The 55,558-nt window shown below is 71.6% G+C and carries 53 protein-coding genes, 5 tRNA genes and 1 pseudogene (1 of these 59 cut by a window edge); 11 read left to right on the top strand and 48 right to left on the bottom strand.

Going from position 1 to position 55,558, the window contains the following annotated elements; translation table 11 throughout:
• The 8 genes from lepB to proS form a co-directional block, all read right to left on the bottom strand.
• Nucleotides 1–16, bottom strand: the 5' portion of a protein-coding gene (gene lepB, locus IO30_RS0117750; RefSeq protein ID WP_037894399.1) for a signal peptidase I. It extends 716 nt beyond the left edge of the window; 16 of the gene's 732 nt are visible here — the first part of the coding sequence; it begins with the start codon at nt 14–16; its stop codon lies beyond the left edge, outside the window.
• 44 nt (nt 17–60) lie between these two features.
• On the bottom strand, nt 61–411 hold the full coding sequence (gene rplS, locus IO30_RS0117755) for a 50S ribosomal protein L19 (protein ID WP_031144161.1): 351 nt from the start codon (nt 409–411) through the stop codon (nt 61–63).
• Nucleotides 412–544: 133 nt separating this feature from the next.
• Nucleotides 545–1,366, bottom strand: a complete 822-nt coding sequence (trmD, locus tag IO30_RS0117760; RefSeq protein ID WP_031144163.1) for a tRNA (guanosine(37)-N1)-methyltransferase TrmD — start codon at nt 1,364–1,366, stop codon at nt 545–547.
• Nucleotides 1,366–1,926, bottom strand: a complete 561-nt coding sequence (gene rimM / locus IO30_RS0117765) for a ribosome maturation factor RimM (protein WP_031144165.1) — start codon at nt 1,924–1,926, stop codon at nt 1,366–1,368. Before rimM ends, trmD begins: the two co-directional genes overlap by 1 nt.
• Nucleotides 1,927–2,051: 125 nt before the next feature.
• Nucleotides 2,052–2,291: an RNA-binding protein gene (locus tag IO30_RS0117770; protein WP_007266827.1), complete on the bottom strand. Its 240-nt coding sequence runs from the start codon at nt 2,289–2,291 to the stop codon at nt 2,052–2,054.
• A gap of 2 nt (nt 2,292–2,293) precedes the next feature.
• Nucleotides 2,294–2,731, bottom strand: a complete 438-nt coding sequence (rpsP, locus tag IO30_RS0117775; protein ID WP_031144168.1) for a 30S ribosomal protein S16 — start codon at nt 2,729–2,731, stop codon at nt 2,294–2,296.
• Between the two features lie 248 nt (nt 2,732–2,979).
• Nucleotides 2,980–3,576 carry a hypothetical protein gene (locus IO30_RS0117780; RefSeq protein WP_031144170.1) on the bottom strand — a complete coding sequence of 199 codons (597 nt, stop codon included), beginning with the start codon at nt 3,574–3,576 and terminating at the stop codon, nt 2,980–2,982.
• A gap of 210 nt (nt 3,577–3,786) precedes the next feature.
• On the bottom strand, nt 3,787–5,199 hold the full coding sequence (gene proS / locus IO30_RS0117785; protein ID WP_031144172.1) for a proline--tRNA ligase: 1,413 nt from the start codon (nt 5,197–5,199) through the stop codon (nt 3,787–3,789).
• 131 nt (nt 5,200–5,330) lie between these two features.
• Here proS and IO30_RS0117790 point away from each other — a divergent pair, with 131 nt between their 5' ends.
• The gene (locus IO30_RS0117790) at nt 5,331–6,065 is read left to right on the top strand and encodes a hypothetical protein (RefSeq protein WP_031144174.1); all 735 of its coding nucleotides are present in this window, start codon (nt 5,331–5,333) and stop codon (nt 6,063–6,065) included.
• 19 nt (nt 6,066–6,084) lie between these two features.
• On the opposite strand, the gene ftsH is transcribed toward IO30_RS0117790, so the two are convergent.
• The 6 genes from ftsH to nsdA all read right to left on the bottom strand — a co-directional run bounded on the left by ftsH (nt 6,085) and on the right by nsdA (nt 15,910).
• Nucleotides 6,085–8,061, bottom strand: coding sequence for an ATP-dependent zinc metalloprotease FtsH (gene ftsH / locus IO30_RS0117795; RefSeq protein WP_051859523.1), 1,977 nt, complete (start codon nt 8,059–8,061; stop codon nt 6,085–6,087).
• 127 nt (nt 8,062–8,188) lie between these two features.
• Entirely contained in the window at nt 8,189–9,763 is a 1,575-nt protein-coding gene (ffh, locus tag IO30_RS0117800; protein WP_031144178.1) for a signal recognition particle protein, read from the bottom strand.
• Nucleotides 9,764–9,925: 162 nt separating this feature from the next.
• Nucleotides 9,926–12,355 carry a [protein-PII] uridylyltransferase gene (locus IO30_RS0117805; protein WP_031144180.1) on the bottom strand — a complete coding sequence of 810 codons (2,430 nt, stop codon included), beginning with the start codon at nt 12,353–12,355 and terminating at the stop codon, nt 9,926–9,928.
• A gap of 17 nt (nt 12,356–12,372) precedes the next feature.
• On the bottom strand, nt 12,373–12,711 hold the full coding sequence (locus tag IO30_RS0117810) for a P-II family nitrogen regulator (protein WP_031144182.1): 339 nt from the start codon (nt 12,709–12,711) through the stop codon (nt 12,373–12,375).
• Nucleotides 12,708–14,054, bottom strand: a complete 1,347-nt coding sequence (locus IO30_RS0117815) for an ammonium transporter (RefSeq protein ID WP_031144184.1) — start codon at nt 14,052–14,054, stop codon at nt 12,708–12,710. The genes IO30_RS0117810 and IO30_RS0117815 overlap by 4 nt, the downstream gene beginning before the upstream one ends.
• A 365-nt stretch (nt 14,055–14,419) precedes the next feature.
• Nucleotides 14,420–15,910 (bottom strand): transcriptional repressor NsdA, encoded by a 1,491-nt coding sequence (gene nsdA / locus IO30_RS0117820; protein ID WP_031144186.1) that lies wholly within the window; start codon nt 15,908–15,910, stop codon nt 14,420–14,422.
• A gap of 406 nt (nt 15,911–16,316) precedes the next feature.
• Here nsdA and IO30_RS0117825 point away from each other — a divergent pair, with 406 nt between their 5' ends.
• Nucleotides 16,317–16,985 carry a bifunctional DNA primase/polymerase gene (locus tag IO30_RS0117825; RefSeq protein WP_031144188.1) on the top strand — a complete coding sequence of 223 codons (669 nt, stop codon included), beginning with the start codon at nt 16,317–16,319 and terminating at the stop codon, nt 16,983–16,985.
• Between the two features lie 95 nt (nt 16,986–17,080).
• Here the strand turns inward: IO30_RS0117825 and ftsY are convergent, their stop codons facing one another.
• Entirely contained in the window at nt 17,081–18,301 is a 1,221-nt protein-coding gene (gene ftsY / locus IO30_RS0117830) for a signal recognition particle-docking protein FtsY (protein WP_031144190.1), read from the bottom strand.
• Between the two features lie 140 nt (nt 18,302–18,441).
• Between ftsY and IO30_RS0117835 the strand changes: the two genes are divergently transcribed.
• Together IO30_RS0117835 and IO30_RS0117840 are read left to right on the top strand one after the other, a co-directional pair.
• A complete protein-coding gene (locus IO30_RS0117835; protein WP_031144192.1) occupies nt 18,442–19,908 on the top strand; it encodes a cytosine permease in 1,467 nt (488 codons plus the stop codon).
• 62 nt (nt 19,909–19,970) lie between these two features.
• Nucleotides 19,971–20,957, top strand: coding sequence for an LLM class flavin-dependent oxidoreductase (locus tag IO30_RS0117840; RefSeq protein WP_031144194.1), 987 nt, complete (start codon nt 19,971–19,973; stop codon nt 20,955–20,957).
• A gap of 41 nt (nt 20,958–20,998) precedes the next feature.
• Here IO30_RS0117840 and IO30_RS0117845 read toward each other — a convergent pair whose 3' ends face one another.
• The 4 genes from IO30_RS0117845 to IO30_RS0117860 form a co-directional block, all read right to left on the bottom strand.
• Nucleotides 20,999–22,429, bottom strand: a complete 1,431-nt coding sequence (locus IO30_RS0117845; protein WP_031144195.1) for a sugar porter family MFS transporter — start codon at nt 22,427–22,429, stop codon at nt 20,999–21,001.
• A gap of 229 nt (nt 22,430–22,658) precedes the next feature.
• Nucleotides 22,659–26,447 (bottom strand): AAA family ATPase, encoded by a 3,789-nt coding sequence (locus IO30_RS0117850; protein WP_031144197.1) that lies wholly within the window; start codon nt 26,445–26,447, stop codon nt 22,659–22,661.
• A gap of 205 nt (nt 26,448–26,652) precedes the next feature.
• Complete coding sequence (locus IO30_RS0117855) at nt 26,653–26,868, bottom strand: hypothetical protein (RefSeq protein ID WP_031144198.1); 216 nt, start codon at nt 26,866–26,868, stop codon at nt 26,653–26,655.
• 349 nt (nt 26,869–27,217) lie between these two features.
• On the bottom strand, nt 27,218–27,499 hold the full coding sequence (locus tag IO30_RS0117860; RefSeq protein WP_031144199.1) for an acylphosphatase: 282 nt from the start codon (nt 27,497–27,499) through the stop codon (nt 27,218–27,220).
• A 130-nt stretch (nt 27,500–27,629) separates the two neighbouring features.
• Between IO30_RS0117860 and IO30_RS0117865 the strand changes: the two genes are divergently transcribed.
• Nucleotides 27,630–28,577, top strand: a complete 948-nt coding sequence (locus tag IO30_RS0117865) for a CAP domain-containing protein (protein ID WP_031144200.1) — start codon at nt 27,630–27,632, stop codon at nt 28,575–28,577.
• A 26-nt stretch (nt 28,578–28,603) separates the two neighbouring features.
• On the opposite strand, the gene IO30_RS0117870 is transcribed toward IO30_RS0117865, so the two are convergent.
• Nucleotides 28,604–29,215, bottom strand: coding sequence for a flavodoxin family protein (locus IO30_RS0117870; protein WP_031144201.1), 612 nt, complete (start codon nt 29,213–29,215; stop codon nt 28,604–28,606).
• Between the two features lie 117 nt (nt 29,216–29,332).
• On the opposite strand from IO30_RS0117870, the gene IO30_RS0117875 reads away from it, so the two are divergent.
• Nucleotides 29,333–29,737 carry a winged helix-turn-helix transcriptional regulator gene (locus tag IO30_RS0117875; RefSeq protein WP_031144202.1) on the top strand — a complete coding sequence of 135 codons (405 nt, stop codon included), beginning with the start codon at nt 29,333–29,335 and terminating at the stop codon, nt 29,735–29,737.
• Here the strand turns inward: IO30_RS0117875 and mutM are convergent.
• The 9 genes from mutM to IO30_RS0117920 all read right to left on the bottom strand — a co-directional run bounded on the left by mutM (nt 29,710) and on the right by IO30_RS0117920 (nt 38,786).
• Nucleotides 29,710–30,579, bottom strand: coding sequence for a bifunctional DNA-formamidopyrimidine glycosylase/DNA-(apurinic or apyrimidinic site) lyase (mutM, locus tag IO30_RS0117880; RefSeq protein ID WP_031144204.1), 870 nt, complete (start codon nt 30,577–30,579; stop codon nt 29,710–29,712). The genes IO30_RS0117875 and mutM overlap by 28 nt on opposite strands.
• Nucleotides 30,580–30,695: 116 nt before the next feature.
• On the bottom strand, nt 30,696–31,559 hold the full coding sequence (gene rnc / locus IO30_RS0117885) for a ribonuclease III (protein WP_031144206.1): 864 nt from the start codon (nt 31,557–31,559) through the stop codon (nt 30,696–30,698).
• Nucleotides 31,560–31,578: 19 nt separating this feature from the next.
• Nucleotides 31,579–31,752, bottom strand: a complete 174-nt coding sequence (gene rpmF, locus IO30_RS0117890; protein ID WP_003965982.1) for a 50S ribosomal protein L32 — start codon at nt 31,750–31,752, stop codon at nt 31,579–31,581.
• Nucleotides 31,753–31,754: 2 nt separating this feature from the next.
• Nucleotides 31,755–32,462: a YceD family protein gene (locus IO30_RS0117895; protein ID WP_051859524.1), complete on the bottom strand. Its 708-nt coding sequence runs from the start codon at nt 32,460–32,462 to the stop codon at nt 31,755–31,757.
• Nucleotides 32,463–32,531: 69 nt separating this feature from the next.
• Complete coding sequence (locus IO30_RS0117900; RefSeq protein WP_031144209.1) at nt 32,532–33,644, bottom strand: DivIVA domain-containing protein; 1,113 nt, start codon at nt 33,642–33,644, stop codon at nt 32,532–32,534.
• Between the two features lie 103 nt (nt 33,645–33,747).
• Nucleotides 33,748–34,227, bottom strand: coding sequence for a pantetheine-phosphate adenylyltransferase (gene coaD, locus IO30_RS0117905; RefSeq protein WP_199921082.1), 480 nt, complete (start codon nt 34,225–34,227; stop codon nt 33,748–33,750).
• 29 nt (nt 34,228–34,256) lie between these two features.
• Nucleotides 34,257–34,835, bottom strand: a complete 579-nt coding sequence (gene rsmD, locus IO30_RS0117910; protein ID WP_031144213.1) for a 16S rRNA (guanine(966)-N(2))-methyltransferase RsmD — start codon at nt 34,833–34,835, stop codon at nt 34,257–34,259.
• 41 nt (nt 34,836–34,876) lie between these two features.
• On the bottom strand, nt 34,877–37,087 hold the full coding sequence (gene recG / locus IO30_RS0117915) for an ATP-dependent DNA helicase RecG (RefSeq protein ID WP_031144215.1): 2,211 nt from the start codon (nt 37,085–37,087) through the stop codon (nt 34,877–34,879).
• A 37-nt stretch (nt 37,088–37,124) separates the two neighbouring features.
• Nucleotides 37,125–38,786: a DAK2 domain-containing protein gene (locus IO30_RS0117920; RefSeq protein WP_051859525.1), complete on the bottom strand. Its 1,662-nt coding sequence runs from the start codon at nt 38,784–38,786 to the stop codon at nt 37,125–37,127.
• 242 nt (nt 38,787–39,028) lie between these two features.
• Here IO30_RS0117920 and rpmB point away from each other — a divergent pair, with 242 nt between their 5' ends.
• Entirely contained in the window at nt 39,029–39,214 is a 186-nt protein-coding gene (rpmB, locus tag IO30_RS0117925; protein ID WP_007266795.1) for a 50S ribosomal protein L28, read from the top strand.
• A 79-nt stretch (nt 39,215–39,293) separates the two neighbouring features.
• Here the strand turns inward: rpmB and thiD are convergent, their stop codons facing one another.
• Nucleotides 39,294–40,094: a bifunctional hydroxymethylpyrimidine kinase/phosphomethylpyrimidine kinase gene (gene thiD / locus IO30_RS0117930; RefSeq protein WP_031144219.1), complete on the bottom strand. Its 801-nt coding sequence runs from the start codon at nt 40,092–40,094 to the stop codon at nt 39,294–39,296.
• On the bottom strand, nt 40,091–41,074 hold the full coding sequence (locus IO30_RS0117935) for a thiamine-phosphate kinase (protein WP_031144221.1): 984 nt from the start codon (nt 41,072–41,074) through the stop codon (nt 40,091–40,093). Before IO30_RS0117935 ends, thiD begins: the two co-directional genes overlap by 4 nt.
• Before the next feature lie 272 nt (nt 41,075–41,346).
• Here IO30_RS0117935 and IO30_RS0117940 point away from each other — a divergent pair, with 272 nt between their 5' ends.
• Together IO30_RS0117940 and IO30_RS0117945 are read left to right on the top strand one after the other, a co-directional pair.
• The gene (locus tag IO30_RS0117940; protein ID WP_030028650.1) at nt 41,347–41,580 is read left to right on the top strand and encodes an Lrp/AsnC family transcriptional regulator; all 234 of its coding nucleotides are present in this window, start codon (nt 41,347–41,349) and stop codon (nt 41,578–41,580) included.
• A 23-nt stretch (nt 41,581–41,603) separates the two neighbouring features.
• A complete protein-coding gene (locus IO30_RS0117945) occupies nt 41,604–42,095 on the top strand; it encodes a DUF3515 domain-containing protein (RefSeq protein ID WP_031144225.1) in 492 nt (163 codons plus the stop codon).
• A gap of 69 nt (nt 42,096–42,164) precedes the next feature.
• On the opposite strand, the gene IO30_RS0117950 is transcribed toward IO30_RS0117945, so the two are convergent.
• The 3 genes from IO30_RS0117950 to IO30_RS0117960 are packed head-to-tail and all read right to left on the bottom strand — an operon-like array spanning nt 42,165 to nt 45,118.
• The gene (locus tag IO30_RS0117950; RefSeq protein WP_031144227.1) at nt 42,165–43,319 is read right to left on the bottom strand and encodes a D-alanine--D-alanine ligase family protein; all 1,155 of its coding nucleotides are present in this window, start codon (nt 43,317–43,319) and stop codon (nt 42,165–42,167) included.
• Nucleotides 43,320–43,358: 39 nt separating this feature from the next.
• The gene (locus IO30_RS0117955; protein ID WP_031144229.1) at nt 43,359–44,369 is read right to left on the bottom strand and encodes an NAD(P)H-dependent glycerol-3-phosphate dehydrogenase; all 1,011 of its coding nucleotides are present in this window, start codon (nt 44,367–44,369) and stop codon (nt 43,359–43,361) included.
• Nucleotides 44,366–45,118, bottom strand: a complete 753-nt coding sequence (locus tag IO30_RS0117960) for a lysophospholipid acyltransferase family protein (protein WP_031144231.1) — start codon at nt 45,116–45,118, stop codon at nt 44,366–44,368. The genes IO30_RS0117955 and IO30_RS0117960 overlap by 4 nt, the downstream gene beginning before the upstream one ends.
• A 243-nt stretch (nt 45,119–45,361) precedes the next feature.
• Between IO30_RS0117960 and cofC the strand changes: the two are divergent.
• Nucleotides 45,362–45,961, top strand: a pseudogene (gene cofC, locus IO30_RS0117965) (2-phospho-L-lactate guanylyltransferase); the annotation flags it as partial.
• A 307-nt stretch (nt 45,962–46,268) separates the two neighbouring features.
• Here the strand turns inward: cofC and IO30_RS0117970 are convergent.
• The 4 genes from IO30_RS0117970 to leuC all read right to left on the bottom strand — a co-directional run bounded on the left by IO30_RS0117970 (nt 46,269) and on the right by leuC (nt 49,483).
• Nucleotides 46,269–46,949, bottom strand: a complete 681-nt coding sequence (locus IO30_RS0117970; protein ID WP_031144235.1) for an HU family DNA-binding protein — start codon at nt 46,947–46,949, stop codon at nt 46,269–46,271.
• A gap of 145 nt (nt 46,950–47,094) precedes the next feature.
• A complete protein-coding gene (locus IO30_RS0117975; protein WP_030009267.1) occupies nt 47,095–47,322 on the bottom strand; it encodes an SCO5555 family protein in 228 nt (75 codons plus the stop codon).
• Nucleotides 47,323–47,459: 137 nt separating this feature from the next.
• Nucleotides 47,460–48,053 (bottom strand): 3-isopropylmalate dehydratase small subunit, encoded by a 594-nt coding sequence (gene leuD, locus IO30_RS0117980; protein ID WP_031144239.1) that lies wholly within the window; start codon nt 48,051–48,053, stop codon nt 47,460–47,462.
• Nucleotides 48,054–48,058: 5 nt separating this feature from the next.
• The gene (leuC, locus tag IO30_RS0117985; RefSeq protein WP_031144241.1) at nt 48,059–49,483 is read right to left on the bottom strand and encodes a 3-isopropylmalate dehydratase large subunit; all 1,425 of its coding nucleotides are present in this window, start codon (nt 49,481–49,483) and stop codon (nt 48,059–48,061) included.
• A gap of 184 nt (nt 49,484–49,667) precedes the next feature.
• Between leuC and ndgR the strand changes: the two genes are divergently transcribed.
• Nucleotides 49,668–50,384: an IclR family transcriptional regulator NdgR gene (gene ndgR / locus IO30_RS0117990; protein WP_007266782.1), complete on the top strand. Its 717-nt coding sequence runs from the start codon at nt 49,668–49,670 to the stop codon at nt 50,382–50,384.
• A 199-nt stretch (nt 50,385–50,583) separates the two neighbouring features.
• On the opposite strand, the gene IO30_RS0117995 is transcribed toward ndgR, so the two are convergent.
• The 10 genes from IO30_RS0117995 to IO30_RS0118040 form a co-directional block, all read right to left on the bottom strand.
• A tRNA-Glu gene (locus IO30_RS0117995) sits at nt 50,584–50,656 on the bottom strand.
• A 23-nt stretch (nt 50,657–50,679) separates the two neighbouring features.
• Nucleotides 50,680–50,751, bottom strand: a tRNA-Gln gene (locus tag IO30_RS0118000).
• Nucleotides 50,752–50,775: 24 nt separating this feature from the next.
• Nucleotides 50,776–50,848: transfer RNA gene (locus IO30_RS0118005), tRNA-Glu, on the bottom strand.
• A gap of 61 nt (nt 50,849–50,909) precedes the next feature.
• Nucleotides 50,910–50,982, bottom strand: a tRNA-Glu gene (locus IO30_RS0118010).
• A gap of 26 nt (nt 50,983–51,008) precedes the next feature.
• Nucleotides 51,009–51,080, bottom strand: a tRNA-Gln gene (locus IO30_RS0118015).
• A gap of 89 nt (nt 51,081–51,169) precedes the next feature.
• The gene (locus tag IO30_RS0118020) at nt 51,170–51,901 is read right to left on the bottom strand and encodes an HAD family hydrolase (protein ID WP_031144243.1); all 732 of its coding nucleotides are present in this window, start codon (nt 51,899–51,901) and stop codon (nt 51,170–51,172) included.
• A 10-nt stretch (nt 51,902–51,911) separates the two neighbouring features.
• A complete protein-coding gene (locus IO30_RS0118025) occupies nt 51,912–52,583 on the bottom strand; it encodes a DUF4241 domain-containing protein (RefSeq protein ID WP_031144245.1) in 672 nt (223 codons plus the stop codon).
• Nucleotides 52,584–52,711: 128 nt separating this feature from the next.
• Nucleotides 52,712–54,226, bottom strand: coding sequence for a glutamate--tRNA ligase (gene gltX, locus IO30_RS0118030; RefSeq protein WP_051859526.1), 1,515 nt, complete (start codon nt 54,224–54,226; stop codon nt 52,712–52,714).
• Nucleotides 54,219–54,995 carry a fumarylacetoacetate hydrolase family protein gene (locus IO30_RS0118035; protein ID WP_031144249.1) on the bottom strand — a complete coding sequence of 259 codons (777 nt, stop codon included), beginning with the start codon at nt 54,993–54,995 and terminating at the stop codon, nt 54,219–54,221. Before IO30_RS0118035 ends, gltX begins: the two co-directional genes overlap by 8 nt.
• A gap of 97 nt (nt 54,996–55,092) precedes the next feature.
• Entirely contained in the window at nt 55,093–55,281 is a 189-nt protein-coding gene (locus IO30_RS0118040; RefSeq protein ID WP_031144250.1) for a hypothetical protein, read from the bottom strand.
• Nucleotides 55,282–55,558: the final 277 nt, after the last annotated feature.

Here is a 55,558-nt window from a genome sequence, read left to right on the forward strand (position 1 = left end):
GTGCTTCGGTGTCCATCGGGGGCGAGCCTATCCGGCCACCCCCGGACCCCGAAGGGGACCTCAGTTGTCGCGCTTCTCCTTGATCTTCGCGGCCTTGCCGCGGAGCTCACGGAGGTAGTACAGCTTGGCGCGGCGCACGTCACCACGGGTGACGAGCTCGATCTTCTCGAAGATCGGGGAGTGGACCGGGAAGGTACGCTCCACGCCGACGCTGAAGGAGACCTTGCGGACCGTGAAGGTCTCGGAGACACCGGCGCCCTGGCGACGGATGACGACGCCCTTGAACTGCTGGATACGGGAGCGGTTGCCCTCGATCACGCGGACGTGGACGTTGACGGTGTCACCCGGGCGGAAGGCCGGGACGTCCGAGCGGAGCGCGGCGGCGTTGACGCCATCGAGCAGGTGAGACATGTTCTTCGTCTGCTTTCTTCGCACGACGCCACAGGTCGCCGGTGCGGGTTTCCGTAGAGAATTCGGGAGCTGTGGGACCCGGCGGACGACGGTCCCCCTGTGGCAGGGGCGCCCGCGAGCACACAGCAGCCGCCTATTCTTCCACGGCCTGCGGCCTGCGCCAAAATCGGCCGTCCTCGGACGGCTTCCAGCCCAGGATGGAGAGGATCTCGCGGTCCTTCTTGTCGAAGGCCGCGGCCTCGCAGCGCTCGATCAGGTCCGGGCGGTTGCGCGCGGTCCGCCGGAAGGCCTCGTCGCGGCGCCAGCGGGCGATCTTCCCGTGGTGCCCGCTGAGCAGCACCTCCGGGATGTCCCGGCCGCGCCAGAGCGGGGGCTTCGTGTAGACCGGGCCCTCCAGCAGGTTCGCCATCTCGCCGGGGGCGAAGGAGTCGTCGCGGTGCGACTCGGCGTTCCCCAGCACCCCGGGCAGCAGCCGGGCCACGGCCTCGGTCACGACCAGGACGGCCGCCTCGCCGCCCGCCAGGACGTAGTCGCCGATGGAGACCTCGTAGACCGGCATCCGTGTGGCGTACTCGTCCATGACGCGGCGGTCGATGCCCTCGTACCGGGCCGGGGTGAAGATCAGCCACGGGCGCTCGGAGAGCTCGACGGCCAGCTCCTGCGTGAACGGGCGGCCGCTGGGCGTGGGCACGACCATGACGGGACCGCGCGCGCCCGCTTCGTATCCGTCGGCGAGCGCGGAGTCCAGGGCCTCGCCCCACGGCTCGGTCTTCATGACCATGCCGGGACCGCCGCCGTAGGGGGTGTCGTCGACCGTGTTGTGCCGGTCGTACGTCCATTCCCGCAGGTCGTGGACGTGCACGTCGAGCTGGCCGCGGGCGCGGGCCTTGCCGACGAGGGAGACGTTCAGCGGTTCCAGGTACTCGGGGAAGATCGTGACGACGTCGAGACGCATCAGGCGTCGTCCCCGGCTGCCTCGTCACGGGTCGAGTCGATGACCGCGTCGCGCTCGTCGATCAGCCCGGGCGGCGGGGTGATGACGCAGCGCTGCTCCTCGAGGTCGATCTCGGCGACGATCTCCTCCACGAAGGGGATCATCACCTCGGAGCCGTCGGGCCGCTCGACGATGAAGAGGTCCTGCGAGGGCAGGTGGGAGATCTCGGTGATCCGGCCGATCTCGGTGCCGTCGGCGAGGACCACGTCGAGGTCCATCAGCTGGTGGTCGTAGTACTCGTCCTCCTCCTCCGGCAGCTCGGAGGGGTCCACCTCGGCGATCAGGAGGGTGTTGCGCAGCGCCTCGGCGCCGGTGCGGTCCTTGACGCCGGCGAAGCGGAGCATGAGCTTCCCGCTGTGCACGCGGCCGGTCTCGATCGTCAGCGGCCCCACCGTCGCGGGCTCCGTCTTGAGCACGGCGCCGGGACTGAGCCGCAGCTCGGGCTCGTCCGTGCGCACCTCGACGGTGACCTCACCCTTGATGCCGTGGGCGCGGCCGATCCGCGCGACTACCAACTCCACTGTGCTCTTCCCTTACTGCGGCGTGGTTGCTCAGATCAATGGTCGCTCCCGCCCGGGGGCGGAAACGACTCGGGCCGGGGCGGGCGACGAACGCCCTCCCCGGCCCGTGCCGGTGTTTCAACTTCTCAGCGGACCTGGTCCACGTCGACGAGGTCGACGCGGATCCCGCGGCCGCCGATGGCGCCCACGACGGTACGCAGAGCACGTGCGGTGCGGCCGTTGCGGCCGATCACCTTGCCGAGGTCGTCGGGGTGGACCCGGACCTCGAGCACCTGCCCGCGGCGCAGGTTGCGCGAGGCGACCTGCACATCGTCGGGGTTGTCCACAATGCCCTTCACGAGGTGCTCAAGAGCCTCCTCGAGCATGCTCAGGCCTCGGTCGACTCGGCGGCGGCCTCAGCCTCGTCCGCCTTCTTGTCGGCCTTCTTCGCCTTCTGCGTGATGGCCTCGCCCTTGGCGTCGCCACCCTCGAGGGCCTTGGCGAACTCGTCGAAGGAGCGACGCTTGCTCTCCTTCGTCTCCGGCTGCAGGAGCGGCGCGGGGGCGGGGAGGCCCTTGTGGGCCTGCCAGTCACCGGTCAGCTTCAGGATGGCGAGCACAGCCTCGGTGGGCTGGGCGCCGACGGACAGCCAGTACTGCGCACGCTCGGCGTTGACCTCGATGCGCGACGGGTTGTACGTCGGGTGGTAGATACCGATCTCTTCGATCGCGCGACCGTCCCGGCGGGTGCGGGCGTCGGCGACGACGATGCGGTAGTGCGGCTGGCGAATCTTGCCGAGGCGCTTGAGCTTGATCTTGACTGCCACTGGAGTGGTGTCTCCTGAACTTGACGTGGTTGGGCACATGAGATGCCACGTGGGGTTGCGGTACTCGGGTGCCCGATGGACGCGTCAGCCGGAGGAGAGAGGGGTCCTATGCGACTGTCGAGTACAGCTGTCCATTGTGCCATACGCCCGCGCCGGACCCAGCCGGGCGGGTCGGCCCGCGGTGCACCGCCCCGGCGCCCCGCCCCTCGGCCGCAGCGGCCGTCCGGGAGGGGGGTCCGGGGCCGGGGTCAGGAGGCCGCCGCGATGGCCACCTCGGGGATGCGGAAGGGCTTCATGCAGCCCCCGCACACGATCGGCGCCTGGGCGAGTACGGACGGGACCACCCGCACGTTGCGCCCGCAGTCGCAGACCGCCTTGACGCGGACGCCGCCACCGGAGGAGCCGTGCCGTGCGGCCGGTCCTCGGAAGCTGCGCTTGGTGTCGGCCGCGGTGGCGGCGGTGTGCGCCTTCAGGGCGCGCTGGAGCCGCTCCATCGTCGGGCGGTAGCGCTTCTTCGCCTCGGGATTGAGCGTGACCAGGGAGAAGCCGCTGCTCGCGTGCGGTTCCTCCGAGTGGTCCAGCCCCATCTCCTCGGCGATCGCGAGGAATCTGCGGTTGTGGTAGCGGCCGGCGCGCGAGGTGTCTCGGACCCCGCGTGCGGCGGCGATGCCGTGGACTGCCTCGTGCAGCAGTCGCTCGAAGGAGAGCTCGGCGCCGCAGGCGGACGAGGACTCTCCGATCAGGGACTCGGGCGCGGCAAGGTCAGGCAGCTCGGGGTGGTACCGCTGAATATCGGCCCACGCCTGCGCCAGCTCTGCGGCGAGAACAGGTGGTGTCGTGCTCACGTCGTGACAACGAGCCGAGGTGCCCCGGTGTTCCGATTCCGGGCCATTCCAAATTTTTTGCACGTACCAGTCAGTTCAGTCTCATGCGTCCGGACGAGGACGGGTGCGCCGAACTCAGGAGGAGTCGGTACGTAACGTCGACCGGGACGCATCAGCCCCGGCGTGCGGAACGGGCCGCGCGCCGGGGCGTGGGTACTGCTCGGGTACCGCTCAGTAGGAGCGCGCGACGATCGCGAGCGTACCGGGGGCGTCGTCCGCCTCCGGAACCGACCCGTCCTCGGCGATCAGGCAGCGTACGGAGACGGCCTGTTCGGCCAGCTTCGCCTCGCCCGCCGGACCGAGGTCCGCCCACGGGATCCGGGCCCAGCCACCGGCGACGGCGGCCTCGGCCGCCTCCTCGATGGTCGACACGTCGGAGGTGCGGGCCTCGCGGCGCTCGCGGGACTCGCGCAGCAGCTGCGCCTGGTCCTCGTCGAGCACCTTGGGCAGCAGGTCGGCGAGGGCGTCGATCTGCACCGGCGTCTTCCCGCCCGGGATCCGGCGGGCCAGCATCGCGGTGCCGGCCTCCAGGTCGCGGGGGCCGATCTCGATGCGGACCGGTACGCCCTTGAGCTCCCAGTCCACGGCGCGGCGGCCGAACGGGGTGTCGACGCGGTCGTCGACCTGGACGCGCAGGCCGGCGGCCTTGAGCTGGGCGCCCAGCTCGCGGACCTTGGCGACGGCCTCGTCGCCCTTGATCGCCATGACGACGACCTGGACGTGCGCGAGGCGCGGCGGGACGCGCAGGCCGTTGTCGTCGCCGTGCGACATGATCAGGCCGCCGACCATGCGGGTCGAGACGCCCCACGAGGTCTGCCAGACGAGCTCCTGCTTGCCTTCCTTCGACAGGTACTGCGTGTTGAAGGCCTTGGCGAAGTTGGTGCCGAGCTCGTGGCTCGTGCCCAGCTGGAGGGCCTTGCCGTCGCCCATCATGCCCTCGAGGGTGAGGGTGTTGATGGCGCCCGCGAAGCGCTCCTTGGCGGTCTTGCGGCCGAGCACGACGTCGATGCCGAGCACGTTCGTCATGAAGTCGCCGTAGACGTCGCGGTGGATGCGCGCGGCGTACTCGCGGGCCTCCTCGTACGTGGCGTGGGCCGTGTGGCCCTCCTGCCACAGGAACTCGCTCGTACGGAGGAACACGCGCGGACGCATCTCCCAGCGGACCACGTTGGCCCACTGGTTGATGAGCAGGGGCAGGTCGCGGTAGCTCTGGACCCACTTGGAGAAGTAGTCGTTGATGATCGTCTCGGAGGTGGGCCGGACGACGACCGGCTCCTCCAGCTCCTTGCCGCCGCCGTGCGTGACGACCGCGAGCTCGGGGGCGAAGCCCTCGACGTGCTCAGCTTCCTTCGTCAGGTACGACTGCGGGATGAACAGCGGGAAGTACGCGTTCTGGGCGCCCGCGTCCTTGATGCGTGCGTCCATCTCCTGCTGCATCCGCTCCCACAGGCCGTATCCGTACGGCCGGATGACCATGGTGCCGCGCACGGGGCCGTTGTCGGCCAGCTCGGCCTTGTTGATCAGATCCTGGTACCAGCGGGGGAAATCCTCCGCCTGGGGGGTGAGAACGGGAGCCTTTGCCATGGCGCGAATGGTACGGCGCCGGGCGCATCGAGCGTGAATCGGGTGGCGCGCTCCTCTGGACGCGGGGGCGAATGGGGAGTTCTCTGGCAACGGGGGCAAGGGGGCGACACGGAATCAGGAGCGCTCTTTCGATGACACCGACGCCGACGGCGACGCTCGTCGCCCGGGACTGGGCTGAGATCCAGGAACGGATGCTGGTACCGCTCTACGAAGCGGTCTACGACCGGCTGGAGGTCGGGCCGGGTGACCGGCTTCTCGGCCTCGGCTGCGGGGCCGGCCTGGCCCTGCTGCTGGCGGCCGGGCGGGGAGCCGTGGCCACGGGCGTGGAGGCGGATCCGGCCAGGCGGGCGCTGGCCCGCGAGCGGCTGCTGGAGGTACGGGCGGCCCCGCCGTCCGCGCCCGGCGGCCACGACGCCCTGTTCGCCTTCGCCCCGCCCGCCGCGGCCCTGGACGCGGCCCTGCCCGCGGTCCGGCGCGGCGGGGCCGTGGTGCTGGCGGGCTGGGGCCCCGCGGAGCGCTGCACCGTCCCGGCGGTCCTGGGCGGCGGGCCGGTGCCCGAGGACCTGGACGCGGCCGTGGAGCGGGCGGGTCTGCGGCCGGACGGCTCGGGCCGGGTCTTCTGCCCGTTCGGGTACGCGGACGTGGACAGCGCGGTGCGCGGGCTGCTGTCGACGGGGCTCTACCCGGGGGCGGGTACGGGTGCGGGCGCCGGCTCCGCCGCGGCCTCCGGGGCGGCGCCCTTCGGGATGTCCGATCCGGCGCTGGCGGAGAAGGAACTCGCGGAGGCACTTCACCCGTACGAGCGGTCCGACGGCGCCGTGTGGCTGCCGAACATCTTCCGGTACGTGATCGCCCGGGTGCCGTGAGCGCCGGGCGGCGGCCCGGTCAGTCCGCTCCGTGGCCCTTCGTCAGGCGCGGGATCCCGGCGGCGGCGTAGGCGGCCGCCTCGTCGAGGGTCTCGGCGGCGAGGAGGGCCTCGGCCAGGGCGTCGAGCTGCGGCCGGTGCTCGCGCAGGAGGCGGCAGGCGTCCTCGTAGCACTCGTCCACCACCCGGCGCATCTCGTGGTCCACGGCGTCGAGGGTGGCGGGGGCGGCGGACAGGCCGTACGGGCTCTGTCCGTCGGACGGGATGGCCGTGAGGCGGCCGACGCGGGCGCTCATGCCCCAGCGGCCGACCATGCCGCGGGCGAGGCCGGTGACCTGTTCGAGGTCGCTCTCCGAGCCGGTGGTGATGACGTCGTAGACCACGTGCTCGGCGGCCATGCCGCCGAGGGCTCCGATGATGCGCCCGCGCAGGTACTCCTCGGTGTAGGCGTACCGGTCCGCGTCGGGGGTCGAGAGGGTGACGCCGAGGGCCCGGCCGCGGGGCACGATCGTGATCTTGCGGACCGGGTCGGCGCCCGGCTGGAGCATGCCCAGCAGGGCGTGTCCGCTCTCGTGGTAGGCCGTGCGGCGGCGCTCCTCCTCCGGCATGACCAGTGACCTCTCCGCGCCGAGCTGGACCTTCTCCAGAGCGTCGGACAGGTCGGCCCGGGTGACCGCCTGCTGCCCGCGCTTGACGGCGAGCAGCGCGCCCTCGTTGGCCAGGTTGGCCAGTTCGGCGCCGGTCATGCCGGGGGTGCTGCGGGCCACCTGGGCCAGGTCCACGTCCTCGGCCAGGGGGATCTCGCGGGTGTGGATGCGCAGGATCGCCTCGCGGCCCCTGCGGTCGGGCGGGGAGACGACCACGGTCCGGTCGAAACGGCCGGGGCGGGTCAGGGCCGGGTCGAGGACGTCGGCCCGGTTGGTGGCGGCGAGGACGACCACGCCCTCCGAGCCGGTGAAGCCGTCCATCTCGGTGAGGATCTGGTTGAGGGTCTGTTCGCGCTCGTCGTGGCCGCCCATGCCGGCGCCTGCGCCGCGGGCCCTGCCGATGGTGTCGATCTCGTCGATGAAGATGATCGCGGGGGCCACCTTGCGTGCCTCGGTGAAGAGTTCGCGCACCCGGGAGGCGCCGACGCCGACGATCATCTCGATGAACTCGGAGGCGGAGGCGGAGAAGAAGGGCACCCCGGCCTCGCCCGCGACCGCCCGGGCGAGCAGGGTCTTGCCGGTGCCGGGCGGTCCGGACAGCAGGACGCCCCGGGGCATGCGGGCGCCCATGCGCCGGTACTGCTGGGGGTTCCTGAGGAAGTCGACGACGTCGTTGAGCTCGCCCTCGACCTCGTCGATGCCCGCCACGTCCTCGAAGGTGGTGCGCGAGGTGCCTTCCTGGAGTTCCACCGGCTTGGGCGGGGCCTTGCGGCCCAGTCCGCCCATGCCGCCGCCCATCCCGCCGGCCATCCGGCGGGCGATGAACACCCACAGGAGGATCAGCAGCAGCATCGGGGCGAGGGAGAGCAGGAGGTTGGCCAGGAAGCTGCGCTGCTCGACGACCGGGGAGGCGGTCACGGTCACGTTCTGCTTGGTGAGGTCGGCCCACAGCGCGTCGTCGGCGAAGGCCGGGCGCTGGGTGACGAATTTGGTGTAGTCGCCCTTGTCCCCGTCGGGCAGCGGCTGCTTCGCCTTCAGCTGGCCCTGGATGGCGTCGCCCTTGGAGTAGATCTTCGAGACGTTGCCGCTCGCGACCTGCTTGCTGAACTCGGTGTACGAGATGGTCGGCTCGTCGCCCTCGTTGAAGAAGGACAGCACGACGTTGGCCACCAGGTAGACGATCAGCGCGGTGAGGATCAGTCCCCGCCAGCCGCCCGGCATCCGCTTCTTCGGGGCGGGGGCGGGCGGCGCCCCCTCCGAGCGCCAGGGTGTGTCGGCCCGGTCGCGGGGCGGTACGGGGGTGGGACTGGGCACGGGGCGCCTCCTTCTGCCGTCCTCCCGGCCGACCATAAGCGACAAACCCACCCATTGCTCCCGCAGGGGCCGTACGCACGACAAGGCCCCGGCCGGGTGACGTCGCTGGTCACCGCCCCGGCCGGGGCCCCGTACGCGCGGGTGCGCGCACCTGTCGCTCGCCTTACTTCATGAACTTCTTGAACTCGTCGGGAAGGTCGAAGTCCTGCCCCTGGGCCCCGCCGCCGGCCGGGAGGCCGAAGGGGTTGCTGCCCGGCGCGGGCTCGATCGCCTGGGGGCCCTGCTCCCGGCGCGCGGCGGCTGCCGCCTCTTCTTCCTTGCGCTTCATCGGGTTGCCGCTCTTGCGCTTGCCCTTGGCCTGCTTGACCTGCTTCTTCTGCCGGCCGGGGCCGCCGCCCATCCCGGGGATGCCGGGCATCCCGGGCATGCCGCCGCCCTGGGCCATGCGGGACATCATCTTGCGGGCGTCGAAGAACCGCTCGACCAGCGACTTGACGGCGCTGACCTCGGTGCCGGAGCCCTTGGCGATACGGGCACGGCGCGAGCCGTTGATGATCGTGGGGTCCTGGCGCTCGGCCGGGGTCATCGACTTGATGATCGCGGCGGTGCGGTCCACGTCGCGCTCGTCGATGTTGTTGATCTGGTCCTTGATCTGACCCATGCCCGGGAGCATGCCGAGGAGCTTGGAGATGGAGCCCATCTTGCGGACCTGCTCCATCTGGGCCAGGAAGTCGTCGAGCGTGAACTCCTTCGGGCCCTTCTGCAGCTTGGCCGCCATCTTCTCGGCTTCGGCCTGGCTGAAGGTCTTCTCGGCCTGCTCGATGAGGGTGAGCATGTCACCCATGTCGAGGATCCGGCCCGCCATGCGGTCCGGGTGGAAGGCGTCGAACTCGTCGAGCTTCTCGCCGTTCGAGGCGAACATGATCTGCTTGCCGGTGACGTGCGCGATCGAGAGCGCGGCACCACCGCGGGCGTCGCCGTCGAGCTTGGAGAGCACGACGCCGTCGAAGCCGACGCCGTCGCGGAAGGCCTCGGCGGTGTTGACCGCGTCCTGGCCGATCATGGCGTCGACGACGAAGAGGATCTCGTCGGGGCTGACGGCGTCGCGGATGTCCGCGGCCTGCTGCATCAGCTCCTGGTCGATACCGAGGCGGCCGGCGGTGTCGACGATCACGATGTCGTACTGCTTGGTGCGCGCGTACTCGATCGAGTCCTTGGCGACCTGGACCGGGTCACCGACGCCGTTGCCGGGCTGGGGCGCGTAGACCGCGACGCCCGCGCGCTCGGCGACGACGGAGAGCTGGTTGACCGCGTTGGGGCGCTGGAGGTCGCACGCGACGAGGAGCGGGGCGTGGCCCTGCCCCTTCAGCCAGAGGCCGAGCTTTCCGGCGAGGGTGGTCTTACCGGCACCCTGGAGGCCGGCCAGCATGATCACGGTGGGCGCGGTCTTGGCGAAGCGCAGCCGGCGGGTCTCGCCGCCGAGGATCGTGACGAGCTCGTCATTGACGATCTTGAGGACCTGCTGGCCCGGGTTCAGGGCCTTGCTGACCTCTTCGCCGCGCGCGCGTTCCTTGACGTTCGCGATGAAGGAGCGGACTACCGGCAGGGCGACGTCGGCCTCGAGGAGGGCGATACGGATTTCCCGGGCCGCTGCGTCGATGTCAGCCTCGGACAGCCGGCCTTTGCCGCGCAGGCCCTTGAAGGTATTCGCCAAGCGGTCGGAGAGCGTATCGAACACGGTGGTCGCGATTCCTCGGGTCGGGGGCGTGATGGTCGTCCCCCAGGGTATCGGGCCGCGCCGCCGGCCTGGCCCTGCGGGCGGCATTGCGTCCCGCACCCGCCCCGTCGCCGGTGCGGAACCCGGCGACGGGGCGGAGGGGCCGGGGAGGTGAGGGGCCCGTCACACCAGGGCCGCCTCCACCGCGGCGGCCAGGGCGGCCGCGCCAGGTCCGGTCAGCGGCTTGCCGTCCGCGTCGACCACGTACAGCGAGTCCACGGCATTGGCCCCGAGCGTCGAGACGTGCGCGCTGCGGACCCGGACTCCCCCGGCCTCCAGGGCCCGCCCGATGCGGTGCAGCAGCCCGACCGCGTCCGGGGCGCGCACCTCCAGGACCGTGGCGAGGGAGGACACCGCCGGGACCACCGTGACCCGGGGCGGCGGCGGGACCACCCCGCGACGGCGCGGATAGGCGGCCTCGCGGTCCGCCAGCTTGGCCGGGACGTCCAGCGAGCCGTCCAGGGCGCGCACCAGATCGGTGCGCAGCCGCGCCGCCTCGGGCAGCGAGCCGTATTCCGCGGCCACCCGCCAGCGGAGCACCAGGACCTCTCCGAGCCGGTCCGGGAGCTCCAGGGAGCGCAGTTCCGCCGCCCGGACGGTGAGCCGGTGCAGGGCCAGCACCCCCGACACCGCCGGGAGGACCCCCGGCTGGTCCGGGACGGCCACGACGAGTTCCACCCCGACCGCGTCCTCGTCCTCCTGGCGGGCGTGCAGGGCGAGCACCGGCTCGCCCGTGCGCAGGGCCTCCACCGCCAGGCGTTCCTCCTCGGTCGAGGGGATCTCCGGTTCGGTGGGCTCGGGGGCCGCGCCCCGCAGGACGGCGGCGACGCGTGCGACGAGGTCCTTGACCAGGGAGGCCCGCCAGGCGCTCCACGCCGCGGGGCCGGTGGCCAGGGCGTCCGCCTCCGTCAGCGCGTGCAGTATCTCCAGCGTGCCGACGGACCCCACGGCCCCGGCGACCGCGCGGACCGTCGCGGGGTCGTCCAGGTCGCGGCGGGTCGCGGTGTCGATCAGCAGCAGGTGGTGGCGTACGAGGGTCCCCAGGACGGCGACGTCCTGTGCGTCGAAGCCGACCCGGGCGGCCATGTCGCGCGCGATGGTCTCGCCGGCCACCGAGTGGTCCCCCGGCCAGCCCTTGCCGATGTCGTGCAGGAGCGCGGACATCAGCAGCAGGTCGGGGCGGCCGACCCGGCGGGTGAGGGCCGAGGCCCGCACCGCCGTCTCGATGAGGTGGCGGTCCACGGTCCAGGTGTGGACGGGGTTGCGCTGGGGGCGGCACCGTACGCGTTCCCAGTCGGGCAGCAGCCGTGTGATCAGGCCCTCGGCCTCCAGGGCCTCCCACACGGCGACCGTCGGCTCCCCCGCGCCCAGCAGCGTCAGCAGCTGTTCGCGGGCCTCGGCCGGCCAGGGCACGGGCAGCGGCCTGGCCTGGGCCGCGAGCCTGCGCAGGGCGTGCAGCGACACGGGCAGGCCCGCCTGCGCGGCGGCGGCGCCGAGCCGCAGCGCCAGGACGGGGTCGCGTTCCGGCCGGGCGGCGAGCGCCAGGACGGCCTCGCCGTCGGACTCCACCACGCCTTCGGCCAGCGGCGCCCGCTCCACCGCCGGAGCGCCCCGGGTGCCGAGCAGTCCGCGCAGCCTCGGCCGGGCCGCGCGCGCCCGCACCACCCGGCCGACCTCCCGCCAGGTCACGTCCCCGGCGTACGCGACCACCCGCGCGGCCTCGTACACCTCGCGCAGCAGGGCGTCCGCGTCGAGCAGCCCGAGCTGCTCCGCGACCTGGGCCTGTTCCTGGAGGGCGAGCCGGTCGGTGGCCCGGCCGGTCACCAGGTGCAGGGCGTCCCGCGCGTCCAGCAGCCGCCGCCGGGCCTCGGCCAGCCCCTCGCGCGGGGCGTCGGCGAGCCAGGACGCGGCGACGGCCCGCAGCGCGGTGGCGTCCCGGAGCCCGCCGCGGGCCTCCTTGAGGTCGGGTTCCAGCAGGAAGCGCAGCTCCCCGGACCGCTCGGCCCGCTCCCGGCACAGGGCGTGCAGCTGCGGGAGCCGTTTGACGGCCTGGTTGCGCCAGTCGGCCAGGACGGAGGTGCGCAGTCCGGCGAGCAGGCCGGCGTCCCCGGCGACGGCCCGCGCGTCCAGCAGGCCGAGGTGCACCTTGAGGTCCTCGGCGGCGGTCCTGCGGGCCTCGGCGGGGGTGCGCACCGAGTGGTCCAGGGCCAGGCCGAGGTCCCAGACGGGGTACCAGAGCCGGTCGGCCAGGGCACTCAGGGCCCCGGGTTCGGCCTTGCCGTCGTGCAGCAGGACCAGGTCGAGGTCGCTGCGCGGGGAGAGTTCGCCCCGGCCGTAGCCGCCGACGGCCACCAGGGCGGCGCCCCGTACGCCGGTCTCGCGTGCGGCGGTCCGGAACAGGGCGTTCAGCCAGTCGTCGGTCAGCCCGGACAGGGCGGAACGGCGCGAAGGCCCGGACCGCGACTCCTCCTGGAGGAGTCGCAGCCGGGCCGCGGCGTATCCGCTGGGTCCCGAGTCGGCCGTGTGGTCCGTGGTCTCTTCGACGCTCGTCACCCAGGAGCTCCCGTCACCTAGAGCGCGTCAGCGCCGCGCTCGCCGGTGCGGACCCGGACGACCGAGTCCACGGGGACGCTCCACACCTTGCCGTCACCGATCTTGCCGGTGCTGGCGACGCGCACGATGAGCTCGATCAGCTCTTCGGCGTCGCTGTCGTCGACGAGCACCTCGACGCGGATCTTCGGCACGAGGTCCACCTGGTACTCGGCACCGCGGTAGACCTCCGTGTGGCCGCGCTGGCGGCCGTAGCCGCTGGCCTCGGAGACCGTCAGGCCCTGGACCCCGAAGGCCTGGAGGGCTTCCTTGATCTCGTCCAGCTTGTGCGGCTTGACGATCGCGGTGATCAGCTTCATGCGTCTACCTTCTTGCTCGCAGCGGCGGAGGGGGCGGGTGCGGCGGTGTTCCGCGAGGCGGCTCCGCCGCCGGCTCCGCTGAAGTCGTATGCGGTCTCGGCGTGTTCGGCCTGGTCGATGCCGGCGACCTCGACGTCCTCGGTGACCCGCATCCCGATCGTCTTGTCGAGGAGGAGGGCGAGGACCGCGGACACCACGAGAGAGTAGGCGAGGACGGCGAAGACGCCGATGGCCTGCTTGCCGAGCTGCTCCAGGCCGCCGCCGTAGAAGAGGCCGGCCACGTCGGACTGGACGCCGCCGGTCGCGAAGAGGCCCACGAGCAGGGATCCGGCGACACCGCCGACGAGGTGGACGCCGACCACGTCGAGGGAGTCGTCGAAGCCGAACTTGTACTTGAGGCCGACGGCCATGGCGCACAGCACACCGGCGATGGCGCCGACCGCGATCGCGCCGAGCGGGGAGACGGCGCCTCCGGCCGGGGTGATGGCGACGAGGCCCGCGACCGCGCCCGAGGCGGCGCCGAGGGTGGTGAAGGAGCCGTGGCGCAGCTTCTCGTAGGCGAGCCAGGCGAGCATGGCGGCTGCGGTGGCGACCTGGGTGTTGACGAACATGACCGCGCCGACGCCGTCGTCGTTGCCGAGCCAGGAGCCCGCGTTGAAGCCGAACCAGCCGAACCAGAGCAGACCGGCGCCGAGCATCACCAGGGGGAGGCTGTGCGGGCGCATCGGGTCCTTCTTGAAGCCGACGCGCTTGCCGATGACCAGGATCACGCCGAGGGCGGCGGCGCCGGCGTTGATGTGGACGGCCGTGCCGCCCGCGAAGTCGATGACGCCGAGCTCGAAGAGCCAGCCGCCCGCGCCCCAGACCCAGTGGGCGACGGGGAAGTAGACGACGGTGACCCACAGGGCGGTGAACAGGGCCCACGCGCCGAACTTCACGCGGTCGGCCAGCGCACCGCTGATCAGGGCGGGGGTGATGACGGCGAACATCAGCTGGAAGACGGCGAAGACGTACACCGGGATGGTGTAGCCGTCCCACAGTTCGGTGATGCCGATGCCGCTGAGGCCGACGTAGTCGGAGTTCCAGCCGATGAGGGAGCCGGAGTCGGTGCCGAAGGCGAGGCTGAAGCCGTAGAGGACCCACAGGATCGTGACGATCCCGAGGCTGATGAAGCTCATCATCAGCATGTTGAGGCTGCTCTTGACGCGGACCATGCCTCCGTAGAAGAAGGCGAGTCCCGGGGTCATCAGCATGACCAGGGCGGAGCAGATGAGCATGAACCCGGTGTTCGCAGCAGACAGCGTCGGGGCGTCTGCAGCGAGGGTCGTGATGGCTGATGCCATCGGCGTCTCCTCGTCGTCGGTACGTTCGCGTGCGGGCGATCGTGAAAACCTGAGCGGCGTTAAGGGGTGTCCGGCCGGGCCTGGGGAGCTGGCCGGTTATTGACCCCGAGATTCGCGCAGGCCGGTTTCCGGCGGCGCCGCTGGGTGTTTCGTGCCGATGACGAAGGCGTCCGGGCTGTTACGGGGTGATGAACACCGCGGCCGTCGGCCGGACGGTCTCGACGGCGGGCGGCCCCCTGTGCGGGAGGGGTCGCCGGAGGGGGTGCCGGCCGCGGCAGTACCCGGATGTCCTGGCTGGGGGAGCCTGATCGGGCTTCACGGGGTGACTGCCGCGGCCGGGGCCTTGGGGGCGGCCGCGAGGGCCGTCAGACGGCCTCCGCGGCTTCCGGGAGCCGGGAGGCGAGGTGGTCGGTGAGCCGGACGACCTCGGCGACGTCGCCGTACTCACGGGCGGCGGAGTCCACGGTCTTGCGCAGCCGCGTGTTCACCCGTTCGGACCGCACCTTTCCCGCCACGTCCAGGGCCCGGTCGACGAGGACGGCGGCCTGCTCGGGCTCGCGCTGGAGCAGGTGCACGGTGGCCATGCCGATGAGGTTGAGGGCGTAGGAGCGCTGGTGCTCCTCGTCCTTCTCGAAGAGCTGGACGGCCCGCTCCATCACGGGTTCGGCCAGCGAGGCGTACGTGGGGCTGCGTCCGGCGACGTAGGCCAGGTCGCGGTAGGAGTGGGAGTTCTCGCCGTTCAGTTCGGCCTCGGAGAAGAACCGGATCCAGTCGGGTTCGGGCTCGCCGCCGAAGCCGACGTCGCCGTAGGTGTCCTCGGCCATCCGCACGGCCCGCTTGCAGCGGCTGGGCTGGCCCATGTTGGCGTAGGCCCGGGCCTCCATCGCATACAGCATGGCCTGGGTGCGCGGGCCGGCGCAGTCGCGGCTGCCGTACTGCGCGAGGTGGATGAGTTCCAGGGCGTCCTCGGGGCGGCCCAGGTGGATCATCTGGCGGCTCATGCCCGAGAGGATGTACGAGCCCAGCGGCTTGTCCCCGGCCTCCTTCGCGGCGTGCAGCGCGAGGACGAAGTACTTCTGCGCGGTGGGGTGCAGTCCGATGTCGTAGCTCATCCAGCCGGCCAGTTCGGCGAGCTCCGCGGCGACCTTGAAGAGCCGCTTCATGACGGGCGCCGGGTGGTTCTCCTGGAGCAGGTCGGTGACCTCGTGGAGCTGGCCCACGACGGCCTTGCGGCGCAGTCCCCCGCCGCACTGGGCGTCCCACTGGCGGAACATGACGGTGGTGGCGTCGAGGAGGTCGAGTTCCGGTTCGGAGAGCCTGGGCGGCCGGTAGCCGCCGGGTGCGGCCGCCGGCCCCGCCTCGCGCGGTCCCGGGTCGGCGACCGGGACCGGGACGAGCCAGCGCTGCATGGGCTCGATGAGGGCGGGGCCGGCGGAGAGGGCGAGCGAGGTCCCGAGGAAGCCGCGGCGGGCCAGCATCAGGTCGCTGCGGGAGAACTCGCCGAGCAGTTCGACGGTCTGCGGACCGGCCCAGGGCAGGTCGACGCCCGAGACGGACGGGGTCTGGTGGGCGGTGCGCAGGCCGAGCTGCTCGATGGCGACGACGGAGCCGAAGCGCTCGGAGAACAGCTCGGAGAGGATGCGCGGGACGGGTTCGCGGGGCTGCTCGCCGTCGAGCCAGCGCCGTACCCGGGAGGTGTCCGTGCTGATGTGGTGGGCGCCCATCTGGCGGGCCCGGCGGTTGACCTGGCGGGCGAGCTCGCCCTTGGACCAACCGCTGCGGACGAACCACGAAGTCAGCTGATCGTTCCGGTCAACCGATTCCTCGCTCGTTCCGCTTGCGCCGCTGCCGCTCACTGGAACGCCCCCATCCGCTCAGCCTCTACACACGGAACCCTGGCTGGGACGGCAAGCGCCGCCACGGACCTTCACAAGTCCTTCACTCATTGCCTCCGGCATACCCACGGACGGGCCCGCCTTCGGGGTTCGTGTACCGAAAGTAATCCTACGATCACCCCCACGGCGAGGTCGATTCCACAAACGCCACCATTCGCCACCCCTTCGAATGAACTCGCCACCGGCCAGGCGCGATTCACTTGACACGAGGCGAAAACGGATCGGTTGGACTGGAGTGCGCCCGGGGCGTGCGCGGCGAGGAGTGCGCCGTGCGGCTCCGGAAGCCGTCCCTCGGGGGAGCTTCGGCAGCCGGTCCCGCCGACGTCGTAACCACCGGCGCGTCCGACCCGTTGGAGGGGGCATGGGCATGGGCTTCACGATCGGCGGCAGCCGCGGCACCAGGGAGTTCCGTTCCGGCGTCCGGCGCCGCGGACGGACCTCGGAATGCACGGCGGTGGCGGAGTACACCGGACTGTGGGGCTGGGACGCGGTACCCGGTGCCCGCGCCGCGGCGCCCGCCCGCGACTGCTCCTGCGGGGACGCCGGGTGCACCGCGCCCGGGGCGCACCCCCTGGCCTTCGCCCCGACGGTCAAGGCCGGAGCCACCCTGGACGAGGTCACCGAGGCCTGGGGCGGGTACCCGGGCGCGGCGGTCCTGCTGCCGGCGGGCCGTTCCTTCGACGTCATCGAGGTCTCCGAGGAGGCCGGCCGGCGCGCCCTGGTCCGGCTGGAGCGGATGGGCCTGCCCCTGGGTCCCGTCATCGGGACCCCGGACGGCCGGGCGCAGTTCTTCGTGGCCCCGGGCGCCGCGGCCGAGCTGCCCCAGCTGCTGTACCGGATGGGCTGGGACGACGCCGACCTCGACCTGCGGGCCCTGGGCCACGGGGCGTACGTCACCGCCCCGCCCTCCGACCGGGCGGGGCTCGGCCCGGTCTGCTGGCTGCGGCCGCCCGCGCTGGACTGCGCCGGGAGCCCGCCCCAGGCCCGGCTGCTGCTGGGCACCCTCGCCTACCTGTGCCACCGCTTCCGCCGCTGATGCTGTGACATCGGCGGCCCCGGACGTGCCGGTGCCCCCGTGATCCGTCCGTACGGATCGCGGGGGCACCGGCACGTCCGGGGCAGGGGCCTCGCTCAGTCGCCGATCAGGGCGTCCACGAACGCCTCCGGCTCGAAGGGGGCCAGGTCGTCGGGGCCCTCGCCGAGCCCGACGAGCTTGACCGGGACGCCCAGCTCGCGCTGGACGGCGACGACGATGCCGCCCTTGGCGGTGCCGTCGAGCTTGGTGAGCACGATGCCGGTGATGTCCACGACCTCGGCGAAGACGCGGGCCTGGGTCAGACCGTTCTGCCCGGTGGTGGCGTCCAGGACCAGCAGGATCTCGTCCAGCGGGCCGTGCTTCTCCACGACGCGCTTGACCTTGCCGAGCTCGTCCATCAGACCGGTCTTGGTGTGCAGGCGGCCCGCGGTGTCGATGAGCACCACGTCGGCACCCTCGGCGATGCCCTCCTTGACCGCGTCGTAGGCGATCGAGGCCGGGTCACCGCCCTCGGGACCGCGCACGGTGCGGGCGCCGACGCGCTCGCCCCAGGTCTGGAGCTGGTCCGCGGCGGCGGCGCGGAAGGTGTCGGCCGCGCCGAGGACCACGCTGCGGCCGTCGGCGACGAGCACCCGGGCCAGCTTGCCGGTGGTGGTGGTCTTGCCGGTGCCGTTCACGCCGACGACCATCACCACGGCGGGGGTGTCCAGACCGCTCTCGGTCTTCACGGCGCGGTCGAAGTCGGTGCCGACCAGGGTCAGCAGCTCCTCCTTCAGCAGGGTGCGCAGTTCCTCCGGGGAGCGGGTGCCGAGGACCTTGACCCGCTCGCGGAGCCGGTCGACCAGTTCCTGGGTCGGCGCGACACCGACGTCGGCGATGAGGAGGGTCTCCTCGATCTCCTCCCAGGTGTCCTCGTCGAGGTGCTCCCGGGAGAGCAGCGTGAGCAGCCCCTTGCCGAGGGAGTTCTGCGACCGGGCGAGACGGGCCCGCAGCCGGACCAGGCGGCCGGCGGTGGGCTCGGGCACCTCGATCTCGGGTACCGGCGGAGCCTCCACGACCGGGTCCTCGACGGCGGCAGGCGTCGCGAGGGCGGCCTCCGCGTCGGGGAGGGCCACCTCCTCGATGGTGCGGCGCGGCTCTTCGGCCGTCGGTGCGGCGTCCTCCCCCACCTGGGGTTCGGCGGGCGGGGCAGTGATGGTCGGCGTGCTCGGCGGTGCCGGGGGCAGCTGCTTCTTCTTGCGGCTGCTGACCACGAGCCCGCTGATCGCGCCGACCGCGACCAGGGCGATGACTACAGCAAGGATGAGGATGTCCATAACCAACCCAGTATCGGCCACGAAGGCTCCGAAGCCGGGACCTCGCAGGTTCCCACCAGGACTGAAGCCTCTATTTGTGGTTTTAACGGCACATCTACGATGATGAGCGACTCCCCTCCCCCACCCCCACGGAGTAGCGCATGCCTGCCGAGCCTGCCGACGGCGCGATAGCCCCCGCCGAGAGCACGGTCGAGACCCGCGGCCTCGAGCCGGTCCCCGACAGCGAGCGCAGCGGCCGGGTCCGCGAGCTCGTGCCCACCTGGGTGGCCGCCAACATCAGCGTGCTGCTGCTGACCATGGGCGCCGGTCTGGTGATCTTCAACAAGCTCAACATCTGGCAGGTGCTCGTCGTGGCGGTCGCCGCGCCGGTCGTCTCGTACGGGATCGTCGGCCTGATCTCGATCGCGGGCAAGCGCGGCGGAGCGCCCGGCATGGCCCTCTCGCGGGCGGTGTTCGGCCAGCGCGGCAACCTCTTCCCGGGCGCCCTGATCTGGGTGGCCCGCTGGGGCTGGGAGACCATCAACGCGGTCAGCGGGGCCTATGCCGTCCTGACCGTCCTCGACCTGCTCTTCGGCATCAAGAGCAACACCACCCTCATCGTCGTCACCCTGCTGTTCTTCGTGGGCTGCACCTTCGTGGTCTCGGGTCTGGGCATCAACGCCCTGCGCGTCTGCTCGAAGTGGTCCACCTACCTCTTCGGCGCCTTCAGCGTGCTCGTCCTCGGCTACCTGGTCTTCACCACGGACTGGTCCGCGGTCTTCGCCAAGCCGGCCGGCTCCACCGCGATGATGGTCGCGGGCATCGGCACGATCGCGGCCGGCGGCATCAGCTGGGTGCCCTCGGGCCCCGACTTCACCCGCTACCTGCCGCGCACCGCCTCCTCCAAGGGCATGGTCGGGGCGACGATCGGCGGCGCCGGCGTCGTCGTCCTGCCGATGGTGCTGATGGGCGCCGTCATGGCCGTCGGCACGCCGGACCTGGCGACCGCGCAGGACCCGGTCTCCTTCATCGGCGAGCTGCTCCCGACCTGGATCGCGGTCCCGTACCTGCTCATCGCGCTCGTCGGCATGCTGCTGATCAACTCGATGTCCATGTACTCGGCCGGCTTCACCGCGCAGACCCTCGGCATCAAGGTCCCGCGGGCCTGGGCGGTCAGCGTCAACGCCGTCATCAGCCTGGTCTTCGGCTTCCTGCTGATGGTGGTCGCCACCAGCTTCTTCGGCTCCTTCATCTCCTTCCTGACCCTGCTGGCCGTGGCCTTCTCCGCCTGGATCGGGGTCTTCGGCGTGGACATGCTGCGCCGCCCGGCGTACGACGGCGCCGCACTGCTGGACACCACGCGCACCAGCGCCTACTGGTACCGGGGCGGCTACGCCTGGCAGGCGATGACCGCGTGGGCGCTCGCCCTGGTGGTGGGCCTGCTCTTCACCTCGGTGGACTGGTTCAGCGGGCCGCTCTCCTCCACCTGGATCGGGCAGAACGGCCTCGGCTGGGTGGCCGGCATCGTGACCTCGGGCCTGCTGTACGCCGTACTGCCGCGCACGCAGGCTCCGGCCGCGCACGCTCCGGCCGGGGAGCGCGAGCTCGCGGAGACCCTGTCCAACTGACGCCACGTCAGCTAACGTCCCCCCTCGCCCGCCCACCACATCCGGCGAAGGGGGACTTCTCCATGCCCATCACCGTGGCCCGGTTCAATCTCGTCGACCCGAACGGCACCCCCGAGTCCCTCTCCGCCCGCTACAAGGCGGCGCTGGAGATGGCCCGCTACGCGGACGACCGCGGGATCGACACCGTCCAGACCGAGGAGCACCACGGCACCGCCAACAACTGGCTGCCCTCCCCCTTCGCCTTCGCGGGCGCGGTCTTCGGCGCCACCCGCCGGATCGCGGTCACCGTCTCGGCGATCATCGGCCCGCTGTACGACCCGCTGAAGGTGGCCGAGGACATCGCCGTCCTGGACCTGCTCAGCGGCGGCCGCCTCGTCACGGTCGCGGGCATCGGCTACCGGCCCGAGGAGTACGAGCAGCACGGTGTGGAGTGGGGCCGGCGCGGCAGGCTCCAGGACGAGCTGCTGGAGACCCTGCTGAAGGCGTGGACCGGTGAGCCGTTCGAGTTCCGTGGCCGAACCGTACGGGTCACCCCGCGGCCCTTCACCCAGCCGCACCCGCTGCTCCTGGTCGGCGGCAGCTCCGAGGCGGCGGCCCGGCGCGCGGCCCGGCTGGGGCTGCCGTTCTTCCCCAGCGCGCACCTGCCGGAGCTGGAGGCGTACTACCAGGCGAAGCTGGCGGAGTACGGCACGGAGGGCTTCTGCATGATGCCCGCGGCCGAGACCCCGCTGCTGCACATCGCGCAGGACCCGGACCAGGTGTGGGCGCAGTACGGCGAGCACTTCCTGCACGAGGCGGGCATGTACGCGTCCTGGCAGTCCAAGGACATCCGCAGCGCCGTACGGTCGGCCGCGCGCTCGGTGGCGGAACTGCGCGAGGAGGGCGTCTACCGGGTGCTGACCCCGGACGAGGCGGTCGCGTACGCCCGGGGCGCGGGCGAGGCCGGGAACCTGGTGCTGCACCCGCTGTGCGGCGGAATGCCCGTGGACGAGGGCTGGCGCAGCCTGCACCTGCTGTGCGAACAGGTACTGCCCCGGCTCAAGGACTGAGCCGGGGCAGTATCGAGGAGATGGGGTGTTGGCGGGGAGGATTACCCCATCTCCTCCAGCGCCTTGCCCTTGGTCTCCGGCACCCATTTGAGGACGAAGGGGATCGAGAGCACGGCGAAGATCGCGTAGATGACGTAGGCGCCGGACAGGTTCCAGTCCGACAGCGACGGGAAGCTGACCGTGATGACCCAGTTGGCGATCCACTGGGCGGCGGCCGCCACGCCGAGGGCCGCGGCCCGGATGCGGCCCGGGAACATCTCGCCGAGCAGCACCCAGACCACCACGCCCCAGGACAGGGCGAAGAAGAGCACGAAGCAGTTGGCCGCGATGAGGGCCACGAGCCCCTGGGTGTGCGGCAGGGCGATGTCGCCGCCGCTGGTGTCCTTGTAGGAGAAGGCCCACGCGGCCAGTCCGAGGGAGATCGCCATGCCGGTGGAGCCGATGAGCGCGAGCGGCTTGCGGCCGATCCGGTCGACGAACACCATCGCGATGACCGTACCGACGATGTTCACGACGGAGGTCTCGAAGGAGTACAGGAACGAGGAGCTCGGGTCGACACCGACCGACTGCCACAGCGAGGAGCTGTAGTAGAAGATCACGTTGATGCCGACGAGCTGCTGGAAGAGCGAGAGGCCGATGCCGACCCAGACGATCGGCAGGAAGCCGAAGCGGCCGCCGAGCAGGTCCTTGAAGGTCGACTTCTGCTCCGAATGGATGGCGTTGTCGATCTCACGGACCCGGGCGTCGGCGTCGATGCCCTCGCCCTCGACCTCGCGCAGGACCGTCTTGGCCTTGTCCATCTTGCCGACGGAGACGAGGAAGCGCGGGGACTCGGGGATGGCGAAGGACAGCAGACCGTAGAGCACGGCCGGGACGACCATGACGCCGAGCATCCACTGCCAGGCTTCGAGGCCGCCGATCTCTCCGCGCTGGTCCCCGTCGGCGAGGTTGAGGATGCCCCAGTTGACCAGCTGCGAGATGGCGATGCCGATGACGATGGCGGCCTGCTGGAAGGAGGCGAGCCGGCCCCGGTAGGCGGCCGGGGAGACCTCGGCGATGTAGGCGGGGCCGATCACCGAGGCCATGCCGATGCCGAAGCCGCCGACGATGCGCCACATGGCGAGGTCCCAGAGGGCGAACGGCAGGGCCGAACCGATGGCGCTCGCGGTGAAGAGGACGGCCGCGATCTGCATGCAGCGGATTCGGCCGATCCGGTCGGCGATACGGCCGGCCGTGGCCGCACCGAAGGCGCAGCCGATGAGTGCGGCGGCGATCACCTGGGCGAGGGCGGCGGAGCCGACGTCGAAACGGTCGCGGATGGCCTCGACGGCCCCGTTGATGACCGAGCTGTCGTAGCCGAAGAGGAAACCGCCCATGGCAGCGGCCGCCGTGATGAAGATGACGTGCCCGAGGTGGTCGGGTGCTGCGCCCCGGCCACCGCCTGAGGCGGGTGCGTTCGCTGTGCTGGTCAAGGTGCGCTCCTGGGCCCGGCGCCGATGTCGGGAGTGGGGGTTGCCGTCTGTACTCGTGTTCCTTGCGCGTGTTCCTCCAGTGGCGCACAGCAAACTGCGCACCACCACCTGAAGGTCGACACGGCACAGCAGAGCCTATGGCTTCACTTTCTGAAGTCAATAGGGGATGAAGAACGCGTTAAACGCGAAGACCCAGGGCTCTTGTGTTCACTTCATGAACTGAAGGGCCTCAGCGGAGCCGCTGGCTGATGACCTTGGAGACCCCGTCGCCCTGCATGGAGACGCCATAGAGCGCGTCGGCGACCTCCATCGTCCGCTTCTGGTGCGTGATGACGATCAGCTGTGAGCTCTCCTGGAGCTCCTCCATGATCCGGATCAGCCGCTGGAGGTTGGTGTCGTCGAGCGCCGCCTCCACCTCGTCCATCACGTAGAACGGGCTGGGCCGCGCCTTGAAGATCGACACCAGCAGGGCCACGGCGGTCAGCGAGCGCTCACCGCCGGACAGCAGCGACAGCCGCTTGACCTTCTTGCCGGGAGGGCGCGCCTCGACGTCGACGCCGGTGGCGAGCATGTTGTCGGGATCGGTCAGGATCAGCCGGCCCTCCCCACCGGGGAACAGCCGCGAGAACACCCCCTCGAACTCCCGCGCCGTGTCGCGGTACGCCTCGGTGAACACCTGCTCGACCCGGGCGTCGACCTCCTTCACCACTTGAAGCAGATCGGCCCGTGTCTTGCGCAGGTCCTCCAACTGTTCGCTGAGGAACTGGTGTCGCTCCTCCAGCGCCGCGAACTCCTCCAGCGCGAGCGGATTCACCTTGCCGAGCTGCTGGTACGCCCGCTCGGCGGCCTTCAGCCGCTTCTCCTGCTGCGCCCGTACGAAGGGCCCGGGACGGTTGCGCGGATGCTCCGGGTCCGCCGGCAGCGTCTCGCCCTCGGCCGGCGGGGACGGCGGCACCGGCTGATCGGGCCCGTACTCGGCGACGAGCCCGGCCGCCGCCATGCCGAACTCCTCCAGCGCCTTGGTCTCCACCTGCTCGATGCGCAGCCGCTTCTCGGCGCCCAGCACCTCGCCGCGGTGCACGGAGTCGGTGAGCTTGTCGAGTTCGCCCAAAAGGTCCCGCCCGCGGTTCCTGGCCTCGCCGAGCTCCCGCTCGCGCAGGCCCTTGGCGTACTCGGCCGCGGTGCGCTCCTCGTCGGCCCGGCCCAGCGAGACCTCCACGTGCGCGAGCAGCTGCCGAGCGCCGTCGGCCACCGCGCCCGCCACCTGCGCCTCGTGGCGCAGCCGGGCCCGGCGGCGCTCGGCCCTGGTGCGGGCCTCGCGCTCCGCCCTGGCTCCGCGGTCGAGCGAATCCGCCCTCCCAGCCAGCGCCTTGACCCGCTCCTCGTGGGTCCTGAGCTGGAGGCGGGCCTCCATCTCGGTCTGGCGGGCGTTGGCCCCGTCCGCGGCGAGCCGGTCCCGCCGGGAGCTGTCGGGCTCCTGCCCGCCCGCGTCCCCGGCCGGGTCGCTCTCCTCTGCCGTCGCCAGCTGCTCCGCGGCCTCCTCCACGTCGGCCAGCGCCTGCTCCAGCGCGTCCTGGGCCTTCGCCGCCGCGGCCACGCTGCGCTCGGCCTCGCCCGCGGCGCCCTTGGCCTGGCCGGCGAACCGCCCGAGCTGCTGCGCGGCCCCCGCGCGGGCCCGTTCCCCGGCGCGCCGCTGCTCGGCGAGCTCCTCGACCCGGGCCGCCAGGTGCTGCTTGTGCTCCTGCGCGGCCTCCAGGGCCCCGGCCAGCTCCGCGCACTGCCCGTCCAGCCGGGCCAGTTCCGCCGAGGCCTCGTCCACGGCGGCCTGCACCTCGATCAGGCTGGGCACACCGGCGGAGCCGCCCTGGGCCAGGCGAGCCCCGAGCACGTCGCCCTGGGCGGTGACGGCCACGGCCTCGGGGCGCCGGGCCACCAGTGCCTCGGCCTCCTCCAGGGTCCCGACGACGACGTGGTCCCGCAGCACCCATTCCACGGCCCGCACCAGGGCCGCGTCACCGTGCACCAGCCCGGCGGCCGGTACGGCCGCCGCCTGCGCGGCGACGTCGACGGGGGCAGGGGCCGGAGCGCCGACCGGGGCGGAGGCCGGGGCGCCGACCGGGGCAGGGGCCGGGGCGCCCACGGAGCCCGGCGCCTGGGCGCCCACGGCAGTGCCGCCGCCCTCCCCCGCCTGCCCGGGCACGCAGCCGTCCGGCTCCTCGCGCCGGCCCGCAGCGCCCGCGCCGTCCGCGGCGCCGCCCGCAGGCCCGGTCCGGAGAGGGCCCGCACCCTGGCCGGGCACCGCCGCGGCCGTGATCAGGAAGGCGGCACGGCCGCCGTCCGTGTCCCTCAGGTGGCGGATGGCCCCGGCCGCGGCCCCCGGTGAGGCCACCGCCAGCGCGTCCGCCGCCGAACCGAGCGCCGCCGCCACGGCGACCTCGTACCCCGCGGTCACCGAGAGCCGCTCCGCCGCCGGGCCCAGCAGCCCGGCCAGCTGGTCCCGGGCCGCGAGCAGCGCCCCGGTTCCGTCCTTGCGGCGCAGCCCCAGCGCCAGCGCCTCGCGCCGCGCGGACACGGCGGCGCGCGAGCGCTCCGCGGCCTCGGCCGCCTGCCGGGCGGCGGTCAGCGCGGCCTCCGCCGCCGCCAGTTCGGCGCGCGCCGCCTCGTGTTCCCCGGTCGCCGCCGCGTCCCCGTCCAGCTCCCCGACCTCGGCCGCGAGGGCCTCGTACTCCTCCTGCGCCGCGGCCGCCCGGTCCTGCGCCCCGTCCCGCGCCAAGACCAGCCGGTCGATCTCGGCCTGGGCCGCGGCCGCCCGGGACCGGGCGGCGCCGAGGCGGCCCTTCAGCCGGGCCAGCGCCTCGCGCCGGTCGGCGACGGCCCGCGCGGCGTCCCTCAGCCGGCGCTCCTCCTCGGCGAGCTCCCGTTCCAGTTCGGCCCGGTGGGCCGAGGTGTCCTCCAGCGCGTACGAGGCCGCTTCCAGCGCCGCCGTCAGCTCCGCCTCCTGCTCGCGGATCCGGGCGGCCTCCTTCTCCATCTCCTCGGGGTCGCGGCCCCGCCGCTCCTCCTCCACGGGAGCCGAGGCGCTCTTGACCCGCGCGTCCGCCAGGCTGGCCGTCCCGCGGACCCGTTCGGCGAGCTGGGACAGCTCGTACCAGGTCTGCTGGGCCTGCCGCAGCCGCGGGGCGAGCTCCCGTACGGCCTCCTCCAGCTCCGCCTCGCGCCGCTGGGCGCCCGCGAGCTGCGCCTCGGCGGCCTCCTTGCGTTCCTTGAGCGCCGCCTCGTCCGCGATCTCGGCGTCGAGGGCGCCGCGCAGGGCCACCAGGTCGTCGGCGAGCAGCCGCAGCCGGGCGTCGCGCAGGTCCGCCTGGATCACGGCGGCCCGCCGGGCCACGGCCGCCTGCCGTCCGAGGGGTTTGAGCTGGCGCCGCAGCTCGTCGCCGAGGTCCTGCACGCGGGCGAGGTTGGCCTGCATCGCGTCCAGCTTGCGCAGCGCCTTCTCCTTGCGCTTGCGGTGCTTGAGCACTCCGGCCGCCTCCTCGATGAAGGCGCGGCGCCCCATGGGATCGGCGTGCAGTACGGAGTCCAGCTGACCCTGCCCGACGATGACGTGCATCTCGCGGCCGATGCCGGAGTCGGAGAGCAGTTCCTGGATGTCGAGCAGGCGGCAGGTGTCCCCGTTGATCTGGTACTCGCTGCTGCCGCCGCGGAACATGATCCGGGTGATGGTGACTTCGGCGTAGTCGATGGGCAGCGCGCCGTCGGAGTTGTCGATCGTCAGCGAGACCTCGGCGCGGCCGAGCGGCGGGCGCCCGGTGGTCCCGGCGAAGATGACGTCCTCCATCTTGCCGCCGCGCAGGGATTTGGCGCCCTGTTCGCCCATGACCCACGACAGGGCGTCCACCACGTTGGACTTGCCGGAGCCGTTCGGTCCCACGACACAGGTGATGCCGGGCTCGAAGCGCAGGGTGGTCGCGGAAGCAAAGGATTTGAATCCGCGCAGGGTCAGGGACTTGAGGTGCACGCCGCCGGACTCTACCTTTCGCGTTCGGTTTCACCCATGAAGGTGCAGGGCACGACTCACGTCAAAAGGAGGAGACCCCCGACCGGCCCATCCTCCGGGCAGGCGGTGGCGCGGGTCCGCGGACAGGACCCGTGGTCCAAGAAAGAAGGGACGCCGAAGCGTCCCTTGCAGATCATGCGGTGCTGGATTGCGTCGAATGAACGGGTCAGGTGAGCGCAGGCTCCGCCTGGGGTACGTCGATGTCGATGCTGTCCAGCAGCGAGTCTCCGTGCTGAGCGGCGGCCGCGTTCAGCGCGTCATTTTCGGACTGAATCCGTACGAGCTCGGACTCGAGGTCCTGGACGCGCTGCTGAAGCCGTCGCATCTCGGCGAGGAGTCGCGGATCGGAACCGCCGACGTAACCGAGAAGCGCCTTTGCCATGATGGATGGTCCTCCACACTGAGTGACCGACCGAAGCGGTGTGGGTCGTGAGGGAATCGCACCCGCGGATGTCCGGCAGCGACGGACAGTCACTGCGCTTACTACTGCCAACACTGCCAAACAGCTCAGGTGCGCGGGGCTTCCAGCGTCTCACCAAAAAGTTTGACGGTCAACACGATCACGCCCCGTATCGGCGGGCGTCCGGGCGCGCTCGAGGCGCGCGGAGATCATCCTCGTTTCCGAGCCTTCCACGGATCGACCGCCGCGGCAACGCGTCGGCGGAGAATGCGCAGTTCCGGCCGGGTGCCGACCGCCGCGAGATGTGATCAGTACATGATCAGTCGATCCTTCACCTGATCGCGAACCCGTCGTAGCCACCGCGCGGTGTGCCCCAGATCTCTGTCACCCCGTCCACCCTCCCGGGCGTGTCGGCGGACCTCAGCCAGTCGAGCAGCCGGTGGCAATTCTCACGTTGACCTTCGGCCACCACCTGTACTCGCCCGTCGTCGAGGTTGAGGGCGAAGCCGACGACCTCTCCGATCTCCAGGGCGTTGGCCCTGGTGAACCAACGGAAGCCCACTCCCTGTACACGGCCGCGCACCCAGGCGGTCAGCCGGACCTCTTCATCCATGCGTGAACGCTAACCGGGCAAACACTTTCGGCACACATCGCCCCCCGATGCCATGGCGTACAGTCGCGCAGCAATGAACTCACCCATTTGGGTGAGTAACGGATGATCTTGCAAGGAAGGCACGACAGCGATGGGACGCCACCGACTCCACGCCGCCCCGCGCCGCGGCGGCAAACGCGGCACCGCCGTGCGCTCCGGCCTGCTGGGCGTCTCGGTGGCCGTGGCCCTTGGGGCGGCGGCCGTGACCACCGGCATGGTGCCGGTCGGCGGGTCCTTCCCCTATGTCGGCGTGAGCGGTACGGACACCGTCGCCGGGACGGCGGCCAAGGCCAAGGCCTCGCCGACTCCGGGCAGCACCTCACCGCAGGGCGGCCTCGCCAACCTGTCCGGGCGTACCCCCGAGGCGCCGGCCCCCGCCGCCTCCGGCCGTCCCTCGGCCAAGCCCTCTCCGTCCGCGTCCCCGTCGGCCTCGGCCTCCGCTCCGGCCCCCGCCTCGCCGAGCCCGTCCGCCCCGGCCGCGCCGAGCACCGCGCCCGCGGCTCCGGCGTCCCCTTCCGCGAAGCCTCCGCACAAGCCCGTGGTCCCGGCCCCTTCGAAGCCGGCCGTCCCCGCGCCGTCCGTCCCGGCGCCGGTCATCCCCGCGCCGACCACCCCCGCACCCAAGCCCACACCGACGCCGGCGCCGACGCCCGACGACGGCCACTCGGCCGAGGAGGCCGCGGTGGTCACCCTGGTGAACCAGGCCCGCGCCCAGGCCGGGTGCGGTCCGGTACGGGCGAACCCGCCGCTGGCGGCGCTGGCCGGGGCCTTCAGCAAGGACATGGCCACCCGCGGCTTCTTCGACCACACCGACCCGGACGGGAACAGCCCCTGGGACCGCGCCGCCAAGGCCGGGCTCTCGGGCCTCGCCGCCGAGAACATCGCCCGCGGCCAGGGCGACGCCGCGTCCGTGATGACGGCCTGGATGGACAGCCCGGGCCACAAGGCGAACATCCTCAACTGCGAGTTCCGCACCCTGGGCGTCGGCGTCCACGTCGCCGCCGGCGGCCCCTGGTGGACCCAGGAGTTCGGCTTCTAGTCCGGCCGGGGCAGGCCGCCGCCCGCTCAGACGGCGACGGCCGCCAGGGCCGCGCGGCCCGCCACGACGATCCGGGTCTGCTCGGCCACCCGGCGCCCGAGGTGCTCGGCGGTCGCGATGTCGGCCTTGTGCACGGCGTCCGCACCCTCGTCGGAGTTGGACTGGGCCGCGGCGCCGGAGAAGAAGCCCAGGCGGTTGAGGTCGTTCTCGGACCCGGTGCTCGAATTCCAGCCCGGCTTCAGACCGAGGTTGACCCAGCTCATGCCGTGCTGCGCGGCCAGGATCTGGAAGTACTGCAGGGTGTGCAGCTTGTCGCCGCTCTTGGAGCCGGAGTTGGTGAAGCCGGCCGCCACCTTGTCCTGCCACACGTCCCCGAACCAGCGCTTCGAGGTGGCCTCGGCGAAGACGTGGAAGGCGCCCGAGGCCGTACCCATGTAGGTCGGGGAGCCGAAGACGATCGCGTCGGACGCGTCGAGCAGCTCCCACTGGGCGTCGTCGATCTCGTCCACCTTGATCAGGTGCACGGTGGCCCCGGCGTCCGCGGCGCCCGCCCGGACGGCCTCGGCGATGACGGCGGTGTGCCCGTACCCGGAGTGGTAGGCGATCGAGACGACGGGGGTGTGAGCGGCTGCGGACATGGTGGTTCTCCCTCAAGACGTTCCTGCGGCGTCGCGGTGCGACAAGAGAAAGAAAAGCACTAACTTTTCGAAAGCGCAACCTACGAGTTAGCGCTGCACAGGAGTACGCTTGTTCGTATGGAGACCCCTGCCTGTACCGAAGCCGACGCAGCGCTCCCGCCGTTCGACGTCTTCGCGCGCGCCTGCCCGTCCCGGGAGACCCTGGAGCACGTCACCGGACGGTGGGGCAGCCTCGTCGTGGGCGCGCTGCGCGAAGGCCCGTGCCGCTTCAACGAGCTGCGGCGACGGGTGGAGGGGGTCAGCGAGAAGATGCTCTCCCAGACGCTGCACGCCCTGGAGCGGGACGGCATCGTCCACCGCGAGGCGCAGCCCACGAACCCGCCGCGCGTCGACTACGAACTCACCCCGCTCGGCGTCGAGGTGGCGGACCGGCTGCTCTCGCTCATCCACTGCCTGGAGGGAAGCATGCCGCAGGTGCTGAGTGCCCGGCAGTCCTACGACACCGCGCGCGGCGGCCTCTGACAGCGCGGGCAGAAGTAGCTCGACCTGTTCATCCAGGGCCGGCGGCGCATCGGCGTACCGCAGCGCCGGCAGGGCTCGTCCTCGCGTCCGTAGGCGTCGAGCGAACGGTCGAAGTAGCCAGACTCCCCGTTCACGTTGACGTACAGGCTGTCGAAACTGGTCCCGCCGACGGCCAGGGCCGCGTTCATCACGTCCCGGACGTGGCCGAGGAGTTCGGTGCTCCTCGGGCGGGTCAGGGCGGCGGTCGGGCGCTCGTAGTGCAGCCGCGCACGCCACAGCGCCTCGTCCGCATAGATGTTGCCGACCCCGCTGATCAGGGACTGGTCCAGCAGCGCCCGCTTCACGGTGGTCCGCTTCGCGCGCAGGGCGAGGTGGTAGGCCACCTCGTCGAACAGCGGGTCCAGGGGGTCCCGCGCGATGTGCGCGATGACGTCGGGCAGGCCCTCGGTGCTCTCGGCGACGGTCTCGTGCAGCGAGAGCCCGCCGAAGGTGCGCTGGTCGACGAAGCGCAGCTCGGTCCCCGCGGCGTCGTCGAAGCGGACCCTGATCCGCAGGTGCTTCTCGTCCGGGGCGCCCTCGGGCTGCACGAGCAGCTGCCCGCTCATCCCCAGGTGCCCGAGCACGGACAGGTCCCGGCCCTCCAGGGGCAGCCACAGGTACTTGCCGCGCCGCCTCGGTACGCCGATGGTCTGCCCGCCGAGCCGGGCCGCGAAGTCCGCGGCGCCCGCCGGGTGACGGCGCACGGCCCGCGGGTGCAGCACCTCGACGGCCTCGACGGTCCGCCCGGCGACCCACCGCTCCAGCCCCCGCCGCACGACTTCGACTTCGGGCAGCTCGGGCACGGGGTTCCTCCGGTAAGGATGCGGGCGGCACGCTCCGGCGAGCGTACCGGAGCCCGGAAACGGGACCGCCCGCCCCTGTCGGAACAGGGGCGGGCGGGGAAATCCCGAAGGAAGGGTCAGGCGTCCGGTGCCGCGTCGACGGGCGTCGGCGCCCCGCCGTCCACGGCCTCGGTCCCGGCTTCGGCTGCGGCCGGAGCCACCGCCTCGGCCGGAGCGGCGGCGGCCGCGGCTGCTGCCGCGATCCGTTCGTCCGCCGCGGTGCGGATCCCGCGCCAGGCGGATTCCGCGGCCTGCTGTTCCGCTTCCTTCTTGCTGCGGCCGGTGCCGGTGCCGTACGAGACACCACCGACGCGGGCGGCAGCTGTGAAGGTCTTCTCGTGGTCCGGACCGGTCTCGGTGACCAGATATTCCGGTACGCCAAGACCTTCGGCCGCCGTGAGCTCCTGGAGACTGGTCTTCCAGTCCAGGCCGGCCCCGAGGTTCGAGGACTTCTCGATGAGCGGGTCGAAGAGCCGGTGAACCAGCTCCGAGGCCGCGTCGAGGCCCTGGTCGAGGTAGACCGCGCCGATCACCGCTTCAAGGGTGTCGGCGAGGATGGAGGCCTTGTCCCGGCCACCCGTGCCCTCTTCGCCCCGGCCGAGCCGGATGAAGGAGCCGAGTTCGAGGCCGCGCCCGACCTCCGCCAGTGCACGCGAGTTGACCACCGCGGCCCGCAGTTTGGCCAGCTGGCCTTCCGGCAGATCGGGGTGGGTCGTGTACAGCGTGTCCGTGACCACCAGGCCCAGCACGGAGTCCCCGAGGAACTCCAGCCGTTCGTTGGTGGGCAGACCGCCGTTCTCGTACGCGTACGAGCGGTGGGTCAGTGCACGCACCAGAAGGGCGGACTCGAGTCGATACCCGAGCCGCCCTTCCAGAAGCGTGTGGGACGAGGCCGCGTTGTTACTGTCTGCCTGCTTCTCAGCGTTGGACAGCTCAGACATTGCGCCTCTCACCAGCCGCTCAGACCTCGAGGACCTGGCGCTTGTTGTAGGTGCCGCAGCTCGGGCACGCAATGTGCTGGAGCTTCGGCTCCTGGCAACGCTCGCACGAAACCAGGGTGGGGACCGCAGCCTTCCACTGCGACCGGCGGTGGCGCGTGTTGCTGCGCGACATCTTCCGCTTCGGAACAGCCACGGCTACTTCTCCTGCTTCTCGGCGGCGCCCTGAACTCCGTCAGAGGCAGTGCCGCTCATGTTGTCCTTCTCATCGCCCTGATCGGTGACGAGTCCTTGCAATGCCGCCCATCGGATGTCGACGGCGTCATGGTGGTGGTCCGGGTCGTCGTTCAGGCTGAGCCCGCAATCGGGGCACAGTCCGAGACAGTCCTCCCGGCACACCGGCTGCAGCGGCAGTGCGAGCACCACCACGTCGCGCAGCACGGGTTCGAGGTCGAACAAGCCGTCCTCGAGGAAGAGCGTGTCCTCGTCGTCCTCGGCGTCGTCGGCCGGTTCCGCCTTGGAGCGGCTCCGGTCGTCGGCGTCAGGGTACGAGAACATCTCCTGGAAGTCCGCCTTGAGCTCACGCTCGACGGACTCCAGACACCTTACGCACTCCCCTACGGCCGATGCACGGGCGGTGCCTGTGACGAGCACCCCTTCCATGACCGCTTCGAGGCGGAGCTTGAGCTTCAGCGGGGCGCCTTCCGGTACCCCGATGACTCCGGCGAGACCGAGGTCCGCCGGCGCCGCGATCTCACGGGACAGCCGCTGCATGGCACCAGGACGCCGACCCAGCTCGTGCGTGTCGAACACGAGGGGGTTGCGGTGGTCGAGGCGGGTATTCAGGGCCGTTCCTGCTTTCACAGATCGCTGAAGATCAAAGTTTCCGCCACATGTGGGCAGCATGGATCGCGGTGCATACGCGCGACCGAAGAGCCAGGATACCCGGCGCTTCGCCCTGAGCCCAATCCGGTGTCAGCGACCCTGTTCGTACTGGCGCAGCTGGTCCAGGTTGATCATGCTCGTGTCGAAGAAGCTGGTCTCGTCGAGCGAGGGCTGCGGCGCCTGGGGCTGCTGGTACGCGGCGTAGGGGTCCGGCTGCTGGGCGTCGTAGTGCCCGGCGTAGCCCCCTCCCGCGGAGCCGGCGCCCGCACCGGCGTACGGGTCGGGCTGCTGCTGGTAGCCGCCGTAGGGGTCCTGGTAGGCGTACGCGTCCTGCTGCTGGGGCTGGGCGTCGTAGTGCGCGGCGTAGGCCCCCGCGGAGCCGTCGCCCACGCCCGCGCCGTACGTGTCGTATCCGGGCCCGGGCTGCGCCGGGAGCTGCACCTGGGCCGGTGCGGGCTCCGCCAGGCCCGCCAGGAAGTCCGCGTCGCTCGACGAGCGGGACTGCCGGTCCCCTGCGGCGTCCTGGGCGGCCATGTGCGCGCCGAGGTCGTCGGTGGGCACCCGGCCGAGCAGCTTCTGGCGGCCCCGCCCGACGGCCTCCAGGGTCTTGGAGAGCACTGCCTCGAAGGTCGCCAGCTTGGTGTCCACGTACGCGTCCGCCTGCTCGCGCTGGGTCCGCGGGTCCGCGCTGCGCTCGGGTGCGTCCGCGTCCTCGTCCGCGTTCCCGTAGCCGGGGTGGCCGAGGCCGTCCGGGCCGGGCCCGCGCCCGAGCAGCTTCTCCCGGCCGCGGTCCACGGAGCCGATGGTCTTGGTCAGGACGACCTCGAAGTTCGCGAGCTTGCTGTCGACGTAGTCGTCGGCCTCGGCCCGGATCTCCTCGGCCTCCCGCCGTGCGTCCGCCAGGATGCGGTCCGCCTCGGCCTGGGAGCGGCGCGCGACCTCGGTGTCGGAGATCAGCGAGCCCCGCTGGCTGTGCGCGGACTCGATGATCCGGTCCGCCTCCCGGCGGGCCTCCTCGACCATCTGCTCGCGGCCGCCGATGAGCTCCTGGGCCTGGGCGAGGGAGCCGGGGAGCGCCTGGCGGACCTCTTCGAGCTGGGCGAGCAGCTCGGCGCGGTTGATCACGCAGGAGGCCGACATGGGCATGGAGCGGGCGCCGCCGACGGCCGCGACGATCTCGTCGAGCTTCTTCTGCACGTCCATGGGGGCTCGCACTCTCTCGGCCTCAGGCGGTTCCTGAGACGGACGGGACGACTGTAAGGCCAGCGGACGGACCCCCGACACTGACTGACGGCCCGTCAGCCGGTCAGCGGTTGCGCAACCGTTCCAGCAGCGCCGCGTGCACGTGCGCGGGCAGCAGGTGGGCCACGTCGCCGCCCCAGGCCGCGACCTCCTTGACCAGCGAGGAGGACAGGAAGCTGTAGGTGGGGTTGGTCGGCACGAACAGCGTCTCGACGCCCGACAGTCCCATGTTCATCTGGGCCATCTGGAGTTCGTAGTCGAAGTCGCTGACGGCGCGCAAGCCCTTGACGATGGCCGGGATGTCCCGCTGCTTGCAGAAGTCGACGAGCAGTCCGTGGAAGGACTCCACCTCGATGTTCCCGTAGTCGGCCGTCGCCTCGCGGATCAGCTCGATCCGCTCCTCGACGGTGAACAGTCCCTGCTTGGACTGGTTGATCATCACGGCGACGTGGACCACGTCGTAGAGCCGGGAGGCCCGGCCGATGATGTCGAGGTGTCCGTTGGTGATGGGGTCGAACGACCCAGGACAGACGGCGCGGCGCAACTGAAGTCCCTCGCTCTCCGGTGCGGGCATCATGAATCTTCGCTGGTGAAGGCGGCGCGACCGTACCAAAGGGTGCCCTCGCCGTACTTCCGCGACCGGAGCGGCTCGAATCCTTCCGGCCAGGGGAAGGCACCGCTCCTGGTGCTGCGCTCCACGGTGACGAGCGCATCGCCCGTGAGCCAGCCATTGGACGTGAGTGTGAGGAGGATCTCGCCAAGATCGTCGTGGGTGACGGCGTACGGCGGGTCCAGGAAGACGATGTCGTACGGGTCCCCGCCGGCTCGCGCCGCGACGATCTGCTCGGCCTTGCCGGGCCGGAATTCGGCGCCGGGCAGGCCCACCGCCTTGATGTTGTCCCGGATGGACTTGGCAGCCTTGGGGTCGGTCTCGACCAGCAGGGCGTGGTCCGCGCCGCGGGAGAGGGCCTCCAGGCCGACGGCGCCCGAGCCCGCGTAGAGGTCGAGCACCCGCGAGCCCTCCACACCGTGCAGCGACTCCCAGGTGGAGAAGAGGCCTTCGCGCATCCGGTCCGAGGTCGGCCGGGTGCCGGTGCCGGGGGGCACGGCCAGCCGTCGCCCGCCGGCGCTGCCGGCGATCACGCGGGTCATCTGGGGTCCTTCGGTCTTCGGAACAACGGGCCCCCCTATTGTCAGCCCTTCTCCAGGTACTGCTCCCGGTCGGTGTCCAGCAGGGCCTCCAGTGCGGTCCGCAGGCCGGGCAGCCGCTCCAGCTCGGGGTCCTCGGCGACGACGCGGGCGGCCTCCTCCCGGGCCTGGGCGATGACCTCCTCGTCCTCGATGACCGCGAGCATGCGCAGCGAGGAGCGCACGCCCGACTGGGCCTGGCCCAGGACGTCGCCCTCGCGGCGCTGTTCCAGGTCGATCCGGGAGAGCTCGAAACCGTCGAGGGTGGCGGCGACGGCGGCGAGCCGGGCCCGGGCGGGGCTCGCCTCGTGCATCTCGCTGACCAGCAGGCACAGGCCCGGGGCGGAGCCCCGGCCGACGCGGCCGCGCAGCTGGTGGAGCTGGGAGACGCCGAACCGGTCCGCGTCCATGATCACCATGACGGTGGAGTTCGGGACGTTCACCCCGACCTCGATGACGGTGGTCGCGACCAGCACCTTGACCTCGCCCGCGGCGAAGCGGCGCATGACGTCGTCCTTGTCGGACGGGTCCATCCGCCCGTGCAGCACCTGGACCGGCAGGCCCGCGAGCGGGCCGAGGGTGAGCTGCTCGGCGATCTCCAGGACCGCGAGCGGGGGCCGCCGGTCCCCGTCCTCCTGCGCGGCCTTCTTCTTCTTGGGCTCGTCCTCGCCGTCGCCGATCCGCGGGCAGACCACGTACGCCTGGTGGCCGTTCTCCACCTCCTCGCGGACCCGTTCCCAGGCCCGGGTCAGGAAGTGCGGCTTGTCCTTGGCGGGCACCACGTGGGTGGCGATCGGCGAGCGGCCGGCGGGCAGCTGGTCGAGGACGGAGGTCTCCAGGTCGCCGAAGACGGTCATGGCGACCGTCCGCGGGATGGGGGTCGCGGTCATGACGAGCAGGTGGGGCGTCCGCTTTTCCCCCTGGGAGTGCCCCTTGGCCCGCAGGGCGTCGCGCTGTTCCACGCCGAAGCGGTGCTGTTCGTCGACGACGACCAGGCCGAGGTCGTGGAACTGCACCTTGTCCTCGATCAGGGCGTGCGTGCCGATCACGATCCCGGCCTCGCCGGTGACCAGGTCGAGCAGGGCCTGGCGGCGCGCGGGCATCCCCATCGAGCCGGTGAGCAGCACCACCTTGGTGCCCCGGTCGGAGCCGCCGAGCATGCCCCCCTCGGCCAGCTCGCCCATCATCTCGGTGATGGAACGGTGGTGCTGCTGGGCGAGCACCTCGGTGGGCGCGAGCATGGCGGCCTGCCCGCCGGAGTCGACGACGGCGAGCATCGCCCGCAGGGCCACCATCGTCTTGCCGCTGCCGACCTCGCCCTGGAGGAGGCGGTGCATGGGGTGGCTGGTGGCCAGGTCGTCGAAGATCTCCTTCGAGACGGTCTGCTGGCCCTCGGTGAGGGTGAAGGGCAGCTTGGCGTCGAAGGAGTCGAGCAGTCCGCCGGGGACGGGGCGCCGGGGCACGGCCGGCAGCTGGGAGTCGGCGTGCCTGCGGCGGGCCAGCGCGACCTGGAGGACGAAGGCCTCGTCCCACTTCAGGCGCTGCCGGGCCTCCTCGATGTCGGCCTTGGTGCCCGGCCGGTGGATCTTCAGCAGGGCCTCGGTGAGCGGGACCAGGCCGCGGCCGTCGCGCAGGGCGGGCGGCAGCGGGTCCACGACGTCCTGGACGCGGGGCAGCACGGCGTCCACGCACTTGGCGACCTTCCAGGACTCCAGCTTGGCGCAGGCCGGGTAGATCGGGATCAGCTGGTTCGCGAAGGCGGCGGCCGCGTCCTGGTCCGAGGCGTCGGCTCCGAGCAGTTCGTAGGCCGGGTGGGAGAGCTGGAGCTTGCGGTTGAACATGCCCACCTTGCCCGCGAACATCGCCCGGGTGCCCGGCAGCAGGTCCTTGTGCGGCTTGTGGACGCCCGCGCCGAAGAAGACGAGCTGGAGGCGGCCGCTCCCGTCGGTGATGGTCACCTCCAGGCGTCTGCCCCGGCCCCCGTTGAAGGTCAGGACCCGGGCGTCGGCCACCTGGGCGACGACGGTGACGTGTTCGTCGAGCTGGTCGGCCAGCTCGGCCAGCGGGGTCAGCTCACCGCGCTCCGCGTACCGCCGCGGGTAGTGGTGGATGAGGTCCAGGGCCGTGTGCAGGCCGAGCTGCTCGGCCAGCACCTTGGCGGTGGCGGGGCCGAGGGTCTTCTTGAGGTCTTCGTCGAGCGCGGGCACGTGTTCCATTGCACACCATGGCGCCGACAAGCCCCCCGTGCGACCCCTACTCGACCCCGATCAGGAGCGGCGCCGAGTGTCGTCCGCCGTGGTAGGTGACGGTGTCCACGGCGAGGTGTCCGTGCTGTACGTACGCCTCCAGGCGCTCGGCCAGGGCCTCGGGCACCTCGGGGCCCAGCACCAGCGTGACCAGTTCGCCGCCCGAGCCGAGCATCCGCTCCAGGACGGCCTCGGCGGTCTCGGTCAGGCCTGAGCCGATGACGGCGACGTCCCCGTCGATGAGCCCGAGCACGTCGCCGGCCTGGCAGATGCCCGCGGAGGTGAAGGACTGCCGTTCGGCGACGGCCAGCTCCGCGTACCGGGTGGCGCCGGCCGCCGCGGTCATGGCGACCACGTCCTCGTCGAAGGTGGCCTCCGGGTCGTGCACGGCGAGGGCGGCCAGGCCCTGCACCGCCGACCGCGTCGGGACGACGGCCACCCGTACCCCGTCGGCCCGGGCCCGCTCGGCCGCCGCGGCGGCCACCGCGCGCAGTTCGGCGCCGCCGGGCAGGAGCACCACCTCGCGGGCGTGTGCCCGCCGCACGGCGTCGAGCAGTTCGGCGACGGCCGGGACCTCCCCGGGGGGTACGAGCACGGTGGTGGCGCCCGCCTCGGCGCAGAGCCCCGCCAGCCCCTCGCCCGGGACGAGGACCACCACGGCCCGCTGGCTGCGTTCGCCGCGGGCCCGGCGCCGCTCGTCGCCGAAATGGGTGATGCGTATCCGGTAGGGCCGTCCGGCGACCACTCCGGCCTCCACGGCCGCCCCCGGGTCGTCGACGTGGACGTGGACGTTCCACAGCCCGTCACCGCCGACGACGACGAGCGAGTCGCCGAGCCCGTCGAGCCGTGCGCGCAGTTCCCCGACGGCCGCGTCGGAGGCCTCCAGCAGGTAGATCACCTCGTACGCCGGCCCGTCCTGCTCCTGCGCGCAGGGCTCCGGCGTCTGCGGTACGGGCACGGCCCGGCCGCGCACCGGTTCCGCGGCGGGCACCTCGCCGGACAGGGCCTGCCACAGGGCCCCGAGGACGGCGACCAGCCCGCAGCCCCCGGCGTCGACCACTCCGGCCCGGCCCAGCACGGCCAGCTGCCCCGGTGTCTCGGCCAGGGCCGCGCGGGCCCCGTCGTAGGCGGCCCGGGCCACCTCCGCGGCGCTCCCGGCGGCTTCCCCGGCGGCCTCGCCGGCCCGCGCGGCGGCGGTGGCGACGGTGAGCATGGTGCCCTCCACCGGGTGCGCGACGGCCTCGTACGCCGATTCCGCGGCCCGGGTCAGCGCTCCGGCCAGCAGCCGGCCGGGCCCGTGCCCCGTCGGCGCGTCGCCCAGTACGTCGGCCACCCCGCGCAGCAGCTGGGCCAGGATCGTCCCGGAGTTGCCGCGGGCCCCGAGCAGCGCTCCGTGCGCGTAGGCCCGTACGGCGCGGGCGAGGGAGGTCCGCGCTGTGGCGTCGGCCACGCGGCCGGAGTCGTCGAAGGCCTCGGTCAGGGCGCGGTCGGCCGCTTCGGCGGTCAGGTAGAGGTTGGTGCCGGTGTCCGCGTCGGCGACCGGGTAGACGTTGATCGCGTCGATGTCCTCGCGGGCACGGCCCAGTGCTGCCAGGGCCAGCGAGCTCCAGGTGCGCACCGCTCGGGCGTCGAGCTCGTCAGGGGCCTGCGGCTGCGACTCGTGCGGCACCGGGCGTTCCTCCTTGTGCGGGCCAGGGTTCACCGCAGGGTAACGAAGGACTGCCCGGGCGTCGGGACTGCGGGGCGGGGGCAGCGGCGGTCATGGTAGTTTTCTTGGACGGACGCAGTCGTTGTATGCTGCTCCGGTTGCCCGGCGAGAGTCGGGCCATTCCCCCGGCAAACCACTTCAGACTCTCTGATTCCGGTGCGCCGGTTTCACTGTAATTGCATCTGAAGTCTTTGGAGTGACCTGTGGCTGCCAACTGCGACGTTTGCGCCAAGGGGCCGAGCTTCGGCAACAACATCTCCCACTCGCACCGCCGCACCTCGCGTCGCTGGAACCCGAACATCCAGCGCGTCCGTGCCGTGGTCAATGGGACGCCGAAGCGCCTCAACGCCTGCACCTCGTGCATCAAGGCCGGCAAGGTCTCGCGCTGACGCCTCCCGTCGTAGCGCAGCCCTTTCCGGTTGCCAAGAAGGCCGGTTCACCTCTGGTGAACCGGCCTTTTGCCTTTCCTCAGCGCCGGCGCCAGGCGTGGTCCACGGGGCCGATGCCCCCGCCGAGCGCGAAGCCCGCGGCGATGGCGCCCGTGACGTACTCCTTGGCCGCGGTGACGGACTCCGGGACGGTCAGTCCCTGCGCGAGGCCCGCGGCGATCGCGCTGGCGAGGGTGCAGCCGGTGCCGTGGGTGTGCCGGTTGTCGTAGCGCGGCGCCCGGAGCCACCGCTCCTCGGTCCCGTCGGTCAGCAGGTCCACGGCCTCGCCGCCGTGCGCCGCGAGGTGCCCGCCCTTGATGAGCGCCCACTGCGGCCCGTATCCGAGGACGGCGTCGGCGGCCCGGCGCATGCCGTCCTCGTCGTGCACGCTCACGCCCGTGAGCTGCGCCACCTCGTCCAGGTTCGGCGTGGCCACCGTGGCCCTCGGGAGCAGCTCCTTGCGTACGGCCTCCAGGGCCGAGGCGGCGAGCAGGGCGTCCCCGTGCTTGGAGACGCCCACGGGGTCGACGACGGCCGGGGCGTCGGTGGTGGCCAGGAGTGCGGCCACCGTCTCCACCAGAACGGCGGAGGAGAGCATGCCGGTCTTCACGGCCCGTACGCCGATGTCGTCCACGACGGCCCGGTACTGGGCCGTGACGGCCTCGGCGGGCAGTTCCCAGACTCCCCGTACCCCGAGCGAGTTCTGGGCGGTCACGGCGGTGACCACGCTCATGCCGTGCACGCCGAGCGCGAGCATGGTCTTCAGGTCGGCCTGGATGCCCGCGCCGCCGCCGGAGTCGGATCCGGCGACGGTCAGGCACAGCGGCGGGGCGCCGCTCATCGCGGGTTCTCCTCGGGGACCGGGTCGGCTCCGAAGTGGTCCCAGCCGCCGGCGCTGGCCCAGGGCGCGCCGTCGACGGTCACCTGGGGCAGGGCTGAGCGGTTGAGCACCTCGCCGATGACCTTCCAGCGGGCCGGCAGCTTCACGTCGGGCGGGAAGGTGGCCACGATCGCGTGGTCCTCTCCCCCGGTCAGCACCCACTGCAGGGGGTCCACGCCGACGGCCTGGCCGATGTCGTGCATCTGCGTCGGGATATCGACGGCCGCCGTGCGCAGGTCGATCCGCACCTTGCTGGCCTCGGCGATGTGGCCGAGGTCCGCGATCAGGCCGTCACTGACGTCGGTCATGGCGGTGGCGCCGAGGCCGGCGGCCGCGGGGCCCGCGTGGTACGGGGGCTCCGGGCGGCGGTGCGCCTCGACGAAGGCCCGCGGGGAGCGGAAGCCGCGCGAGAGCACGGCGAAGCCCGCGGCGGACCAGCCGAGCCAGCCGGTGACGGCGACGACGTCGCCGGGCTGGGCGCCGGAACGCAGGACGGGTTCGTGGTTGCGCAGGTCGCCGAGGGCGGTGATCGCGACGGTGATGGTGTCGCCGCGGACCACGTCCCCGCCGACCACGGCCGCACCGGCCACCTGGCACTCGTCGCGGATGCCGTCCATCAGCTCGGTGGGCCAGGTGACCGGCAGCTCGGCCGGGACCACCAGGCCGAGCAGGAGCGCGGTCGGCACCGCGCCCATGGCGGCGATGTCGGCGAGGTTCTGCGCGGCGGCCTTGCGGCCGACGTCGTAGGCCGTGGACCAGTCGCGCCGGAAGTGCCTTCCCTCCAGCAGGATGTCCGTGCTCGCCACGACCCGCCGGTCGGGGGCCGACACCACCGCGGCGTCGTCGCCCGGCCCGAGCCGGACGGCCGGGGTGGTGGTGAGCCGTGAGGTGAGTTCACGAATGAGCCCGAACTCCCCCAGCTCGCCCACAGTGCCCTTCATCGCTGTGCCCCTTCTTGCCCAGTCCGCTTGCGGTCGCGAGCCGTCACAGCTCTGGGTACCGTCAACAGATACGTCAACTTCTGCTCTCCGTACGCCCCGCGGTGCGTGGCGCCGGACCCATGGGGTGTCCCCACGGCACGTAGGGGAAGGGTCTCCCCGTGGCACGCGGTGACGCGGTACCGTGGCGTCCCTTCTTCCCCCGGCCCTGTTGATTGTGCGGGGCCCACCCGAAGGTTAGGGGAAATGATCCTCGTGGCCGCCCTGGAGGTTCCGTGGTACAGGCGTACATCCTTATCCAGACCGAGGTGGGCAAGGCGTCGTTCGTCGCCGAGTCCATCGGGCAGATCCCGGGGGTGATCCAGGCCGAGGACGTGACGGGCCCGTACGACGTGATCGTGCGCGCCCAGGCCGACACCGTGGACGAGCTCGGCCGCATGGTCGTCGCCAAGGTCCAGCAGGTGGAGGGGATCACCCGCACCTTGACCTGCCCGGTGGTCCATCTGTAGCCCCCGTCTACTCTTGGCCGGTGATGTCCCTCCACCACCGGCCCCTTCGTGTCCTGGCCCTGCCCACCGCGGTGGCCGTAGCGGTCCTCGCGGGCTGTGCCCCGGGCGGTTCCCCGACCCGGGTGGATCCGCCGCCCACGCCGCCCGCCGACGTCGCGGGGCTCTGTGCAGCGCTGCACGAGGAGCTCCCGGAGACGGTGGCCGGCCTGGCGCGGACCCGTATCGAGCCGGAGTCAGCGCTGACCGCCGCATGGGGCGGCTCGGCGATCGTACTGCGGTGCGGTATCCCCAGGCCCCAGAAGATGGCTGATCCGGAGCAGGAGGGCATCCACGTCAACGACGTGGCCTGGCTGCTGGAGAAGCTCGACGACGGGGGCTTCCGGTTCACCACCGGGATGCGGGAGGCGTACACGGAGGTCGTGGTCGACAAGGAGCATGCCACGGATGCGGGGATGCTGGTCGGCCTGTCCACCGCGATCGCCGAGACCGTGCCCGAGGGCGTCTCCTCCTACTGAACACCTCGCACTCACAGCGACCGCCCGCCGGGATTCCCGGCGGGCGGTCGCTGCTGTGCGGCGGGCGTTCTAGCGCAGCCCGGTGGAGCGGCGCAGGGCCGCCTGGATCAGGAGGTCCACCAGTTCCTGGTACTCGACGCCCGTCTCCTGCCACATGCGCGGGTACATGGAGATCGGGGTGAAGCCCGGCATGGTGTTGATCTCGTTGATCACGAAGGTGCCGTCCTCCGTGAGGAAGAAGTCGGCGCGCACCAGGCCCTCGCAGGACGCGGCCTCGAAGGCCTCGATCGCGAGCTTCTGCACCTCGGCGGTCTGCTCCGGGGTGAGCGGGGCGGGCACGATCCCGGAGGCGGAGTCGATGTACTTCGCCTCGAAGTCGTAGAAGTCGTGGCTGGAGACCGGCGGGATCTCGGCGGGGGCGCTGGCGCGCGGCCCGTCCTCGAACTCCAGGACCCCGCACTCGATCTCGCGGCCGCGCAGCAGCGCCTCCACGATGATCTTCGGGTCGTGGCGGCGGGCCTCCTGGAGGGCGGCGTCCAGGCCGGAGGGCTCGTCGACCTTGGTGATGCCGATGGAGGAGCCGGCCCGGGCGGGCTTGATGAACAGCGGCCAGCCGTGCTCGGCGGCGAAGTCCAGGATCTTGCCGCGGGCGGCGTCTCGGTCGGCTTCCCACTCGCGGGGGCGGATGGTCACGTACGGGCCGACGCGCAGCCCGAAGGAGGTGAACACCCGCTTCATGTAGTCCTTGTCCTGGCCGACGGCCGAGGCGAGGACGCCCGAGCCGACGTACGGGATGCCGGAGAGCTCCAGGAGCCCCTGGAGGGTGCCGTCCTCGCCGTAGGGGCCGTGGAGCACGGGGAAGACGACGTCGACCTCGCCCAGGGCCTTGGGGACGGCGCCCGGCTCGGTGTAGACGACCTCGCGGCTGGCCGGGTCGACGGAGAGCACGACGGAGCCCTCGGACTCCGCGAGCCGGCCGGCGTCCGGGAGCCGGCCGTCGGCGATGGCCATCCGCTCGGGCGCGTCGGCGGTCAGCGCCCACCGGCCGTCCGTGGTGATGCCGATGGGCAGCACCTCGTACTTGGAACGGTCGATGGAGCGCAACACGGCGCCCGCGGTGACGACCGAGATGGCGTGTTCCGAGCTGCGGCCGCCGAACACGACGGCCACGCGGGGCTTGCGGCCCTGCTGCTCAGGGGTCTGGGGGAGGTTCTCGCTGCTCATATCGCCACGAGAGTACCCGCTCAGACGTCCGGATTGGAGTCAGCGCCGTTCCGCTTTGGCGCTGCGTCCCATCAGTTCCTTGAGCGCGACCAGCGGGGGCTTGCCGTGGTGGACGATGTCGACCACGGTGTCGGTGATCGGCATGTCGACCCCGTGGCGCCTGGCCAGATCCGCCACCGACTGGCAGGACTTGACGCCTTCGGCGGTCTGCTTGGTGACCGCGATGGTCTCCTCCAGGGTCATGCCCCGGCCGAGGTTGATGCCGAAGGTGTGGTTCCGGGAGAGCGGCGAGGAGCAGGTGGCGACCAGGTCGCCGAGGCCCGCGAGACCGGAGAAGGTGAGCGGGTCGGCGCCCATCGCCAGGCCCAGCCGGGTGGCTTCGGCCAGGCCCCGGGTGATGAGGGAGCCCTTGGTGTTGTCGCCCAGTCCCATGCCGTCGGCGATGCCGACGGCCAGGCCGATGACGTTCTTGACCGCGCCGCCGAGCTCGCAGCCGATGACGTCGGTGCTCGTGTACGGGCGGAAGTACGGGGTGTGGCAGGCGGCCTGGAGGCGCCGGGCCACGTCCTCGTCCACACAGGCGACCACCGAGGCGGCGGGCTGGCGGGCGGCGATCTCACGGGCCAGGTTGGGGCCGGTGACCACGGCGACCCGCTCGGCGGGGACCTTGGCCACCTCCTCGATGACCTCGCTCATCCGCTTGGTCGTGCCGAGTTCGACGCCCTTCATCAGGGAGACGAGCACGGTGTCGGGCGCCAGCAGGGGTGCCCATGCGGCGAGGTTGCCGCGCAGGGTCTGGGAGGGGACGGCGAGGACGGTGAAGTCGGCGCCGGCCGCGGCCTCGGCCGGGTCGGTGGTGGCCCGGATCCCTGCGGGGAGTTCGACGTCGGGGAAGTAGTCCGGGTTGGTCCGGCCGGTGTTGATGGCTTCGACCAGCTCCTGGCGGCGGCCCCACAGGGTCACCTCGCACCCCGCGTCGGCGAGGACGATGGCGAAGGCCGTGCCCCACGAGCCGGTTCCGAAGACGGTGGCCTTCACGGCGTTCGTCACTTCTTGCCCTCCCCCGCGGCCTTGTGCCGCTGCTGCTCCCTGGCCTTGCGATGGTCGTACGGCTGCGCGGGCGCGCGTTCGCCCCGCACTTCCTCCAGCAGCCCGGTGACGGCCGCCATGATGACCTCGGTCGCCTCCTTGAGCACGTCCGGGGTCGGTTCCCGGTCGTAGAAGGCCGAGAGGTCCACGGGCGGTCCGGCGAGCACCTGGAGGGTCTTGCGCGGGAAGAGCCGGACCTTGTTCTCCTCGGCGTAGGGCGGCATCGCGAGGTTGGCGCCCCACTGGGCCACCGGAATGACGGGGGCCCTCGTGATCAGTGCGACCCGGGCGGCGCCGGTCTTGCCGGCCATCGGCCACATGTCGGGGTCGCGGGTGAGGGTGCCTTCCGGGTAAAAGGCCACGCATTCGCCGCTCTCGATCGCCTCCACCGCCGCCCGGAATGCGTCGAGGGCGTTGGTGCTCTCCCGGTAGACCGGGATCTGCCCGCTGCCGCGCAGGATCGATCCGACAATCGGGACCTTGAAGAGGGCGGCCTTCGCGAGCAATCGGGGCACCCGGCCGGTGTTGTACTGGAAGTGCGCGTAGGAGAGCGGGTCCAGATACGAGTTGTGATTGACGGCGGTGATAAAGCCGCCCTCGGCCGGAATGTGCTCCATTCCCCGCCAGTCCCGCTTGAAGAGCACTACCAGCGGCGGTTTCGCGATGACCGCTGCCAGGCGGTACCAGAAGCCGATTCTGCGGCGGGACACTCGGACACCTTCCTCTAGGACCGGTGCGCGGCTTGGGGCACCTCGTCGGCCGGACAAGTGTCGCTCCAGGCCCGGTCTCTGTCGAGAACACCGTACGCCCCGCTCAGGGCACCGGACTCCTCTGCGGCCCGGCTGGAGGCGACAATGGGCCGACACATGACCCGGCCATGACCTGACCATGGGCCGGGACCGTGCCGGAGAGCGCCGGAGGGAAGGGGAGCGGCCACGAACGCCGTCTGGAGCCTGGTGGTCCCGCTGAAGCCGCTGGCGCTTGCGAAGAGCCGTCTCGCGGCGGCCGTGGGGGCCTCCCGTCCGGGGCTGGCGCTGGCCTTCGCCCAGGACACCGTGGCAGGGGCGCTGGCCTGCGCCGCGGTCGCGGATGTGGTGGTCGTCACGGACGACCCCGCGGCCGGGACGGAACTGGCCCGGCTGGGGGCGCGGATCGTCCCGGACGCCCCCGGGGCGGGGCTCAACGCGGCGCTGGCCCACGGGGCGCGGGCGGTGCGCAGGGCCCGGCCCGCCGCGGCGGTGGCCGCGATGAACGCGGATCTGCCCGCGCTGCGGCCATCCGAATTGCTACGCGTGCTCGAAAACGCCTCGGAATTTCCCCGGGCATTTCTGGCGGATGCGGCCGGAATCGGCACGACCTTGCTTTCCGCAGCCCCGGACGTCGAATTGACACCCTCGTTCGGCGGCCCGTCCCGGGCCCGGCATTCGGCCTCGGGCGCGGTGGAAATCTCCCTGTCCGGCGTCGACAGCGTGCGCCGGGACGTGGACACGGCGGCGGACCTGAGGACGGCGCTCGTCCTCGGTGTGGGCCTTCACACCGCCCGATACAGTTCCGGTATGCAGGCGACCGCGTACACGTACGACTCCCAGACCCGCAGCGGCAGTGTGCTGCTGGACGACGGCACCCCGGTGCCCTTCGAGGCCCCGGCCTTCGACGCGGGCGGCCTGCGGCTGCTGCGCCCGGGACAGCGGGTGCGGATCGAGACGGACGGCGCGGGCACGGACCTTCGGATCACCCTGGTCACGCTCCAGACCTTCTGAGCCGCCGGGCCGTCGTACGCCGCCCCGGCCCGCGAGGACAGCACCGCGGGCCGGCTTCCCCCCAGGAGGGAAGCCGGCCCGGCGTGTGTGACTCGTGCCCCTACTTCTTGCGGGCGGTGGTCTTCTTCGCGGTGGCCTTGCGCGTCGCCGTCTTCTTGGCGGGCGCCTTCGTCGCAGCGGTGGCCTTCTTGGCCGCCGGGGCGGTCTTCTTCGCGGTGGCGGTGGTCTTCTTCGCCGCGGGGGTCGCCTTCTTGGCGGTGGCCGTGGCCTTCTTCGCCGTGGCCGTCGCCTTCTTCGCGGTCGCCGTGCTCTTGACCGCGGCCTTCTTGGCGGTGGCGGTGGCCTTCTTGGCCGTGACCTTCTTCGCGACCGTGGTCTTCGCCGCCGCCTTCTTGGCGGTGGTGGCCTTCTTGGCCGCGGCCTTCTTGACCGTCGCGGAAGCACCACCGGTGAGGCTGCCCTTGGGCGCCTTCTTCACCGACACCTCGCCGCCCTTGGGCAGCTTCTTGGTGCCGCTGACCAGGTCCTTGAAGCCCTGGCCCGCACGGAAACGGGGGACGGAGGTCTTCTTGACCCGGACGCGCTCACCCGTCTGCGGGTTGCGGGCGTAACGGGCCGGACGGTCGACCTTCTCGAACGAGCCGAAGCCCGTGACCGAGACCCGGTCGCCCGCGACGGTAGCGCGGACGATCGCGTCCAGTACCGCGTCGACAGCGTCCGCGGCCTGCTGGCGGCCGCCCAGCTTGTCGGCAATCGCTTCTACGAGCTGCGCCTTGTTCAACGTCTTCCCCTTCGGAGACTTCGCCAGAACGAATGTGTTCAAGCTTATTTCGCACGTTAGGCGGATATATACCGCAAATCAAACACGAAACGGGCTAATCACCCTAGTGCCGCAACGCTGTAGGCCGTTACGGAGTTCCTTCGCATCAGTCGCCTTCAGGGAATCGACCCTCGTCGAGGTCCTTCATCAACCTGTCCAGGCGCCTTGCCGCATCGGCGAGATCGTGCTTCGCCGCGGCTGTGACGACCAACAGCTTCCGGGACAGCGCCATCCTTACGCCCTCCGGGACTTGCAGTGAGCGCACCCGTGTGTGTGCTTCTTTCAACCGGTCCGCGACGAGCTCGTAGAGCTCGAGTTGACTGTCGCGTTCCATGCACAGATTGTGCCATCTGGGGCGAGTTGTCGCCTCACGGGGCCTCAACAAACGCCTGTGCCCCCCGCCGTAAGGCGAGGGGCACAGTGTTGCCTATGTGATCACCCGAAGGCGAATAAGCGCTGATCAGGCCGGAATCAGGCCCTAATCGTGCGCGGCTTGTAGGCCGGGCGACCGCTTTCGTAGGTCGCGATGTCCGCTTCGTTCTGAAGGGTGAGCGAGATGTCGTCCAGCCCCTCCAGCAGCCTCCAGCGGGCGTTGTCGTCGAGTTCGAACTCCGCCTCGATGCCCTCGGCTCGCACCTGGCGGTCGACCAGGTCGACGGTGACCTCGGCGGTCGGGTCGGCCTCGGTCAGCGCCCACAGCCGGTCGACGGTCTCCTGCGGCAGGACGACGGTCAGCAGGCCGTTCTTCAGCGAGTTCCCGCGGAAGATGTCGGCGAAGCGGGAGGAGATGACCGTCTTGAAGCCGAAGTTCTGCAGGGCCCAGACGGCGTGCTCGCGCGAGGAACCGGTACCGAAGTCGGGGCCGGCCACCAGCACGGTGGCGCCCGCGCGCTCCGGGCGGTTCGTGATGAACTCCGGGTCCTTGCGCCAGGCCTCGAACAGCCCGTCCTCGAACCCGTCGCGGGTGATCTTCTTCAGCCAGTGGGCCGGGATGATCTGGTCGGTGTCGACGTTGCTGCGGCGCAGCGGAACGGCCCGGCCGGTGTGGGTGGTGAAGGCTTCCATGGTGTTCAGACTCCGGCGGTCGCGGGGGCTTCGGACAGGTCGGCGGGCGAGGCCAGATGGCCCAGCACCGCGGTGGCGGCGGCCACCTGCGGGGAGACCAGGTGGGTCCGCCCGCCCTTGCCCTGCCGGCCCTCGAAGTTGCGGTTGGAGGTGGACGCGGAACGCTCACCGGGCGCCAGTTGGTCGGGGTTCATGCCCAGACACATCGAGCAGCCCGCGTGCCGCCATTCGGCGCCGGCCTCCTTGAAGACCTTGTCCAGGCCCTCTTCCACGGCCTGCAGGGCCACCCGGACCGAGCCGGGGACGACCAGCATCCGTACGCCGTCGGCGACTTTGCGGCCCTCGATGATCCCGGCGACGGCGCGCAGGTCCTCGATGCGGCCGTTGGTGCACGAACCTACGAAGACGGTGTCGACCTTGATGTCACGCAGCGGCTGCCCGGCGGTCAACCCCATGTACTCCAGGGCCTTTTCGGCGGCGTGGCGCTCCGAAGCGTCTTCGTACGAAGCCGGGTCGGGGACGCTGGCCGACAGGGGCGCGCCCTGGCCCGGGTTGGTGCCCCAGGTGACGAACGGGGACAGCGTGGTGCCGTCGATGACGACCTCGGCGTCGAAGACCGCGTCGTCGTCGGTGCGCAGGGTCTGCCAGTAGGCGACCGCCGCGTCCCAGTCCGCGCCCTCGGGGGCGTGGTCGCGGCCCTGGAGGTAGTCGAAGGTGGTCTGGTCGGGGGCGATCATGCCCGCCCGGGCGCCGGCCTCGATCGACATGTTGCAGATGGTCATGCGGGCTTCCATCGACAGCTTCTCGATGGCCTCGCCGCGGTACTCCAGGACGTAGCCCTGGCCGCCGCCGGTGCCGATCCTGGCGATGATGGCCAGGATCAGGTCCTTGGCGGTGACGCCCTCGGCCAGCGCGCCGGTGACGGTGATCGCCATGGTCTTCGGACGGGCCAGCGGCAGCGTCTGGGTGGCCAGCACGTGCTCGACCTGGCTGGTGCCGATGCCGAAGGCCAGCGCGCCGAAGGCGCCGTGCGTGGAGGTGTGCGAGTCGCCGCAGACCACGGTGGTTCCCGGCTGGGTCAGACCCAGCTGCGGTCCCACGACGTGGACGACGCCCTGTTCGACGTCACCCAGCGAATGCAGGCGCACACCGAACTCGGCGCAGTTCTTGCGCAGCGTCTCCAGCTGGGCCCGGGAGACCGGGTCCGCGATCGGCTTGTCGATGTCGATGGTGGGGGTGTTGTGGTCCTCGGTCGCGATGGTGAGGTCGAGGCGTCGGACCTTGCGGCCGGCCTGGCGCAGACCCTCGAAGGCCTGCGGGCTGGTCACCTCGTGCAGCAGGTGCAGATCGATGAAGAGGAGGTCGGGCTCGCCTTCAGCGCGCCGGACGACATGGTCGTCCCAGACCTTCTCCGCGAGTGTCCTACCCATCGCTTTCCCTCCGGCCGGCCGGTTGTGCCGGCGCTTCATAGAGACCTGGTGCGCCTGATCGCCCGTACCCCACGTCCCGGACGACGGCTCGGACCCAGTGGTTCGTGGACCCGCACATACAGACTCGCTGGTTCTTGGAAAAATTGAACTTGCGTTTCACAGTGTGAGACGTGAATATCGTTTCATGGACAACTCTAGCGGCGTCGGCGTTCTCGACAAGGCAGCTCTGGTACTGAGCGCACTGGAGTCCGGTCCGGCCACCCTCGCCGGGCTGGTCGCGGCGACAGGGCTCGCACGACCCACGGCACATCGCCTTGCCGTGGCTTTGGAACACCACCGGATGGTGGCGAGGGACATGCAGGGCCGGTTCATCCTCGGCCCGCGGCTGGCGGAGCTCGCCGCCGCGGCCGGCGAGGACCGCCTGCTGGCCACGGCGGGACCGGTACTCACCCATCTCCGGGACGTGACGGGCGAGAGCGCACAGCTCTACCGCCGTCAGGGAGACATGCGCATCTGCGTGGCGGCCGCCGAGCGGCTGTCGGGCCTGCGGGACACCGTCCCGGTGGGCTCCACGCTCCCGATGAAGGCCGGCTCGGCCGCGCAGATCCTGATGGCCTGGGAGGAGCCCGAGCGGCTCCACCGGGGCCTGCAGGGCGCGCGCTTCACCGCGACCGCCCTGTCGGGCGTGCGGCGCCGCGGCTGGGCTCAGTCGATCGGCGAGCGGGAGCCCGGCGTGGCCTCCGTCTCGGCGCCGGTGCGCGGGCCCTCGAACCGCGTGGTGGCTTCCGTATCGGTCTCCGGGCCGATCGAGCGCCTGACGCGCCACCCGGGCCGGATGCACGCCCAGGCCGTCATCGACGCGGCCGCCCGGCTCACGGAGGCGCTGCGCCGCTCCGGCTGAGCGCCCGCCGGTCCGTAGACCCCTTCCCCCTCTTCCTCTTCCTCTTCCACCCCCGGGCCCGGGGGCGCGTACGACGCCGCACACGTCCGAACACGCGCCGCCGGGCCCGTACTTGCACCCGGAGCCGGCTCACGGGCGGGCACGGCCGGAAACGGCGAAGAGGCCCTCCGCGATGAACGCGGAGGGCCTCTTCGATGCGTACCCCCGACCGGATTCGAACCGGCGCTACCGCCTTGAGAGGGCGGCGTGCTAGGCCGCTACACAACGGGGGCTAGCTGGTGCTGCTGTTACTGCGCTGGGCTACCAGGACTCGAACCTAGAATAAGGGAACCAGAAACCCTCGTGTTGCCAATTACACTATAGCCCAAAGTGGTCTAGACCAGACCAACAGTACCCCCGACCGGATTCGAACCGGCGCTACCGCCTTGAGAGGGCGGCGTGCTAGGCCGCTACACAACGGGGGCCCTAGCGATCCTGCATCAAGACGTCCGGGTGCGACCCTGGAGATCTCGCGGGAAGGATCTGTACCCCCGACCGGATTCGAACCGGCGCTACCGCCTTGAGAGGGCGGCGTGCTAGGCCGCTACACAACGGGGGCAAGCACTGCGTCACTACTGCACTGCGCTGGGGTACCAGGACTCGAACCTAGAATAAGGGAACCAGAAACCCTCGTGTTGCCAATTACACTATACCCCACCAAAAGTCAACCCCCTGTGGGGGCTTTCCTTTTTTTGGTGGCGCCTCCGTCCGGCCTTTCGGCCCGCTCCGGCGGCGCAGAAAGAACATTACCGGATGCCTGACCGTGCTCCAAAACGGGTATCCCCGGCCAGCAGCTCCGGCAGCCGTTCGAGCCCGGTGATCCGGTGCACGCCGTCGGGCCCCGGCCCCCGGCTGCCCGCGGTGCGGTCGAGCCAGACCGCGACGAGCCCCGCGTCGCGGGCCCCCCGCGCGTCGATCTCCGGCTGGTCCCCCACGTACGCCACGTCCCCGGGCGGCAGCCCGAGCGCCTCGCAGGCGGCGAGGAAGGCCGCCGCGTCCGGCTTGCTGACGCCCAGCTCGGCGGCGCACACCAGCACCTCGAAGCGCTCCCGAAGGCCGAGGCGGCGCAGCTTGGGGTCCTGATTGGCCAGGCTGGAGTTGGAGAGCACCCCGTGCCGGTGCGTGGCCGCGAGGGCGTCCAGTACGGGCACCACGTCGGGGAAGAGGGCCCAGGCGGCCTGGTAGTGCTCCACGTACCGGTCGAACCAGATCAGGCTCTCGGCGTCGGTCATCCCCGGCGCCTCCAGGAAGTCGCGGACCCGGTCCAGGCGCTGCCCCTGGAAGGTGACCTCCCCGGCCGCGAAGCGCCCCCAGTGCCGGTCGGTGATCTCCCGCCACACGGCGAGGGCCTGCTCGGGGGTGCCGTACCGCTCCCCGAGGCGCTCCGCGTCCAGCTGGCGCGCGAGGCCTGCGGCGTCGGCCCCCGTGTAGTCGAAGAGGGTGTCGTCGATGTCCCACAGCACGGCACGGATCGGCATGCGGCCGAGCCTACGCCGGGGGCACCTGCGCCGTGGGCACGACGAGGAAGTCCGTCACGAAGCAGGTGACCCGGCCCTCGGCGTCGCGCCCGACCCAGGTCGGGTAGCAGCCGTCGCCCCATCCGGAGGAGAAGCCCGCGAGGGTGTGACCGTCCTCGGCCTCGGCCAGGAAGACGCCCGGCCCGTCCTCCGCCGACTCCATGGCGGCCCACACCGGTCCCTGCTCGTCCTCGGTGCCGGGGAAGGAGCCGTCGGCGCAGGCGTCGTAGAAGCAGCCGGTGCCGGCGTCCACCCCATAGCCGTAGAACTCGTCCTCGTCGAGGACGGCGGGGTCCTGGCCCTCGTCCACGGCCATCTCCCAGCTCGTGGCCGGCGCGTCCCGGATGACGAGACGCGCGGCGGCGACCCGGGTGTGGGGCCGGGCGTCCTGCGGGTCACCGGGGCGCACCAGCGTGGCGACGGCGGCCTCGGCCCGGTAGCGGCCCGGGTCCACCGTCACGCTGAAGGGCTCCATGTCGCCCGTGCCGAGGTACACGAAGGGGTCGCAGGCGACGATCCGGCCCGTGGGCAGGGTCACGTCGCCTATGACGACCGGGGCGAGGGTCCCCGTCATCCCGTCCTCGTAGGCGAAGGCAGCGCCCCGGGTGAAGTGCCAGGAGTAGTCGGGCGGGGTCATCGGCACGCTGGGCCTCCGGGGTCCGGGAGAGGGCAGTGATCGTTCTTGGGGAACCCTAGGGCGCGCCTGTGACAACGCCGCAGGGGGCGGCGGCCGGGAATCCGGCCGCCGCCCCCTGCGGGGAGTGCGCAGCGTTACGCGGCGAGCTTGGCCAGGGCCGCGTCGATGCGGGAGAGGGACCTGTCCCGGCCCAGGATCTGCAGGGACTCGAAGAGCGGCAGGCCGACCGTGCGGCCGGTGACGGCGACGCGGACGGGCGCCTGGGCCTTGCCGAGCTTGAGCCCGTGGGCCTCGCCGGCCGTCAGGACGGCCTGCTTGAGGGACTCCGGGTCGTTCCAGTCGGCGGCGGCGAGGTGCTCGCGCGCGGTCGTCAGGAGGGCGGCCGGGTCGCCCTTCATGGCCTTGTCCCAGGAGGGCTGGTCCTCGACCGGCTCCTTGCGGAACAGGAAGTCCACGTTGGCGGTGATGTCCGACAGGACGGTCACCCGGGTCTGGGCGTACGGCGCGATGGCCGCCCAGGCCTCGGCGTCGAAGTCCTCGGGCTCCCAGTTGGCGTGCGGGGCGGTCAGCCACGGGGTGCAGGCGTCCGCGAAGGCCTTCGGGTCGAGCAGGCGGATGTGGTCGCCGTTGATCGACTCGGCCTTCTTCAGGTCGAAGCGCGCCGGGTTGGCGTTCACCCCGTCGATGTCGAACTTCGAGACCATCTCCTCGATCGAGAAGACGTCCTGGTCCTTGGAGAAGGACCAGCCGAGGAGCGAGAGGTAGTTCAGCAGGCCCTCGGGGAGGAAGCCGCGCTCGCGGTAGAGGTTGAGCGAGGCCTCGGGGTCGCGCTTGGAGAGCTTCTTGTTGCCCTCGCCCATCACGTACGGCAGGTGGCCGAAGGCGGGGGTGGTCTTGGCGACGCCCAGCTCGATCAGTGCCTTGTACAGGGCGATCTGGCGCGGGGTGGAGGACAGCAGGTCCTCGCCGCGCAGCACGTGCGTGATCTCCATCAGCGCGTCGTCGACCGGGTTGACCAGGGTGTACAGCGGGGCGCCGTTCGCCCGGACGATGCCGAAGTCCGGCACGTTCTCGGGGGTGAAGGACAGCTCGCCGCGGACCAGGTCGGTGAAGGTGATGGTCTCGTCGGGCATCCGGAAGCGGACGATCGAGGCGCGGTGCTCGCCCTGGTACGCCTCCACCTGCACCTGGGTCAGCTCGCGGCAGTGGCCGTCGTAGCCGGAGGGCTTGCCGGCCGCGCGGGCGGCCGCACGGCGCGCGTCGAGCTCCTCGGTGGTGCAGTAGCAGTAGTACGCGTGGCCGCCGTCGAGCAGCTTCTGCGCGACGTCCTGGTAGATGGCCATGCGCTCGGACTGGCGGTACGGCGCGTGCGGGCCGCCGACCTCGGGGCCCTCGTCCCAGGTGAAGCCGAGCCAGCGCATCGAGTCGAGGAGCTGCTCGTAGGACTCCTCGGAGTCACGGGCCGCGTCGGTGTCCTCGATGCGGAAGACGAACGTACCGCCGTGGTGGCGGGCGAACGCCCAGTTGAAGAGGGCGGTCCGGACCAGGCCCACGTGGGGGTTGCCGGTCGGGGAGGGACAGAAACGTACGCGAGGGGGTACCCCCTGCTCCAGCGGAGCCGAGAGCTTGGGGGAGGGTCCGTTAACCACGCTTGATCACCTTGTTGGTGAGAGTGCCGATGCCTTCGATGGTGACGGCGACCTCGTCGCCGACGTTCAGGGGGCCGACTCCGGCCGGGGTCCCCGTGAGGATGACGTCGCCCGGGAGGAGCGTCATGGCCTCGGAGATGTGCACGACCAGGTCCTCGACCGAGCGGACCATCTGGCTGGTGCGGCCGAGCTGGCGCTGTTCGCCGTTGACCGTGCACTGGATCGTGAGGTCGCTCGGGTCCAGGTCGGTCTCGATCCAGGGGCCGAGGGGGCAGGCGCTGTCGAAGCCCTTGGCGCGGGCCCACTGCTTCTCCCGCTGCTGGACGTCGCGCGCGGTGACGTCGTTGGCGCAGGTGTAGCCGAGGATGACGTCCTTGACGCGCTCCCGGGGCACTTCGCGGCACATGCGGCCGATGACGACGGCGAGCTCCGCCTCGTGGTGGACGTCCTGGGAGAACGAGGGGTACGCGATCGGGTCGCCGGAGCCGACCACCGAGGTGGAGGGCTTGAAGAAGGTGATCGGCGCGTCGGGCACCTCGTTGCCCAGCTCCGCCGCGTGCTCCGCATAGTTGCGGCCGACGGCCACGACCTTGTTGGGGAGCACGGGCGGCAGCAGCCGGACCTTGCTGAGCGGAACCTTCGTACCGGAGAGCTCGAAGTCCGCGAACGGAATGCCCTTGATGATGTCGAGGACGAGCTCGTCGGGGGCGGAGCCCTCTACGGCGCCGAAGGCGACATTGCCGTCGATCGAGAACCTGGCGATGCGCACGTGTTGCGTCTGCCCCTCTGTATTTCCGCTGGCTGGAGTCTGCGGACCCCAGGCTAACGCGGCGGGCAGGGACGCTTCGCGTTCCTTTGCGCCGCGCCTACTGCGCGGCGGCGGCGACCGGGGCGTCCATCAGGATCGTGCGGCGCGGGTTCGCGGTCTGGGTCGGCAGCTCGACGGCGTGCTCCGGGGCCAGGGGCGCCTGCAGCTCCTCCGCGTCCTTGAGGTGCGCGAGGGTGGTGCGGCGGGGGTTGGCTATGTTGCGGAACATCGGTCGCGTCGTCTTCATCGGAGTTCTGGACCCTCGGTCTGTCGTGGGGTGTCGGTTGTCGCGTGTGTCGCGTGCGTCAACCCTTGAAGGGGCAAGGCTAAACATCTGAATCCCCCGCCGAACCAGGAAGTAATGGCCACGGCTGTGTGAGTTTGCTCACCAGTGACCAGGCATTCAGGTCATAACGGACAGTCAATTCCGCACCACGAAACGGACATTGCGCCACTGAATGCGTCATTCCGCTCCTGATCATCAGGACTGGGACACCTTGCCAGCCGCACTGTTTGGATGACGT

Origin of the sequence: Streptomyces xanthophaeus (genome assembly GCF_000725805.1) — a bacterium.
Classification (GTDB): domain Bacteria; phylum Actinomycetota; class Actinomycetes; order Streptomycetales; family Streptomycetaceae; genus Streptomyces; species Streptomyces xanthophaeus.

Excerpts from the sequence above, each read along its gene's own strand:
- IO30_RS0117950 (WP_031144227.1), bottom strand. The coding sequence starts at position 43,319 with ATGAGCAGCGAGAACCTCCCCCAGACCCCTGAGCAGCAGGGCCGCAAG.
- IO30_RS0117860 (WP_031144199.1), bottom strand. The coding sequence starts at position 27,499 with ATGGATGAAGAGGTCCGGCTGACCGCCTGGGTGCGCGGCCGTGTACAG.
- IO30_RS0117855 (WP_031144198.1), bottom strand. The coding sequence starts at position 26,868 with ATGGCAAAGGCGCTTCTCGGTTACGTCGGCGGTTCCGATCCGCGACTC.
- IO30_RS0117935 (WP_031144221.1), bottom strand. The coding sequence starts at position 41,074 with ATGAAGGGCACTGTGGGCGAGCTGGGGGAGTTCGGGCTCATTCGTGAA.
- rplS (WP_031144161.1), bottom strand. The coding sequence starts at position 411 with ATGTCTCACCTGCTCGATGGCGTCAACGCCGCCGCGCTCCGCTCGGAC.
- IO30_RS0117840 (WP_031144194.1), top strand. The coding sequence starts at position 19,971 with ATGCCCATCACCGTGGCCCGGTTCAATCTCGTCGACCCGAACGGCACC.
- IO30_RS0117810 (WP_031144182.1), bottom strand. The coding sequence starts at position 12,711 with ATGAAGCTGATCACCGCGATCGTCAAGCCGCACAAGCTGGACGAGATC.
- trmD (WP_031144163.1), bottom strand. The coding sequence starts at position 1,366 with ATGCGTCTCGACGTCGTCACGATCTTCCCCGAGTACCTGGAACCGCTG.
- leuC (WP_031144241.1), bottom strand. The coding sequence starts at position 49,483 with ATGGGTAGGACACTCGCGGAGAAGGTCTGGGACGACCATGTCGTCCGG.
- rnc (WP_031144206.1), bottom strand. The coding sequence starts at position 31,559 with ATGTCTGAGCTGTCCAACGCTGAGAAGCAGGCAGACAGTAACAACGCG.
- IO30_RS0117945 (WP_031144225.1), top strand. The coding sequence starts at position 41,604 with ATGTCCCTCCACCACCGGCCCCTTCGTGTCCTGGCCCTGCCCACCGCG.
- IO30_RS0117865 (WP_031144200.1), top strand. The coding sequence starts at position 27,630 with ATGGGACGCCACCGACTCCACGCCGCCCCGCGCCGCGGCGGCAAACGC.
- IO30_RS0117870 (WP_031144201.1), bottom strand. The coding sequence starts at position 29,215 with ATGTCCGCAGCCGCTCACACCCCCGTCGTCTCGATCGCCTACCACTCC.
- rsmD (WP_031144213.1), bottom strand. The coding sequence starts at position 34,835 with ATGACCCGCGTGATCGCCGGCAGCGCCGGCGGGCGACGGCTGGCCGTG.
- IO30_RS0117790 (WP_031144174.1), top strand. The coding sequence starts at position 5,331 with ATGACACCGACGCCGACGGCGACGCTCGTCGCCCGGGACTGGGCTGAG.
- ndgR (WP_007266782.1), top strand. The coding sequence starts at position 49,668 with ATGGACAACTCTAGCGGCGTCGGCGTTCTCGACAAGGCAGCTCTGGTA.
- leuD (WP_031144239.1), bottom strand. The coding sequence starts at position 48,053 with ATGGAAGCCTTCACCACCCACACCGGCCGGGCCGTTCCGCTGCGCCGC.
- proS (WP_031144172.1), bottom strand. The coding sequence starts at position 5,199 with ATGGCAAAGGCTCCCGTTCTCACCCCCCAGGCGGAGGATTTCCCCCGC.
- IO30_RS0118040 (WP_031144250.1), bottom strand. The coding sequence starts at position 55,281 with ATGAAGACGACGCGACCGATGTTCCGCAACATAGCCAACCCCCGCCGC.
- IO30_RS0117815 (WP_031144184.1), bottom strand. The coding sequence starts at position 14,054 with ATGGCATCAGCCATCACGACCCTCGCTGCAGACGCCCCGACGCTGTCT.
- recG (WP_031144215.1), bottom strand. The coding sequence starts at position 37,087 with ATGGAACACGTGCCCGCGCTCGACGAAGACCTCAAGAAGACCCTCGGC.
- IO30_RS0117835 (WP_031144192.1), top strand. The coding sequence starts at position 18,442 with ATGCCTGCCGAGCCTGCCGACGGCGCGATAGCCCCCGCCGAGAGCACG.
- IO30_RS0117975 (WP_030009267.1), bottom strand. The coding sequence starts at position 47,322 with ATGGAACGCGACAGTCAACTCGAGCTCTACGAGCTCGTCGCGGACCGG.
- IO30_RS0118020 (WP_031144243.1), bottom strand. The coding sequence starts at position 51,901 with ATGCCGATCCGTGCCGTGCTGTGGGACATCGACGACACCCTCTTCGAC.
- ftsH (WP_051859523.1), bottom strand. The coding sequence starts at position 8,061 with ATGGTCGGCCGGGAGGACGGCAGAAGGAGGCGCCCCGTGCCCAGTCCC.
- IO30_RS0117875 (WP_031144202.1), top strand. The coding sequence starts at position 29,333 with ATGGAGACCCCTGCCTGTACCGAAGCCGACGCAGCGCTCCCGCCGTTC.
- IO30_RS0117770 (WP_007266827.1), bottom strand. The coding sequence starts at position 2,291 with ATGCTCGAGGAGGCTCTTGAGCACCTCGTGAAGGGCATTGTGGACAAC.
- ftsY (WP_031144190.1), bottom strand. The coding sequence starts at position 18,301 with ATGGACATCCTCATCCTTGCTGTAGTCATCGCCCTGGTCGCGGTCGGC.
- thiD (WP_031144219.1), bottom strand. The coding sequence starts at position 40,094 with ATGAGCGGCGCCCCGCCGCTGTGCCTGACCGTCGCCGGATCCGACTCC.
- IO30_RS0117895 (WP_051859524.1), bottom strand. The coding sequence starts at position 32,462 with ATGCTGCCCACATGTGGCGGAAACTTTGATCTTCAGCGATCTGTGAAA.
- IO30_RS0117900 (WP_031144209.1), bottom strand. The coding sequence starts at position 33,644 with ATGGACGTGCAGAAGAAGCTCGACGAGATCGTCGCGGCCGTCGGCGGC.
- IO30_RS0117825 (WP_031144188.1), top strand. The coding sequence starts at position 16,317 with ATGGGCTTCACGATCGGCGGCAGCCGCGGCACCAGGGAGTTCCGTTCC.